The organism is Rhodoblastus sp. 17X3, from assembly GCF_030056575.1.
GTDB lineage: Bacteria > Pseudomonadota > Alphaproteobacteria > Rhizobiales > Beijerinckiaceae > Rhodoblastus.
This window is the reverse complement of sequence record NZ_JASHHX010000021.1, coordinates 1-57,671: the sequence shown is the minus strand read 5'-3', so window position 1 is coordinate 57,671 and position 57,671 is coordinate 1. Positions and strand designations below refer to the sequence as shown.

47 protein-coding genes, 1 tRNA gene and 3 pseudogenes (1 of these 51 running past the window's edge) are annotated in these 57,671 nt (G+C 64.3%); 19 read left to right on the top strand and 32 right to left on the bottom strand.

The window, feature by feature from the left end; all coding sequences use genetic code 11:
- Positions 1-1,060, top strand: the 3' portion of a protein-coding gene (locus QM467_RS16605) for a recombinase family protein (protein ID WP_283367454.1). 632 nt of this gene lie to the left of the window's left edge; the window shows 1,060 of its 1,692 coding nt (coding positions 633-1,692); its start codon lies beyond the left edge, outside the window; its stop codon occupies positions 1,058-1,060.
- Between the two features lie 281 nt (positions 1,061-1,341).
- Here QM467_RS16605 and QM467_RS16600 read toward each other — a convergent pair.
- Positions 1,342-1,416, bottom strand: a tRNA-Val gene (locus QM467_RS16600).
- A gap of 180 nt (positions 1,417-1,596) precedes the next feature.
- Between QM467_RS16600 and QM467_RS16595 the strand changes: the two genes are divergently transcribed.
- Both QM467_RS16595 and QM467_RS16590 read left to right on the top strand, forming a co-directional pair.
- Positions 1,597-2,190, top strand: coding sequence for a L,D-transpeptidase (locus QM467_RS16595; protein WP_283367453.1), 594 nt, complete (start codon positions 1,597-1,599; stop codon positions 2,188-2,190).
- 134 nt (positions 2,191-2,324) lie between these two features.
- Positions 2,325-5,171 (top strand): caspase family protein, encoded by a 2,847-nt coding sequence (locus QM467_RS16590; RefSeq protein ID WP_283367452.1) that lies wholly within the window; start codon positions 2,325-2,327, stop codon positions 5,169-5,171.
- 61 nt (positions 5,172-5,232) lie between these two features.
- Here the strand turns inward: QM467_RS16590 and QM467_RS16585 are convergent, their stop codons facing one another.
- The 4 genes from QM467_RS16585 to moaA all read right to left on the bottom strand — a co-directional run bounded on the left by QM467_RS16585 (position 5,233) and on the right by moaA (position 8,367).
- Positions 5,233-6,027 (bottom strand): HvfC/BufC N-terminal domain-containing protein, encoded by a 795-nt coding sequence (locus QM467_RS16585; protein WP_283367451.1) that lies wholly within the window; start codon positions 6,025-6,027, stop codon positions 5,233-5,235.
- Positions 6,024-6,878, bottom strand: coding sequence for an MNIO family bufferin maturase (bufB, locus tag QM467_RS16580; RefSeq protein ID WP_283367450.1), 855 nt, complete (start codon positions 6,876-6,878; stop codon positions 6,024-6,026). Before bufB ends, QM467_RS16585 begins: the two co-directional genes overlap by 4 nt.
- 65 nt (positions 6,879-6,943) lie before the next feature.
- Positions 6,944-7,201, bottom strand: a complete 258-nt coding sequence (gene bufA2 / locus QM467_RS16575; RefSeq protein ID WP_283367449.1) for a BufA2 family periplasmic bufferin-type metallophore — start codon at positions 7,199-7,201, stop codon at positions 6,944-6,946.
- Between the two features lie 116 nt (positions 7,202-7,317).
- Positions 7,318-8,367, bottom strand: a complete 1,050-nt coding sequence (moaA, locus tag QM467_RS16570) for a GTP 3',8-cyclase MoaA (RefSeq protein ID WP_283367448.1) — start codon at positions 8,365-8,367, stop codon at positions 7,318-7,320.
- A 38-nt stretch (positions 8,368-8,405) separates the two neighbouring features.
- On the opposite strand from moaA, the gene QM467_RS16565 reads away from it, so the two are divergent.
- On the top strand, positions 8,406-8,798 hold the full coding sequence (locus tag QM467_RS16565; RefSeq protein ID WP_283367447.1) for a DUF971 domain-containing protein: 393 nt from the start codon (positions 8,406-8,408) through the stop codon (positions 8,796-8,798).
- Between the two features lie 8 nt (positions 8,799-8,806).
- The gene (cobS, locus tag QM467_RS16560; RefSeq protein WP_283367446.1) at positions 8,807-9,565 is read left to right on the top strand and encodes an adenosylcobinamide-GDP ribazoletransferase; all 759 of its coding nucleotides are present in this window, start codon (positions 8,807-8,809) and stop codon (positions 9,563-9,565) included.
- Here the strand turns inward: cobS and dusA are convergent.
- The 3 genes from dusA to QM467_RS16545 form a co-directional block, all read right to left on the bottom strand.
- Positions 9,562-10,575, bottom strand: a complete 1,014-nt coding sequence (dusA, locus tag QM467_RS16555) for a tRNA dihydrouridine(20/20a) synthase DusA (protein WP_283367445.1) — start codon at positions 10,573-10,575, stop codon at positions 9,562-9,564. The genes cobS and dusA overlap by 4 nt on opposite strands.
- A 163-nt stretch (positions 10,576-10,738) precedes the next feature.
- Entirely contained in the window at positions 10,739-11,011 is a 273-nt protein-coding gene (locus tag QM467_RS16550; protein WP_283367444.1) for a Glu/Leu/Phe/Val dehydrogenase dimerization domain-containing protein, read from the bottom strand.
- Positions 11,012-11,119: 108 nt separating this feature from the next.
- Positions 11,120-12,304, bottom strand: a complete 1,185-nt coding sequence (locus tag QM467_RS16545; RefSeq protein ID WP_283367443.1) for a thiolase family protein — start codon at positions 12,302-12,304, stop codon at positions 11,120-11,122.
- Between the two features lie 584 nt (positions 12,305-12,888).
- Between QM467_RS16545 and QM467_RS16540 the strand changes: the two are divergent.
- From QM467_RS16540 to QM467_RS16530, 3 genes and pseudogenes are all read left to right on the top strand, one after another.
- Positions 12,889-13,169: pseudogene (locus tag QM467_RS16540) on the top strand (aldehyde dehydrogenase family protein); the annotation flags it as partial.
- Between the two features lie 86 nt (positions 13,170-13,255).
- Positions 13,256-16,819, top strand: a complete 3,564-nt coding sequence (locus tag QM467_RS16535) for an indolepyruvate ferredoxin oxidoreductase family protein (RefSeq protein ID WP_283367442.1) — start codon at positions 13,256-13,258, stop codon at positions 16,817-16,819.
- 99 nt (positions 16,820-16,918) lie between these two features.
- Positions 16,919-17,278, top strand: coding sequence for a DUF1428 domain-containing protein (locus QM467_RS16530; RefSeq protein ID WP_342395136.1), 360 nt, complete (start codon positions 16,919-16,921; stop codon positions 17,276-17,278).
- Between the two features lie 22 nt (positions 17,279-17,300).
- Here the strand turns inward: QM467_RS16530 and QM467_RS19840 are convergent, their stop codons facing one another.
- Positions 17,301-18,764 (bottom strand): DNA-3-methyladenine glycosylase 2 family protein, encoded by a 1,464-nt coding sequence (locus QM467_RS19840; RefSeq protein ID WP_342395135.1) that lies wholly within the window; start codon positions 18,762-18,764, stop codon positions 17,301-17,303.
- Between the two features lie 117 nt (positions 18,765-18,881).
- Here QM467_RS19840 and QM467_RS16515 point away from each other — a divergent pair, with 117 nt between their 5' ends.
- Positions 18,882-19,376, top strand: coding sequence for a methylated-DNA--[protein]-cysteine S-methyltransferase (locus QM467_RS16515; protein WP_283367441.1), 495 nt, complete (start codon positions 18,882-18,884; stop codon positions 19,374-19,376).
- Here QM467_RS16515 and QM467_RS16510 read toward each other — a convergent pair.
- The 6 genes from QM467_RS16510 to QM467_RS16485 all read right to left on the bottom strand — a co-directional run bounded on the left by QM467_RS16510 (position 19,373) and on the right by QM467_RS16485 (position 26,786).
- A complete protein-coding gene (locus tag QM467_RS16510; RefSeq protein WP_283367440.1) occupies positions 19,373-20,272 on the bottom strand; it encodes a hydroxymethylglutaryl-CoA lyase in 900 nt (299 codons plus the stop codon). The two genes, QM467_RS16515 and QM467_RS16510, sit on opposite strands and share 4 nt — an antisense overlap.
- The gene (locus QM467_RS16505; RefSeq protein ID WP_283367465.1) at positions 20,269-22,275 is read right to left on the bottom strand and encodes an acetyl/propionyl/methylcrotonyl-CoA carboxylase subunit alpha; all 2,007 of its coding nucleotides are present in this window, start codon (positions 22,273-22,275) and stop codon (positions 20,269-20,271) included. The genes QM467_RS16510 and QM467_RS16505 overlap by 4 nt, the downstream gene beginning before the upstream one ends.
- 8 nt (positions 22,276-22,283) lie before the next feature.
- Positions 22,284-23,069, bottom strand: a complete 786-nt coding sequence (locus tag QM467_RS16500) for an enoyl-CoA hydratase-related protein (RefSeq protein ID WP_283367439.1) — start codon at positions 23,067-23,069, stop codon at positions 22,284-22,286.
- 10 nt (positions 23,070-23,079) lie between these two features.
- Positions 23,080-24,687 (bottom strand): carboxyl transferase domain-containing protein, encoded by a 1,608-nt coding sequence (locus QM467_RS16495; RefSeq protein ID WP_446737792.1) that lies wholly within the window; start codon positions 24,685-24,687, stop codon positions 23,080-23,082.
- 8 nt (positions 24,688-24,695) lie between these two features.
- On the bottom strand, positions 24,696-25,868 hold the full coding sequence (locus QM467_RS16490; RefSeq protein WP_283367438.1) for an isovaleryl-CoA dehydrogenase: 1,173 nt from the start codon (positions 25,866-25,868) through the stop codon (positions 24,696-24,698).
- A gap of 126 nt (positions 25,869-25,994) precedes the next feature.
- Positions 25,995-26,786, bottom strand: a complete 792-nt coding sequence (locus tag QM467_RS16485; protein WP_283367437.1) for a crotonase/enoyl-CoA hydratase family protein — start codon at positions 26,784-26,786, stop codon at positions 25,995-25,997.
- Between the two features lie 110 nt (positions 26,787-26,896).
- Between QM467_RS16485 and phhA the strand changes: the two genes are divergently transcribed.
- Positions 26,897-27,817 carry a phenylalanine 4-monooxygenase gene (gene phhA / locus QM467_RS16480; RefSeq protein WP_283367436.1) on the top strand — a complete coding sequence of 307 codons (921 nt, stop codon included), beginning with the start codon at positions 26,897-26,899 and terminating at the stop codon, positions 27,815-27,817.
- Between the two features lie 82 nt (positions 27,818-27,899).
- Here the strand turns inward: phhA and QM467_RS16475 are convergent, their stop codons facing one another.
- From QM467_RS16475 to QM467_RS16450, 6 genes are all read right to left on the bottom strand, one after another.
- Entirely contained in the window at positions 27,900-28,913 is a 1,014-nt protein-coding gene (locus tag QM467_RS16475) for a helix-turn-helix domain-containing protein (protein WP_283367435.1), read from the bottom strand.
- A gap of 52 nt (positions 28,914-28,965) precedes the next feature.
- Positions 28,966-29,772, bottom strand: a complete 807-nt coding sequence (gene eutC / locus QM467_RS16470; RefSeq protein ID WP_283367434.1) for an ethanolamine ammonia-lyase subunit EutC — start codon at positions 29,770-29,772, stop codon at positions 28,966-28,968.
- An 11-nt stretch (positions 29,773-29,783) separates the two neighbouring features.
- The gene (locus QM467_RS16465) at positions 29,784-31,172 is read right to left on the bottom strand and encodes an ethanolamine ammonia-lyase subunit EutB (RefSeq protein WP_283367433.1); all 1,389 of its coding nucleotides are present in this window, start codon (positions 31,170-31,172) and stop codon (positions 29,784-29,786) included.
- 25 nt (positions 31,173-31,197) lie between these two features.
- Positions 31,198-32,655 carry an ethanolamine permease gene (eat, locus tag QM467_RS16460; protein ID WP_283367432.1) on the bottom strand — a complete coding sequence of 486 codons (1,458 nt, stop codon included), beginning with the start codon at positions 32,653-32,655 and terminating at the stop codon, positions 31,198-31,200.
- A 567-nt stretch (positions 32,656-33,222) separates the two neighbouring features.
- A complete protein-coding gene (locus tag QM467_RS16455; RefSeq protein WP_283367431.1) occupies positions 33,223-33,570 on the bottom strand; it encodes a hypothetical protein in 348 nt (115 codons plus the stop codon).
- Between the two features lie 66 nt (positions 33,571-33,636).
- Positions 33,637-34,626 (bottom strand): LysR family transcriptional regulator, encoded by a 990-nt coding sequence (locus QM467_RS16450; RefSeq protein ID WP_283367430.1) that lies wholly within the window; start codon positions 34,624-34,626, stop codon positions 33,637-33,639.
- A gap of 234 nt (positions 34,627-34,860) precedes the next feature.
- On the opposite strand from QM467_RS16450, the gene QM467_RS16445 reads away from it, so the two are divergent.
- Positions 34,861-36,420 (top strand): FMN-binding glutamate synthase family protein, encoded by a 1,560-nt coding sequence (locus QM467_RS16445; RefSeq protein WP_283367429.1) that lies wholly within the window; start codon positions 34,861-34,863, stop codon positions 36,418-36,420.
- A gap of 188 nt (positions 36,421-36,608) precedes the next feature.
- On the opposite strand, the gene QM467_RS16440 is transcribed toward QM467_RS16445, so the two are convergent.
- The 6 genes and pseudogenes from QM467_RS16440 to QM467_RS16420 all read right to left on the bottom strand — a co-directional run bounded on the left by QM467_RS16440 (position 36,609) and on the right by QM467_RS16420 (position 43,232).
- Complete coding sequence (locus QM467_RS16440) at positions 36,609-37,673, bottom strand: MBL fold metallo-hydrolase (RefSeq protein ID WP_283367428.1); 1,065 nt, start codon at positions 37,671-37,673, stop codon at positions 36,609-36,611.
- Positions 37,674-37,849: 176 nt separating this feature from the next.
- Positions 37,850-38,245, bottom strand: a pseudogene (locus QM467_RS19835) (patatin-like phospholipase family protein); the annotation flags it as partial.
- A gap of 11 nt (positions 38,246-38,256) precedes the next feature.
- Positions 38,257-38,778 carry a patatin-like phospholipase family protein gene (locus tag QM467_RS19830; protein WP_342395134.1) on the bottom strand — a complete coding sequence of 174 codons (522 nt, stop codon included), beginning with the start codon at positions 38,776-38,778 and terminating at the stop codon, positions 38,257-38,259.
- Positions 38,779-38,981: 203 nt separating this feature from the next.
- On the bottom strand, positions 38,982-40,058 hold the full coding sequence (locus QM467_RS16430) for a lipocalin-like domain-containing protein (protein ID WP_283367427.1): 1,077 nt from the start codon (positions 40,056-40,058) through the stop codon (positions 38,982-38,984).
- The gene (locus QM467_RS16425; protein WP_283367426.1) at positions 40,048-42,516 is read right to left on the bottom strand and encodes an ABC transporter permease; all 2,469 of its coding nucleotides are present in this window, start codon (positions 42,514-42,516) and stop codon (positions 40,048-40,050) included. The genes QM467_RS16430 and QM467_RS16425 overlap by 11 nt, the downstream gene beginning before the upstream one ends.
- Complete coding sequence (locus QM467_RS16420) at positions 42,513-43,232, bottom strand: ABC transporter ATP-binding protein (RefSeq protein ID WP_283367425.1); 720 nt, start codon at positions 43,230-43,232, stop codon at positions 42,513-42,515. Before QM467_RS16420 ends, QM467_RS16425 begins: the two co-directional genes overlap by 4 nt.
- 181 nt (positions 43,233-43,413) lie before the next feature.
- Between QM467_RS16420 and QM467_RS16415 the strand changes: the two genes are divergently transcribed.
- The 3 genes from QM467_RS16415 (at position 43,414) to QM467_RS16405 (ending at position 47,052) form a co-directional block, all read left to right on the top strand.
- Complete coding sequence (locus QM467_RS16415) at positions 43,414-44,772, top strand: NfeD family protein (protein WP_283367424.1); 1,359 nt, start codon at positions 43,414-43,416, stop codon at positions 44,770-44,772.
- Positions 44,769-45,530: a slipin family protein gene (locus QM467_RS16410; RefSeq protein WP_283367423.1), complete on the top strand. Its 762-nt coding sequence runs from the start codon at positions 44,769-44,771 to the stop codon at positions 45,528-45,530. Before QM467_RS16415 ends, QM467_RS16410 begins: the two co-directional genes overlap by 4 nt.
- A 475-nt stretch (positions 45,531-46,005) precedes the next feature.
- Positions 46,006-47,052: a S1C family serine protease gene (locus QM467_RS16405; RefSeq protein WP_283367422.1), complete on the top strand. Its 1,047-nt coding sequence runs from the start codon at positions 46,006-46,008 to the stop codon at positions 47,050-47,052.
- On the opposite strand, the gene QM467_RS16400 is transcribed toward QM467_RS16405, so the two are convergent.
- From QM467_RS16400 to QM467_RS16380, 5 genes are all read right to left on the bottom strand, one after another.
- Positions 47,049-47,423, bottom strand: coding sequence for a phage holin family protein (locus QM467_RS16400; protein ID WP_283367421.1), 375 nt, complete (start codon positions 47,421-47,423; stop codon positions 47,049-47,051). The genes QM467_RS16405 and QM467_RS16400 overlap by 4 nt on opposite strands.
- Positions 47,424-47,616: 193 nt before the next feature.
- On the bottom strand, positions 47,617-49,224 hold the full coding sequence (locus QM467_RS16395; RefSeq protein ID WP_283367420.1) for a PEP/pyruvate-binding domain-containing protein: 1,608 nt from the start codon (positions 49,222-49,224) through the stop codon (positions 47,617-47,619).
- Positions 49,221-51,197 (bottom strand): hypothetical protein, encoded by a 1,977-nt coding sequence (locus tag QM467_RS16390; protein WP_283367419.1) that lies wholly within the window; start codon positions 51,195-51,197, stop codon positions 49,221-49,223. Before QM467_RS16390 ends, QM467_RS16395 begins: the two co-directional genes overlap by 4 nt.
- A 457-nt stretch (positions 51,198-51,654) precedes the next feature.
- Positions 51,655-52,320 (bottom strand): phosphate signaling complex protein PhoU, encoded by a 666-nt coding sequence (gene phoU, locus QM467_RS16385; RefSeq protein ID WP_283367418.1) that lies wholly within the window; start codon positions 52,318-52,320, stop codon positions 51,655-51,657.
- A 677-nt stretch (positions 52,321-52,997) separates the two neighbouring features.
- Positions 52,998-53,681, bottom strand: a complete 684-nt coding sequence (locus tag QM467_RS16380; RefSeq protein ID WP_283367417.1) for a TetR/AcrR family transcriptional regulator — start codon at positions 53,679-53,681, stop codon at positions 52,998-53,000.
- A gap of 75 nt (positions 53,682-53,756) precedes the next feature.
- Here QM467_RS16380 and QM467_RS16375 point away from each other — a divergent pair, with 75 nt between their 5' ends.
- The 5 genes and pseudogenes from QM467_RS16375 to QM467_RS16355 all read left to right on the top strand — a co-directional run.
- Positions 53,757-54,944, top strand: coding sequence for an HlyD family secretion protein (locus QM467_RS16375; RefSeq protein ID WP_283367416.1), 1,188 nt, complete (start codon positions 53,757-53,759; stop codon positions 54,942-54,944).
- A complete protein-coding gene (locus QM467_RS16370; RefSeq protein WP_283367415.1) occupies positions 54,941-56,521 on the top strand; it encodes an MDR family MFS transporter in 1,581 nt (526 codons plus the stop codon). Before QM467_RS16375 ends, QM467_RS16370 begins: the two co-directional genes overlap by 4 nt.
- 131 nt (positions 56,522-56,652) lie before the next feature.
- Positions 56,653-57,249, top strand: a complete 597-nt coding sequence (locus QM467_RS16365; RefSeq protein ID WP_283367414.1) for a cytochrome c oxidase subunit 3 — start codon at positions 56,653-56,655, stop codon at positions 57,247-57,249.
- 3 nt (positions 57,250-57,252) lie between these two features.
- A complete protein-coding gene (locus QM467_RS16360) occupies positions 57,253-57,582 on the top strand; it encodes a cytochrome C oxidase subunit IV family protein (RefSeq protein ID WP_283367413.1) in 330 nt (109 codons plus the stop codon).
- Positions 57,579-57,671: pseudogene (locus QM467_RS16355) on the top strand (c-type cytochrome); the annotation flags it as partial. The gene QM467_RS16360 and the pseudogene QM467_RS16355, both read left to right, overlap by 4 nt.

The window sequence follows — 57,671 nt, the reverse complement described above, 5'->3', positions numbered from 1 at the left end:
GCTCGACGCGGAGGGCGCAACGTCCCCGATCCGGGTCACGGGCACTGGCCGAGCGACGGGCGGGAAGCGCCTATCGCGAGGCCACCTGTATTCGATCCTGTCGAACCCGATTTACATCGGCAAATTGCGGCATAAAGACCAACTTCATAACGGGCTTCATTCCGCTATCGTCGATCGGGAGGTCTGGGACAGGGCGCAAACCAGGCTCGCCTTCCAGACCCAACTGCGAAGGGAAGCCGCGAAGGACGAGCTTTCATTTCTCGCCGGCAAGCTGTTCGACGATCGGGGCAATCGAATGGGCGCGAGCTTTGCGGCCAAAGGATCGCGCCGTTGGCGATACTATGTCTCGCGCGCGGCGCTGACCGGTCGAACGCAGGACGCGGGTTCGATCGTCAGGGTTTCGGCGCCGCAGATCGAGGCGTTCGTGACCGGCGCTGTGAAAAAGCATATGTCCGGACAGCCAAGCCAGCAGGCTTTCGATCGAGGCTGTGCCGGCGCCGACCTCACATCCGCAACGGCGAGGTCGGCGACCGTTCCAGATGTGCGTCCCCTGTCTGACGCCGAGATTGCAGGACTGATCGAAAGCGTCACGCTCGGCGCCGGGACGGTCGAAATCGTCCTGGCGGATGTCGACGCCTTAGAGGATCAAGGCCGAAAAATCGTCTTGGCGTGGACGCCAGGATCGACTCGTCGGAAACGTGAAATCGTTCAGTCTTCTGACCCGAGCGAACCGCGACCCAATCGCGCTATGCGAACGAGAGCGCGCGAAGTGTTCGTCAACGCGTTCTCGGAAGCGCATCGCTGGCTCGACGAACTCGTTACCGACCCCACCATTACGATCGCCAGCCTCGCAGCCCGCGAACACAAGAGCGAACGGTCGATTCGGATGATCCTGTCGCTGGCCTTCCTCTCCCCAGATCTCGCGAAGTCCGCCATCGGAGGTTGTCTGCCGCGCGGTTTCAACCGGTCGCGACTTGTCGATCTGCCGATGCTCTGGTCCGAGCAGTGGCGCGTACTTGGCCTTCAACAACCCGCGGCCGACTGGCTCGGAGGCCGTTAACCAGACTACGAACGATCGTTTCTTATCGGCCGCGCGGAGGCCATTACAGTCGGTTGCCGACGCCGCCCACGTCCGCCACCTTGATGGCGGATAGCAACATCCATCCAAAAAAAAATCCGGGAAACGGAATTTCGACCGGCAGAGACTTTCCGCCAAATCCGCCGGGCCGCAGCCCAAATTCAGTGGATTGGCGCTCGGAGACGGCCAAATCCGCGTGTAACCCACGGAAATGTCGACAAACGACACCTCCCTGGAAAATTCGCTAGTTTCCGGAGACTTGATGGTGGGCGATATAGGGATCGAACCTATGACCCCACCCGTGTGAAGGGTGTGCTCTCCCGCTGAGCTAATCGCCCGGACGCCTTGACGTCGGAGGCCCTGTTTAGAAAACCAGCGCGGCTGCGTCAAGGCGGCAACCTGACGAAACCGCCTATTTCCCGATTGAAGATTTTCCGCTTTTTGCGCTTAATCGCTGCATCCCTGCGGCGACTCGCCGCGTTAAAGGGCATCACAAGCTTCGCAGATCAGGAGCGCGCATGCCGTCCCGTCCGTCTATCCTCGCCCATGCGGCGAAATTTCTGATCCTCGCCGGTCTTTCGCTGACGGCGGCGACGCCGGCGCGCGCCTTCTTCCTCGATGATCTTTTCTCGGGCGAATCGAGCCGGGGCGAGGGGCGGCCCTTTGCCTCGCCCATCCCGCGCGAAGTCGTCGCCTATCACGGCGCCGAAAGGCCCGGCACGGTCGTGGTCTCGACGCGCGAACGCCGGCTCTATTATGTCCTCGGCGACGGACAGGCCCTGCGCTATGGCGTCGGCGTGGGGCGTCCCGGCTTCGAATGGGGCGGCGTCCACCACGTCACCAACAAGCGCGAGTGGCCGGACTGGACGCCACCCGCGCAGATGATTCGCCGCCGTCCGGACCTGCCGCGCCACATGCCCGGCGGCATCGGCAATCCGCTCGGCGCCCGCGCCATCTATATTGGCGGCACGCTTTACCGCATTCACGGCTCCAACGAGCCCGACACCATCGGCCAGGCGGTGTCCTCGGGCTGCATCCGCATGACCAATAATGACGTGGTCGACCTCTATGATCGCGTCCGCATTGGCTCGAAGGTGATCGTCCAGCGCTGAGCCGCCTTTCGCGCCCTTGAATCCGCCTCCGTCCATTCAGTTGGCGTTCAGCCGCCTGGGCGCGTCATAACTTCGCCACGGGCGCACATTCTGTTCGCGCTGCCGGTCGATTGGATTGCGGAGGAGAAAACAAGATGAGGCTCAGGCCCAAAAGCACGAAATTACGATTCGCCGCCGGCATGTTCTTTATCGGGGCGATCTTCGTGCGAGCGCCCTTCGGCGCGGCGCAGCCGGCGCCCGGCGTTTCTCCGCGAATCGCCCTGGTCGTGGGAGAAGCCGCCTACAAGACGGGCCCGCTGTCTTCCGCCGCCAATGACGCCGGCCTCATCGCGGACACGCTGCAGCGCGCGGGCTTCGACGTCGCCGGCGCCGCCGATCTCGATCAGGACGGCCTGCGCAAGGCGCTGCGCGAATTCATCGACAAGGCCGCCGCCGCCGGTCCGGACGCCATCGCCTTCGTCTATATTGCAGGCCGCGGCCTGCAATATGCCGGCGAAAACTACATCGCTCCCGTCGAGGCGGCGATTCCGCGCGCGGCCAATGTCCCGCTGGAGGCGGTGCGGCTGAGCGATTACCTGCAGCCACTGGCGCAATTGCCGCTCAAGGCGCGGGTGGTCGTGCTCGACGCGGCGCGAATCAATTCCTTCGCCCAGACCGGGGAGCCCCTGGCGGGCGGCCTCGCCCTGGTCGAGCCCGGTCCGGGCGGGCTTTACGCCTTCAACGCCGCGCCGGGCTCGGTCGCGCCGAACGAGACTGGCCCCTATGGAGTCTACGCCCAGGCGCTCGCGGAAGCCTTGCGCCAGCCCGGACTGCCGATCGACGAGGCCTTCGCCCAGACTCGCATGCGCGTTTCCGAGGTCACCAAGGGCGCAGTCATTCCGTGGGACGAATCGAAACTCGCCACCGCGCCCGCGCTGATCGCCCGCGCGCCGGACGCGCCGCCGCCGGTCGCCGCCGAGGCCTATACAAGGTTGCAGGCGCGGCCCATCCGTGAATATCCGGTCGAGGACGCCTTCGCCGCCACCCTCGAACGCGACACGATCCAGGGCTACCGCGATTTCCTCGTCGCCTATCCGGACTCGCGCTATGCGCCGCGCGTGCGCGCCATGCTGGCGCTGCGCCGCGAGGCGCTCACCTGGCGGCGGGCCTATCTCGCCAATTCGCCGAACGCCTATTGGAGCTATCTGCGCGCCTATCCGCGTGGCCCCCATGCCGAGGACGCGCGCCTGCGGCTGTCCTATCTGCGCGCGCCTTTGGCGGCGCCGGAGGAGTTCGACGTCGTTGAATTCGACGTGCCGCCTCCTCCGCCGGACGAGGTCGTCTATTTTCGCCGGCCCTATTACGTGTTCGACGATCCGGACTGGGCGCCGCCGCCGCCCTTCGGCTATCTGCCGCCGCCGGTCATGATCGTGGACGAGCCGCCGCCCCCGCCGCCGCACCCCGGATTGCTGCCGCTGCCGATGGTCGTCGCGCCGCTCGTCGGCGCCGCCGTGGCGGCGAAAATGGGCCTGTTCCACGCGCCTGCCGTGGTCCAGACGCAGGTTCCTGCGGCGCAGGATTACTACAATAATTTCAACCGCCGCGCGCAACTCCCGCCGGGCGCCCCGGCGCCTGCGCCGGGCGTCCCGGCTCCGGGGGGCGTTGTGCCTGGCACTCCGGCGCCGGGAGGCGCAGTTCCTGGAACTCCCGCTCCCGGAGCGCCTGTTCCCGGCGCGGCGCCGCCGATTCCACAACCCGGCGGCCTGCGGCCTGCCCTCCCGGCCGCGCCCGGAGCCCCCGCGGCGCCGGCCGTTCCCGGCGCGCCGGCTGGCGCGCCTTTGCCTCATCCCGCCGCGCCCGCAGCGCCGACGGGCGCAGCCCCGGGCGCTCCCGCCGTCCCGGGCGGCGCGCCCCTGCCCCATCCCGGAGCGCCCGCAGCGCCGACAGGCGCAGCCCCGGGTGCTCCCGTCGCCCCGGGCGGAGCGCCTTTGCCGCATCCCGGCGGCCCCGCGGTGCCGACTGGCGCAGCTCCGGTTGCTCCCGCCGTCCCGGGCGGCGCGCCCCTGCCCCGTCCCGGCGGTCCCGCAGCGCCGACTGGCGCAGCTCCGGTTGCTCCCGCCGTCCCCGGTGGCGCGCCCCTGCCCCATCCCGGCGGCCCCGCAGCGCCGACTGGCGCAGCCCCGGGTGCTCCCGCCGTCCCGGGTGGCGCGCCCCTGCCCCGTCCGACTGCGCCAGCGGCGCCGACTGGCGCAGCTCCGGTTGCTCCTGCCGTCCCCGGCGGCGCGCCCCTGCCCCATCCCGGCGGTCCCGCAGCGCCGACTGGCGCAGCTCCGGTTGCTCCCGCCGTCCCGGGCGGCGCGCCCCTGCCCCATCCCGGCGCGCCAACTGGCGCAGCCCCGATTGCTCCCGCCGCCCCTACCGGAGCGCCTTTGCCTCGTCCCACTGCGCCAGCGGCGCCGACCGGCGCGGCTCCGGTCGCTCCCGTCGCTCCGGGCGGAGCGCCTTTGCCCCGTCCGACTGCGCCAGCGGCGCCCGCGCCCCGCGTGGCCCCCGCGCCGCAAGTTGCGCCCGTGCCGCAAGTTGCGCCCGCGCCGATCGCCCCTCGTCCGGCGCCCGCAATGCCGCGTCCCGTCGCCCCGCCTCCGCCTCAGGCTGCGCCTCATGTGGCGCCGCCGCCCGCGCCGCATATCGCCCCGCCGCAGGCTCCGCATGTGGCGCCTCCTCCGCCGCCCCAGCCGCGCATCGCTCCGCCGCCTGCGCCGCATGTGGCGCCACCCCCGCCGCCAGCCGCGCCTCATTTGGCCCCTCCGCCTCCGCGTGTCGCGCCGCCGCCTCCGGCTCCGCATGTTGCGCCGCCGCCTCCGGCGCCCCGCATGGCCCCGCCTCCCCCGGCCCCGCACATGGCGCCGCCTCCGCCTCCCGCCGCGGCGCCCCGTCCCGCCGCGCCTCCACATCCCGGTCGGCCCGGATGCGGAGGGCCGGGCGAGCCGCCCTGCCGCTAAAAACAAAGCCCGCCGCGAAACCTCGCGGCGGGCCTTCCATTTGCCTCAAATCAATCAGAACTCACCCCGGCGCAGGCGCCGCGGCCACAATCATGCCGTCGGCAAACCAGCGGGCCAGATAATTTCCCGCCGCCATCGCCAGTTCTTCCGCTGGCCTTCGAGGATTGGCGAAAGCCAGCAGCGAGCAGATTTCGTCGAAGGGCGCGCCGCCCATGGCCGCGACGAGCGCCATTTCTTCGTCGTCGTCCAGCACGCGGTAGTTCACGTCCAGATCGCGCCGCCATGACAGCAGTCGAACGGCGCCGCCGGACTGAAGCGACGCCTCGCCTGTCTGCGCGGCCTCATAGGCGGCGAGCGCGACCTGGCTGGTTTCGGCAAGGACGACGGCAGGATGAAAGGTTAGTTGCAGACTTGGCCAATCCTCTTCCCTTGTCGCGGCAAGGGCCGAGATCGGAAGCTCCGCCGCGTCCTCGGCGTCGAAGCTTTGCGCCAGCGCCGCCTCGATCGCAGCGACGCCGCAGACGAAGGAATCGCCGGAATAGAGCGGCATGGTCCGCAGAAAATCCGGCAGGCTGGCGCCGAACCAGCGCGCATTGCGAAATGTCGATGGCCGCGCGCGCCAAAAAGCTTCAGCCATCGCGCCGAAGGCCTTTTCGCCGAGCGCCGAGCGCAATACCGGATAATCATTGGCGAGAAATTCCGTCATGCGCAGCCGGAAGCCATCGTGATAGACCGCAAAGGTCTCCGTGACGCTCTCCGCCCGCGCGGGCGGCCGCAGCAGGGCGAGCAGGCGCGGCGAAGGCTCCGCCGCCAGCACGCTCGCCTGAAACAGCGATTGCAGCTCGGCCAGCTTCATGCAGCCACCCTTTCCCCGGCTTGCGCCAACCGCCGCATGAACGCGAGTTCGTCAAGCAGTTCGGAGAAGGGCGGGAAGCGGTCGTCGCGCTCGATCATCGCCGGGATCGGCCCGAATTTCCGGCGCACATAGGAAAAAAGCTCCCAGACCGCGTCGCTGACCGGATGATCGTGGGTGTCAATCTTGTGCGTCTTCAGATCGCTATGGCCCGCGACGTGGATCTGCGCGACGCGCTCCTTCGGGATGCGGTCGAGATAGCTTTTCGCGTCGAAGCCATGATTGAACGCGGATACATGGACATTGTTGACATCGAGCAACAGCAGGCAATCGGCGCGCCGCGCCAGTTCGGCGAGGAAATCCGCCTCGCCCATCTCGTCGTCGGCGAAGGAAACATAGGTCGAGGGATTTTCGAGCGCGATGCGCCGGCCGAGGAAATCCTGCACGCGCGCCGCGCGCTCGACGCAATGGTCCAGCGCCTCCCGCGTCAAGGGCGTCGGCAAAAGATCGTGGAGGTTCAGCCCGTGGGCGCCGGTCCAGGCCAGATGGTCCGACACCAACTCCGGCTCGACGCGCGCGATCAGCTTTTTCAGCGCGCGCAGATAATCGAGGTCGAGCGGATCGGCCGACGCGAGCGACAGGGACACGCCATGCATGCGAATCGGATAATCCGCGCGGATTCGATCCAGCATGGCGAGCGGGCGCCCGCCGGGAACCATGAAATTTTCTGAAATGATCTCGAACCAGTCGACCGGCTGCGGGCTTTCGAGAATTTCGGGGTAATAGACCGTCCTAAGGCCAAGCCCGAAACCCTGCGCGCGGTCCCGGTCAGCCTCTTTTTCGCCCGCCGTCATTGCGCTCTCCGTCGCTGCCTTTGCTCTCCGCGCCCGGGAGGACGCGGAGAGGATCGAAAATGCGATCAGCCGACCGTACCGCCCATCTTGGTGCAGGCGGCGGCGGATTTCTCGATCAGGAAGCCCTGGCCCTTGCAGGAATTCTGGCCCTTGCAGGCGTTATTGGCGGTCTTGCAGGCGCTCGTGCCCTTGCAGGAATTGATTCCCATGCAATGGACCGGCGCCTTTTTGGCCTGCGCCTGGGTGGTGAGGGCGGCGCCGGAAACGGCGAGAGCGATGGCGGCGGCGGCGAGGCTTGCGCCGGAAACAATTTTCATCTGCATGATTCAACTCCCTGAGACCCGCGCCCTGAACAAGGCGCGTCGCGCAGGCGCTCCTCGGCCTGCGAAGAGTTGTACGAAGCGATCCACAAAAGGGTTACACGCCGCGCAAAAAATTTTTAGCCGCCGGTCGTGCTCATATGGCGCGCCGAGGGCGCGAGCGCGCCGGACCATTGCGCGAGGAAATCATGGCCTCGCGGCTTGCGGCGCATGGCGTCGTCGAGCGCGGCGTGCAGCGCGGAATCATCCTTCGAGGCCCGCAGCGGGCCGCGCAGGTCGGTCTGGTCTTCCTGTCCGAGACAGGTATAGAGCGTTCCGGTGCAGGTGACGCGGACGCGGTTGCAGCTGTCGCAGAAATGCTGGCTGAGCGGCGTGATGAAGCCGACGCGGCCTCCCGTTTCCGCGACGTCGAAATAGCGCGCCGGCCCGCCGCTGACATGGGTCGAGGGGGTGAGCGTGAGGCGCTCGGCCAAGGCGGCGGCGACCGCGTCGAGCGGCAACAGGCTTTCGATATTATAGGCGGCGTCTTCGCCAAGCGGCATGGCCTCGATGAAGGAGACGTCCATGCCCCGGCCATGCGCCCATTCGACCAACGGCAGGAATTCGCCCTCATTGCCGCCCTTGAGCGCCACGCAATTCAACTTGACCTTGAGCCCGGCCTCGAGCGCGGCGTCGACGCCCTTCAGAACCTGCGCGATGTCCCCCCAGCGGGTGAGCGCGCGGAATTTTTCGGCGTCGAGCGTATCGAGCGAGACATTGACCCGGCGCACGCCGCAATCCGCGAGCTGGGCGGCATAGCGCGCGAGCTGGGAGCCGTTGGTGGTGAGCGTCAGCTCCTGCAGGCCGCGATCGAACAGGCGCGACAGGCCGCGGAACAATTCCATGACATTGCGCCGCACCAGCGGCTCGCCGCCCGTGAGCCGGATCTTGCGCACGCCGCGCGCGACGAAGGCCGCCGAAAGCCGCTCCAGTTCCTCAAGGGTCAGAAGATCCGCTCTGGGCAGGAAATTCATGTTCTCCGACATGCAATAGACGCAGCGAAAATCGCAGCGGTCCGTGACGGAAAGCCGGATATAATCGATCGTCCGGGCGAAGGAATCGACCAGCGGCCGCGTCGCCGGCGCGGCGGGAGCGGCATGAGAGGGGATTTCGAGTAGGTTCGGGCTCATTCTCTCTATATATGCTTTTTTTCCGACGCATATAGGGCATGGCGCAACAAGCGCGGCGAAAGGAGAACGGGGTGACGAGCGAATCGCATTGGCCGACGACGATCCGTCTCGCGGACGAAGGCCATACGCTGCATGTCGCCTTCGAAAGCGGCGAATCCTACGCGCTTCCGGCGGAATATCTGCGCGTCAACAGCCCGAGCGCCGAGGTTCAGGGCCATTCGCCGGACCAGAAGGTCACCGTCGCCGGCAAGAAGAACGTCAGGATCCTGCGCGCCGAGCCCGTGGGCCGTTACGCCGCCCGGCTGATCTTCGACGACGGCCACGACAGCGGATTTTTCACCTGGGAATATCTGTTCACGCTCGGCGCCGGGCGCGAGACGCTGTGGCAGGCCTATCTCGATGAACTGGCCGCGAAAAACCTGCATCGTTGAGGCCGGACATGGATTGGCTTAGCGATTTCGCCGGCGCCTTGCGCTTTTTCTCCCGCGTTCCGATCCCCGGCCCGATGGAATCGGGCGATTTCCGCCGTAGCCTGCGTCTGGCGCCTCTCGCCGGCGCCCTGCTGGGGCTTGCCGGCGGTCTGGTTTTCGTCGCCGCGCTGGGTCTGCGCCTGCCGGCCGCGACCGCCGCCTTGCTCGCGCTCGGCTTCGGCGCGCTGGTCACCGGCGCCCTGCATGAAGACGGCCTCGCCGATATTGCCGACGGCTTTGGCGGCGGCTTCACCCGCGAGCGCAAACTCGAAATCATGAAGGACAGCCGCATTGGCGCCTTTGGCGCCAGCACGCTGGTCCTGAGCTTCGGCCTGCGCGCCAGCGCGCTGGCGGTTCTGGCGCCGGCGCCGTCCAGCGCATTGCTGGTCCTGATCGCCGCTGGCGCCGTTTCGCGTTGCGCCTGTCTGGCGCCTCTGGTCCTGCTGCCGCCCGCGCGCGCCGATGGCTCGGGCCGGGCGGCCGCCGGAACAGGGGCGGCCTTGCGTCCGGCATTTCTGATCGTCCTTCCGTTCGCTTTCCTGCCCGCCCTGGGCGCTTACGGCGTCTCGACCTGCTTCACGGCTCTCGTCCTGGCTGCGACCGCCGTGCTCGGCCTGTGCGCCCTCGCCCGCGCGCAGATAGGCGGCCAGACCGGCGACGTCGCCGGCGCCGCGCAGCAAGTTGGGGAAATCGCTGTCCTCCTCGCTTTTGCCGCGGCTGCGGTTTAGGCGGTCAGGCGCGCGCCGGCTGCGGCAACGACGGAATGATCGACGAGGGCCAGCGCGTCTTCGACAACGCGAACGTCGGCCCCCCGCTTCACGGCGAAAGTCGCCAGATGGCGGCGAAAGGCGCGCGCGCCGGGCCGGCCCTGGAACAGCCCGAGCATGTGGCGCGTGATGTCGGCGAGGCGGACGCCCTGCCCAAGCTTGCGCTCGATATAGGGCAGGAAGGCTTCGACGGCGGCGCGGCTGCTCTCATGCGGCGCCGGTTCGCCGAACAGCAGCGGATCGACGTCCTGCAACATCGACATATTGTGATAGGCGGCGCGCCCGATCATGACGCCATCCACGAAATCAAGCTGCGCCTTCATGGCGTCGAGCGTTTCAATGCCGCCATTGACGGCGATGGGAACATCCGGCCAGACCGGCTTCAACTCATGCACCAGGGCGTAGTCGAGCGGCGGAATGTCGCGGTTTTCCTTGGGCGACAGGCCCTTGAGCCAGGCTTTGCGCGCATGGACGATCAAGGCGTCGGCCCCGGCGCCGAGCACAGCGCGCGCCATGGCGAACATAGCCTCGCGCGGCTCCTGATCGTCGACGCCGATGCGGCATTTGACCGTGACCGGCAGGCCGGACGCCTCTTTCATCGCCGCGACACAGCGCGCGACCAGTTCAGGCTCGCGCATCAGGCAGGCGCCGAAAGCTCCATTCTGGACCCGGTCGGACGGGCAGCCGACGTTGAGATTGATCTCGTCATAGGCGAATTCGGCGCAGATCTTCGCCGCGCGCGCCAGATCCTGCGGGTCCGAGCCTCCAAGCTGCACGGCAATCGGATGTTCGCAGGCGTCATAGCCAAGCAGGCGTTCGCGGTCGCCATGGATGATCGCGGCGGAGGTGACCATTTCCGTATAGAGCCGCGCCTTGCGCGAGTGCAGCCGCGCCAGCACGCGATAATGCCGGTCGGTCCATTCCATCATCGGGGCAATGCTGAAGCGCCAACTCTCTGGTTTTACAAGCATTTAAATTTCGCTTAGCTCGACTTGTCTCGTTGCTGATCGCCGGATTATCGTCGATTAGATCCTCTTAAAGCTTATTTCCGCTTTTTCCGCCATCGTTTGGTTTTGCCGACGGCCGCTCTTTCTCGCCCGGCGAAGGAAGGAATTGAGGACTGCGCGCCTTTGTTCATGGTTCGAAGTTCAGGGATAGAGCCCGCGCTCGGCAAGACCGCGCAAAACACGTTCGCAGGCGAGGATGAAAGCGGCGGTGCGCAGAAAGACATGCCGCGCCCTTGCCGGGACCGCGGGCCAGACTGTGCTGGACGCGAAAACCCTCGAAATGGCCGATCGAACTATCGTCAATTTCGATGGGAACGTCGACGATCAGCGTCCTTTTGGGCCGACGGAGCGTTTCCGCGAGACAGGCAAGCGAGCCAAGATGAGGCGCCGCCCGCTCCACCTGCGGCAGGAACGCGCCCCATGGGTTCTTCGGGGAAGGCTCGACATAGGAAATGTCGCCGGTGAGAGCTAAGCCGCGATCATTCGTGGGGCTGCCTTTCCCTTCCGCTCAGACGGCTTCCAGCGCCAGAGCGACGCCCATGCCGCCACCAATGCACAAGGCGACGATTCCGCACCGTTTCTGGTCGCGGCGCATTGAATAGATCAGCCGGGTCGTCAATATGGCGCCGGTCGCGCCGATCGGATGGCCATGCGCGATCGCGCCGCCTTCGACATTGACGATGGGTTCAGGCAGACCCAGCTCCTGCATCACGGCGAGCGGGACGGCCGCGAAGGCTTCATTGATTTCGAACCGTTCAACCGCGTCGAGCGTCCAGGCGGCGCGTTCGACCGCCCTCTGGATTGCGGGAACGGGCGCGAGGCCGAACATTCCGGGTTCGACGGCGGCCAATCCATAGCCGGCCAGCCGCGCCATGGGACGCAGATTATTGCGTTCGGCGAAGGCGGATTCCGCCACGATCATCGCCGCCGCGCCGCTGTTGAGCCCGGGCGCATTGCCAGCGGTGACCGTACCACCCTCGCGAAAGGCGGGCCGCAGCTTCGACAACGCCTCAAGCGTCGTATCGGCCCTCGGCGCCTCGTCGCGCGCGAACGAAATTGGGCCGTTGCGGGACGGCGTCTCGACGGGGACGATCTCCTCGTCGAACTTGCCGGCCGCGCGCGACGCGCAGAAGAGGCGCTGCGAGCGCTCCGCGAAACGATCCTGCGCCTCTCGGGTCAACTGGCAGAAGGCCACAAGATCCTCGGCATGCCAGCCGGAATGACGGCCGGAAAAGGCGTCGTCCAGCCCGTCGCGCAGCATGGAATCGTGAATTTGCGCGGGACCGAGGCGATAACCCCAGCGTCCACCTTCGAGCAGATAGGGGGCGCGGTCCATGTTCTCGAAGCCTCCGGCGATGGCGCAGTCGATCTCGCCGCTGACGATCTGCTGCGCCGCCGTGATCACGGCTTGCGCGCCCGAGCCGCAAACGCGATTGACCGTCATGGCGGGAGTCGAGATCGGCGCGCCGCCGCCCAGGGCTGCTTGCCGCGCCGGGTTCTGGCCGCTTCCCGCCTGAATCACATTACCCATGACGACGCCGCCGAGCTTGGCCGGATCGAGGCCGGAGCGCGCCAAGACGGCTCGAACCGCCGTCGCTCCGAGCGACGCCGCCGGAACGGATTTGAGCGAACCGTTGAAAGCCCCGATCGGCGTGCGCACGGCGCAGCAGAGCACAATGTCGCGTCGAGCCATGCCCGGCCTCCCTTCGTCAGCCCCCGGAGAAAACGTGACCGGAGCTGGCTCTCTTGCCTTCAATGACGCGGCAGGGGCCAAATGGTTCGATCCGCGGCCCCGCCTCCGTCGAATTTGTGAGCGGCAAGGGCCACGTCCTTCGCGCCGCGACGCCGGAGCCCGGTCTGGAATGCAACGCCAAGGTCGTCGACGGCGTTAAGATTTAGCCGGGCAAGCCCGCTCATCCGGCATCGCTCCCACCGCCCATGACTCTCGAAACGCTCATCTCGATCAAGCCATTTTGCGAACCCTAGGCGTCGTCCGACAAGGCGGCTCTCGCGCAATTTCGCGCCTCCGCTCCCTCAGATCAGGCGCGCGCGGGGGAAAGAAATCTGGCGCACGAAATTTTGCGCGCCATTCGCGGGAAAAGCAGCGGCGTCGTCAGGGTCGAGGACTTCCTGCAGGAATTCAAGCTTTCGTCGCGCGAGGGGCTGGCGATCATGGCCCTGGCGGAATCGTTGGCGCGGGCGCCCGACAATCCGACCGCCGATCTCCTGCTCGCCGACAAGCTCGCCGCCGGCGATTTCTCGACCCTGATCGACGAAATAGAGGCCTCGGGCTATGGCCTGACGCCGGGTCTGCACACGCGGATCGAAAGCCGGATCGCCGAACTGGCGGCTCGGGCGCCAGCCGGCAACTCTATATCAACCGCAGCATGATTGGCGCCGTCGCCGGCGCGCAGCCTTTTGGAGGACACGGTTTGAGCGGAACGGGCCCCAAGGCGGGCGGGCCCGATTATCTTCGCCGTTTTCTTCGCGAAAGCAGCTTGGCCGTCAACACGGCCTCGTTCGGCGGCGACGCCGGCCTGCTGGCGCAGGAGGATTGACGCGGGCGCCGGGGCGAGGAAATGAAACCCGCCGCCGACTTGTCGGTTGTCTCGGCAGGCGGATGGACCGCCGACCGGGAGGCGCGATGAACCTTCCTTTGTCATCGCGGGCGAATTCGACGCCGGAGCACGGCGCGCAAGCACAGGCCGATGTCCGTTTCCTCTATGGAACCGAGGCGCTGGCGCTGCTGCCTATTCTCCAGCACGAGCGTGACCTTGTCGCCGGCCTCAATACGGCGGGCTTCATCTCCGGTTATCGCGGCTCGCCACTCGGCGCGCTCGACCAGACTCTGTGGCGCAGAGCCGCCGGGCTGAAGGCGCATCATGTCCATTTCGAACCGGGGCTGAACGAGGAACTGGCCGCCACCGCGGTCTGGGGCTCGCAGCAGGTCAATCTGTTCGAAGGCGCGCTCTATGACGGCGTGTTCGCTCTATGGTACGGCAAGGGCCCAGGCGTGGACCGCTCCATGGACGCGCTGAAACACGCCAACGCCGCTGGAACCTCGCGTTTCGGCGGGGTTCTGGCGGTCGCCGGCGACGACCATGCGGCGCGCTCTTCCACCCTGCCGCATCAAAGCGAACATATGTTCGCGGCGGCGATGATCCCGGTGCTCAACCCGTCGAGCGTACAGGAAATCCTCGATTTCGGCCTGCATGGCTGGGCGATGTCGCGCTATTCCGGCTGCTGGGTCGCGCTCAAGGCGACCGGCGACACCGTTGAAAGCTACGCCAGCGTTTCGGTCGATCCCTTCCGCGTGCAAAGCGTCATTCCCGAGGATTTCGTTCTGCCGGCGGACGGCGTGCACATTCGCTGGCCGGACACGCCGCAGGCGCAGGAGTTGCGGCTGCAGCACGTCAAGGTCTATGCCGCCATGGCTTACGCGAGAGCCAATAGGCTGGATCGCATCGTTCTCGACAGCCCGGTCGCGCGTCTGGGCATTGTCTCCACCGGAAAATCCTATCTCGACGTCCGCCAAGCGCTCGACGACCTCCATATCGATGAGGCCCGCGCCGCCGAAATCGGGCTGCGACTCTATAAGGTCGGAATGAACTGGCCGCTGGACGCCGAGGGCATGCGGCAATTTGCGCAAGGGCTCGAAGAAATCCTGGTCGTTGAGGAAAAACGCCAGCTGATCGAATATCAATTGAAGGAGCATCTCTACAATTGGCGCGACGACGTGCGCCCGCGAGTGATCGGCAAATATGCCGACGAAGGCGAATGGGAGGCGCCGCTGCGCGACTGGCAATTGCCGGCGGCGGGCGAATTGACGCCGACAATCATCGCTCGCGTCATTGTCGACCGCATCGCGCGTTTCCACCGCGACGAGGCGCTCGAGGCCCGGCTGGCGCTGCTGGCCGCCAATGAGGCCCGGCCCCAGGCGCTCAAATCGCTGCCTTTGCGCCAGCCTCATTATTGTTCCGGCTGCCCGCACAACACCTCGACCACCGTCCTGCCGGAGGGCAGCCGGGCGATGGCCGGCATCGGTTGTCATTACATGGCGACCTGGATCAGCGCCGACACCACAAAGACTTTTTCGCAAATGGGCGGCGAAGGCGTACCCTGGATCGGTCAGGCGCCCTTTACCAGCACGCCGCACGTCTTCGCCAATCTCGGCGACGGCACCTATCAGCATTCCGGCCTGCTGGCGATCCGCGCCGCAGTCGCAGCGCGAACGCCGATCACCTACAAAATTCTTTACAACGACGCCGTCGCCATGACCGGCGGCCAAAAAGTCGAAGGCGCGCTCACCGTTCCAATGATCGCGCGGCAATTGCTCGCCGAGCGAGTCGCCCGCGTCGTCGTCGTCACCGACCAGCCGCAAAAATATGTCGGCGCCGGGCTGTTGCCGCGCGAGGTGGAGGCGCACGACCGTCGCGACTTGATGAAGGTCGAGAAAGATTTGAGAAAAATCTCCGACGTCACCGCGATCATCTATGACCAGACCTGCGCCGCCGAAAAGCGTCGCCGCCGCAAACGCAAGGAATATCCCGATCCCGCCATCCGCGCCTTCATCAACGAGCGCGTCTGCGAGAATTGCGGCGACTGCTCCGCGCAGTCCAACTGCATGGCGGTCGTCCCGGTCGAGACCCCCTTCGGCCGCAAGCGTCGGATCGACCAATCCGCCTGCAACAAGGATTATTCCTGCATCGAGGGCTTCTGTCCGAGCTTTGTCACCGTTCACGGCGGCGCTCTTCACCGCGCGAAAGGAGGCGGCGATCCGGCCTGGATCGCGAGCCTGCCCGAGCCCGAGCCGGCGCCGCTCGCCGAGCCGTGCAGCATTCTCATCACCGGCGTCGGCGGCACCGGCGTGGTGACGCTCGGCGCGCTAATCGGCGCGGCCGCCGCGCGCGAGGGCAAGAATGTCACCGCGCTCGATATGGCGGGTCTGGCGCAGAAGGGCGGGCCGGTGACGACCCATATCCGGATCGCGCCGGCGACGACGGAATTGCACGCCACGCGCATTGCGTCGGGCGAAACGGCGGTGCTGATCGGCTGCGATCTGGTGGTTTCGGCCTCGCCCGACACGATCTTCAAATTGCGGCCCGATTTTACCCGCGCCGTGGTCAATAATGATTTCTCCATCACCAGCGAGATCGTCCGGACCTTCGCCGCCGAGGCGCGAACCGGCGATCTCGACGCTTTTCCGGATCCGGTCTATCCGCACGAGGAGATGGAAAGCGTGATCGCTGAAGCCTGCGGGCCGGGTCGCGCCGAATTCTTGCCGGCGACGCGGCTCGCGACGGCGCTGATCGGCGATTCCATCGCCACCAATCCCTTCCTGCTCGGCTTCGCCGTCCAGAAGGGCCTGCTGCCGCTGTCGACCACGTCGATCCTTCAGGCCATTGAAGACCATGGCGTCGCCGTTTCGCAAAATCGGCTGGCCTTCAACTGGGGACGACGGGCGGCTCATGATTTCAGCGCAACCACCAAAGCCGCGGGGCTGGATGACGAAAGCAAAGCGGAAGAACCACTCGCCGGGCGGCCTCTGGACGCCATGATCAAGGCCTTGGCGGCGGAGCTGAGCGATTACCAGAATGCGGCGTTTTCGGCGCGTTTTCTGGCGTGCGTCGCTGAGGTTGCGGCGGCGGAGCGGCGAGTCGATCCGGCGAGCGAAAAGCTCGCCCGCGCCTTCGCGCTTGGCCTCTACAAGCTGATGGCGGCGAAAGACGAATATGAGGTCGCGCGGCTTTATGCGCGGCCTGAATTCCTGCAAAAACTGCGCGCGACTTTCGAGGGCGACTTCAACTTGTCCTTCTATTTCGCGCCGCCGATTCTCACTCAGTTCGGCGCTCACGCCCCTCGCAAGCGGCGGTTCGGCGCCTGGGCGCTTCCGGCCTTGCGCCTTCTCTCCGCTCTACGCTTTTTGCGCGGAAGCTGGCTCGACCCGTTCCGCTTCTCGCCCGACCGCAAGCTGGAGCGCGAATTGCTGCGCGACTATGAGCAGATGATGAGCGATGTCGCGGCGCGTCTCTCGGCGGCCAATCTCGATGTCGCGACGGAACTGGCGGCCTTGCCGCAACGCATGCGCGGCTATGGTCCCGTCAAGGCGCGCTACGTCGCGCAGGCGCGAAAACGGCAGGCCGCTCTCAGAAAATTGTTCGACGAGGCGGCGACGACCGAACGGCCATCCATCGCCGCGGCGGATTAAGGCCTGGGGCGGGTCGTCGCCCCGAGGGTTGCGGCAATTCCTTTCGACGCGTTGCAACCGAATGGCGTTTCGCCGGTTGTCGCGGCATCGAAAGGGAGAATGGTTATGCCCCACCATTATACCGACATTTTCGTCGTGCCCGTGCCGATGAAGAATCTCGAGCTTTACCGCCAGCAGGCGGAATTGTTCACCCAGGTCTGGTGCGAGAACGGCGCCTTGTCCTGCGTCGAGCTGGAGGCGGACGACGTCCCTCCCGGAAAGCTGACCTCCTTTCCGCTAAGCGTCGATCTCAAGCCGGATGAAAAGGTATTTGTCGGCTTGACCACTTACGAGTCGCGCGAGAAACGCGACGAGGTTAACGAGAAGGCGATGAAGGACCCACGCATGACCGGCATGGACATGTGCTTCGACGGCAAGCGCATGATTTTCGGCGGTTTCAGGTCCTTCTACGGCGATTAGAGGCTATGGGCCGTAAGCCGCGTCAAGGCGCGGCGGCGCCGCAGGTCCAGAGATATTGTGCGGCATAGGCGCGCCACGGGCGCCAGTTTTCCGCGCGCGCCAGCAACTTGCCCGGGCTTGGGCGCGCGCCGTCGTCGCCGGCCAGAGCGCGCCGCAGGCCAAGGTCGGCCGCCGGGAAAGCGTCAGGTTCGCGCAGCAGCCGCATGGCGATATATTGCGCGGTCCAGTCGCCGACGCCCGGCAACGCGCGCAGCAGCGCCTGCGCATCCTCAGGCGAGCGCGCCGCCGAGAAAAGGTCAGGCGAGCCGGCGGCCGCCGCCGCCATTTTTTTCAGGCTTTCTGCCCGCGCGCGGGTCAGCCCGACGCCGGACAGATCGGCCTCGACCAGCGCCGCCGGCTCCGGGAAGACATGGGTCAGCGCCGGATCGACGCAACGCAGCTTTTCCCCGAAACGCGCCGTCAGCCGCGCCGCCAGCCGGGCGGCCCCGGCGACCGTCACTTGCTGGCCGAGAATCGCTCGCGCCGCCATTTCGAATCCGTCCCAGGCCCCCGGCAGGCGCAGACCGGGGCGAAGGGCGACCAGCGGCGCCAGCGTGGAATCCTTCGCCAGATCGAGCGCAACCGCCTCGGGATCGGCGGCGAGGTCGAAAACCCGGCGCAGCCGCGCGATGATATTGGGCAAGGCCGAGAGTTTGGAAAAGCGCAGGCTCACCCGAAGCGCGGCGGTCGCCGACGGCTCGACGGAAACGATTCCGTGTTCGCCCTGTAACGAAATCGTGCGCCGATAGACGCTCCCCTCGATGGTCTCGACCCCCGCGATCAGGCGCGGGCCGAGAAAGGACACCATGGCCGGCCAGTCATAGGGCGGCTTGTAGCGCAGCAAGAGAATCGTCTCGCCCGCCGCTTTTGCGCCCCCCGCATCGGCGGCGCCCGCGCGGCGCAGCGCCAATGGCGGGCGGCGGTATAGGGCCTGAAAGGTCTCGTTGAAGCGGCGCAGGCTGCCGAAGCCTGACGCCAGCGCGACCTCGGTCATCGGCAGCGTCGTTTCATGGATCAATTGCTTCGCCAGCAGGACCCGTCGGGTCTGGGCGACGGCGATCGGCGAGGCCCCGAGAGTCGCCGCGAATAGGCGACGCAGATGGCGGGCGCCGATTCCGAGGCGCTCGGCAAGCCTCTCGACCGGCGCTTCGTCGAGCGCGCCCAGCTCGATCAAGGCCAGCGCCCGCGAAACTGTGTTCGAGGTTCCGCGCCAGGCGCCGAGGTCCGGCGCGGTCTCCGGACGACAGCGCAGGCAGGGCCGGTAGCCTGCCTCCTGCGCCCCGGCGGCGCTGGCGAAGAAGTCGACATTTTCGCGCCGCGGCGTCCGCGCCGGGCAGATCGGTCGGCAATAGATCCCGGTGGTTTTGACGCCGGTGAAGAAACGGCCGTCAAAACGCGGGTCGCGCGCGCAGATGGCGCGATAGCAGGCGTCATGATCGAGGTCCATGGTATCTATTCTGCGCGTGTTGCAGTAAAAAATCTTGCGATTTTCGGACTCTTCCGTCGCGCCTTCGATGTCCGAAAACCGCCGGATTTTTCGAGACGGATCGGCTATTGTCGCCTCATGTCGGACCATAGCCTTTTCCTTGAATATTCCTCGACGCCGGTCGGCGTGCTGCGCCTCGTGACCGATGCGGACGGCGTCCTGCGCCGGCTCGACTGGGGCGAGGACGACCGGCGGCAAGTTGCGAGCGGAGCGAAGTTCGCGCCGCATCCCCACGTCTCCGAGGCGCATCGCGCACTCAGGGCCTATTTCGACGGCGACCTCGCCGCCCTCGCGGAATTGGCCGCGCAGCCGGAGGGAACCGAGTTTCAGCGCCGGGTCTGGGCGGCGCTGCGCGAGATTCCGGCCGGCGCGACCGCGAGCTATGGCGAAATCGCCTCGCAGGTCGGGCAGAAGCAGGCGGCGCGGGCGGTGGGCATGGCCAATAATCGGAATCCCGTCGCCATCGTCATTCCCTGCCACCGGGTCATCGGCGCCAATGGCGCGCTGGTCGGTTATGGCGGCGGGCTTGATCGCAAGCTCTGGCTACTGCGCCACGAAGGCGCAATATTTTAGAGCTTCTTCAAAGCCCGCGCGACGCGGGAAACCGCCTCACGTCCCAGCACGCCGCTGATCCAGTTCGCGCAATCGACCAGTTTCGGCAGATCGAGCCCGGTTTCGACGCCTGAGCCTTGCATCAGCCAGGCCAGATCCTCGGTGGCGAGATTGCCGGCCGCGCCCGGCGCATAGGGGCAGCCGCCAAGTCCGCCGACCGAGGAATCGAAAACGGCCATCCCCATTTCCAAAGCCGCCCAGACATTGGCGGCCGCCATGCCGTATGTATCGTGGAAATGGCCGGCGAGATTTTCGAGCGGAATTTTTTCCGCGACGGCTTCGATCATGCGTTTCGCCGCAAGCGGCGTCCCCACCCCGATCGTGTCGCCAAGGCTGATTTCATAGCAGCCCTGATTGAACAGGCGTTCGGCGACGCGAGTCACGGCGGCGGGCGCGATTTCGCCCTCATAGGGACAGCCTAGCGCGCAGGAGACATAGGCGCGAGCCCTGACGCCCGCCCGTTTCGCCGCGTCCAGGACCGGTTCGAACCGCGTCAGGGATTCCTCTGTGGAGCAATTGATGTTCTTGCGGCTGAACGTTTCCGAAGCCGCGGCGAAGACTGCGATTTCATTCGCGCCGGCGTCCATGGCGGCTTCAAAACCCTTGAGATTGGGCGTGAGCGCCGAATAGGTCACTTCCGGCGCCCGCCGGATCGCTCGCATCACTTCCGCAGCGTCGGCAAGCTGGGGAATTTTTCGCGGCGAGACAAAAGACGTCGCCTCGATATGGCGGCAGCCGGCAGTGGCCAGCCTTTCGATCAACTCGATCTTGATCGAGCTGGCGACAAAAGCGCTTTCGTTCTGCAAGCCGTCGCGCGGGCCGACTTCGACAATCTTCACAGCCTTGGGCAGCGTCACGCCTCGGCCTCCCGGTCGTCTTGCGACTCGAACCTCAGCAGTTCCGCGCCTTCGCTCACGTGATCGCCGACCGCGTAGAGGAAAGCGACCACGCGCCCCGCCGCGGGCGCCTTGATGACATGCTCCATTTTCATCGCCTCCATCGCCATCAACGACGCGCCTGCGGCGACGATCGTCCCGGGCGCGACAAAAAAGGCGGCCACGCGGCCGGACATGGGCGCGCTCAACTCGTCGCGAGAATCGCGTTTCGCCGCCGTATGGCCGAGCGGATCGACAAAATGAAAGGTCGATCTTCGGCCGCCCATGAAAATGGTCCAGTCGGCGCCGGTCGCGATTGCCGTCGCCGCAAAGCGCCGGCCGTCGATGTTGACCACCATCCTGCCGTCGCCGTCCCGCTCGGCATAAGCGGCGACGGCCGTGTCGCCGCAGGACAAAGCGAAATTTTCACCGCGCGCCAGCGCCCGCACGACATAGGGCTGGTTCGCGCATAGGAAAGTCAGCAGGCGCGGCTCCTCGCGATTGAGCCGCCAATTGTCGCGCGCATTCCATGGCGATGTGGGGTCGCTTACGCTGGGGGGCGTCGCTCTTTCCGACAGCAGCGCGGCCAAAGCCGCGACGAACACAGCCTCCGCCGGCGGCGCCGCGTCGGGCGCGAAAAGCCGGACGCTTTCGCGCGCGATGAGGCTGGCGCCAAGATCGGCAGCGGTGAATGAGGGGCACGCGACCACACGCGACAGGAAAGCGACATTGTTCGCGACCCCGACGATCCGAACCTCCGCGAGCGCTTGGCGCAACCGCGCCAGCGCGCGCTCACGGGTGTCGTCATGGACGATCAGCTTTGCGATCATCGGATCGTAATGAGAACTGATCTCGTCGCCCTGCTCCACCCCGGCGTCGACGCGGACATGAGGGCCTTCTTCCGGTAGCAACAGGCCGACGAGCTTTCCCGTCGCGGGGAGGAAATCTCGCGCCGGATCTTCGGCATAGATTCGGGCCTCGATCGCGCATCCGCGCACAACAATGTCCTGCTGGCGCAGCGGCAGAGGCGCGCCGGCGGCAATGCGCAATTGCCATTCGACCAGATCGAGGCCGGTGACGAATTCGGTGACGGGATGTTCGACCTGCAGGCGCGCGTTCACTTCCATGAAAAAGAAGCCGCCGTCTGGGGCGACGATGAATTCAACCGTGCCCGCGCCGACATAGCCAACGGCCTTCGCCGCCGCGACCGCCGCCGCGCTCATCTCGCGCCGCCGCGCCTCGGAAAGGCCCGGCGCGGGCGCCTCCTCCAGCACTTTCTGATGACGGCGCTGGACCGAGCAGTCGCGCTCGAACAGCGAGACATAGTCGCCGTAACCATCGCCGAAGATCTGGATCTCGATATGGCGCGCGCGCTCGATATATTTCTCGATCAGAACGCTGGCGTCGCCGAAACTCGCCATCGCCTCGCGACGGCAGGAGGCGAGCGCCGCATCAAAATCCGCTGGAGCCTCGACGAGCCTCATGCCCTTGCCGCCACCGCCCGAAGCCGCCTTGATCAACACAGGATAACCGATCGATTCGGCTTCGCGTTTCAAGCGGACGGGGTCCTGGTCGTCGTCATGATAGCTCGGCGCCAGCGGAACGCCCGCCGCCTGCATGAGCGCCTTGGCGCGAGACTTCGAGCCGAAAGCGCGCAAGGCTTCGAGCGGGGGGCCGATAAGGACCAGACCGGCGGCGTCGCAGGCCTCGCGCAAGGCGGGGTTTTCCGAAAGAAAGCCATAGCCGGGGTGGATGGCCTCGGCGCCCGCGGCTTTCGCGGCGGCGACGATCTTGTCGACGGCGAGATAGCTCTCCCGCGCCTCGGCGGGGCCGATGCGGATCGCCTCATCCGCCAGCCGCACATGTCGCGCCCGGGAATCGGCGTCCGAAAAAACGGCGACCGTCGCGACGCCGAGACGCCGCGCGGTGCGGATGATCCGGCAGGCGATTTCGCCGCGATTGGCGATCAGGATCTTGTCAAACAATTTCGGATTCACGCGCGCCACCCCGGAGGCCTCCTTTCGAGAAAAGCGGAGATCCCCTCGCCTGCTTCCGCGCCGGCGCGGATTGTGGCGATGCGGCGCGCCGTGTCTTCGCTCAAGGCATCGTCCAGCGGACGATGGGCGATTTCGCGCAACAAAAGCTTGGCGGAAGCCAGAGCCTCCGGGCCGCCTTGCGACAAGGCCGCCGCGATCTCGCCGATCTTCGCATCGATCGCTTCCGCCGCCGCAATTTCATGGACCAGTCCGAGTTTTTGCGCCGCCGCCGTGTCGATGCGTTCGCCGGTCAGCAGATAGCGGGACGCCTGTCGCACGCCGATGGCGCGCAGCACATAGGGGCCGATGACCGCAGGGATCAGGCCGATCCGGACCTCGGACGTCGCAAAAAAGGCGTCGGTCGAGGCGACGCAAATGTCGCAGGCGGCGGCGAGGCCCATGCCGCCGCCGATCGCCGCGCCATGAACGCGGGCGATGGCCGGCTTGTGGAGTTCGGCAAGCCTGCGCAAAAGAGCGGCGAGACGACGCGCGTCGTCGAGATTTTTTTCAGGTTCGGCTTCCGCATAAGCCTTCATCCAGCCGAGATCGGCGCCGGCGCAGAAACTGGCGCCGCGCCCGGCCAGAACCACGACGCGGGATTGATGGTCTGCCTCCGCTTCACCCAGGGCCTCGGTCAATTCGGCGATCAATTCGGCGTTGAATGCGTTGCGCCGCTCTGGCCGGTTCATCCACAAAGTGACGATCCCGCCGGCGCGCTCGATCTCCACATTCGCAAAAGCCATCCTGGCCTCCTCACATGCGGAACAAGCCGAATTTCGTCGGCGCCGCCGGAGCGTTGAGCGCCGCAGATAGCGACAGGCCCAGTACGCGACGGCTTTCGGCCGGATCGATCACGCCGTCATCCCACAACCGCGCGGAGGCGTAAAAAGCGCCGCCCTGCGTCTCATATTGCTGGCGAATGGGCGCACGAAATTGGTCCTCGTCCTCCGCGCTCCAGCTTTCGCCCTTGGCCTCCAGCGCGTCGCGGCGCACTCTGGCGAGCACGCTCGCCGCCTGTTCGCCGCCCATCACCGATATGCGGCTGTTCGGCCAGGTCCAAAGGAAGCGCGGCGCAAAAGCGCGGCCGCACATAGCGTAATTTCCCGCGCCGAAGGAGCCGCCGATCAGCATGGTAAGCTTGGGAACCTGTGCTGTCGCGACGGCGGTGACCAATTTAGCGCCGTCGCGGACGATGCCGGAATTCTCGACTTTGCGGCCGACCATGAAGCCGGAGATGTTCTGCATGAAAATCAATGGAATATTGCGCTGCGCGCAAAGCTCGATGAAATGCGCGCCTTTTTGCGCCGATTCCGCGAACAGGATGCCGTTATTGGCGATCAGCCCGACCGGGTAGCCGTAAAGCGCGGCGAAGCCGGTCACCAGCGTCGCGCCAAAAAGCGCCTTGAATTCGTCGAAGCGGGAGCCGTCGACAATGCGGGCGATAACCTCGCGCACATCGTAAGACTTGCGCGGATCGGTCTCGACGATCCCGTAGATTTCTTCCGGATCGTAGAGCGGCGCCTCGCCGGCGCCAAGCAAGAGGCCGATAGTCTTGCGGCGATTGAGACGGGCGACGATCCCCCGCGCCAAAGCGAGCGCATGGGCGTCATTTTCGGCGAGATAATCCGCGACCCCAGACAATTTGGCATGGACCTCGGCGCCGCCCAGTTCCTCGGCCGTGACGGCCTCGCCGGTCGCCGCCTTGACCAGCGGCGGGCCGCCGAGGAAAATCGTGCCCTGATTGCGCACGATAATGGTCTGATCCGACATAGCGGGGACATAGGCGCCGCCAGCCGTGCATGAGCCCATCACCACCGCGATCTGGGGAATGCCTTTCGCCGACATATTGGCCTGATTATAAAAGATGCGGCCAAAATGATCGCGGTCTGGAAAAACCTCGTCCTGCATCGGCAGGAAGGCGCCGCCGGAATCGACAAGATAGATGCAAGGCAGAAAATTATGCTCGGCGATCTCTTGCGCGCGCAGGTGCTTCTTGACCGTCAGCGGATAATAGGTCCCGCCCTTCACGGTCGCGTCATTGGCGACGACCATGCACTCGACGCCCTCGACGCGACCGATGCCGGCGACCAATCCGGCGGATGGCGCGGCGTCGCCATAAAGGCCGAGGGCGGCGAGCTGGGCGATCTCGAGAAAGGGCGAGCCGGGATCGAGAAGCGCGGAAATGCGTTCGCGCGCCAGCATTTTTCCGCGCGAGCGATGGCGGTCTTGCGCCGCGGCGCCGCCGCCCTGGCGCGCTTTTTCCGCGATTTCGCGCAATTCGGCCGTCAGCTTGCGCATGGCCGCGCTTCTGCCGAGAAAATCCTCGGACCTGAGATCGACCGATGTTTTCAGCACAGCCATTGGCGGCCTCAGGCGGTTTCGGACATGAGTTCGCGCCCGATCAGCATGCGGCGGATTTCCGACGTGCCGGCGCCGATCTCATAGAGCTTGGCGTCGCGCCACAGCCGACCCGCGGCGATCTCATTGGTGTAGCCGATTCCGCCAAGGCACTGGATGCATTCGCCGGCCATCCAGGTCGCCTTTTCGGCGGCGTAGAGAATAGCGCCCGCCGCATCCTTGCGCAGAGAACGCGAATGGCTTGTGCGGTCGCAAGCCGCGCCGACGGCATAGACATAGGCGCGGGTCGCGGCCCAGGTCGTGTACATGTCGGCGATCTTGCCCTGCATCAGCTGGAAATCGCCGATTTTCTTCCCGAACTGCCGACGCTGGTGGAGGTAAGGCAGGATGAGATCCATGCAGGCGGCCATGATGCCAAGCGGACCGCCGCATAAAACCGCGCGCTCGTAATCGAGGCCGGACATCAGCACTTTCGCGCCATGGCCGACGCCGCCCAGCACATTGTCTTCGGGGATTTCGCAGTTGTCGAAAAAAAGCGGAACGGTGTTGGAGCCGCGCATGCCGAGCTTGTCGAGATGCGGCCCATGCGAAAAACCCGCAAAAGTCTTTTCGACCAGGAAAGCGGTGATTCCGCTGGCTCCGGCCGATGGATCGGTCTTGGCATAGACCACCAGAATGTCGGCGTCGCCGCCATTGGTGATCCACATCTTGGCGCCGTTGAGACTATAGCTTGCGCCCTTCTTCTCTGCGCGCAGGCGCATCGACATGACGTCAGAACCCGCCTCGGACTCCGACATGGCCAGCGCGCCGACCTTTTCGCCCGAGATTAGTCCGGGCAGATATTTCGCCTTTTGTTGGGACGAGCCGTTGCGACGGATCTGGTTGACGCAGAGGTTGGAATGGGCGCCATAGGACAAGGCGACGGCGGCCGAGGCGCGCGAAATCTCCTCCATGGCGACAATATGGGCGAGATAGCCCATGCCGGCGCCGCCGTCCTCCTGACCAACGGTCAGGCCCAGCAGGCCAAGCGCGCCGAATTTTTTCCAGAGATCGGCGGGAAAGATATTGTCGCGGTCGATTTCGGCAGCGCGAGGCGCGATTTCAGTCGCGGCGAAAGCGCGCACGCTATCGCGCAGCAAGGCGATGTCCTCGCCGAGATCGAAATCGAGGCACGGAACGATCAATCGTCTCCCCCGGCCGAATTTTTGCGGGGCGCAAGCCCCGGCGCTTTTGTGAAATATTGACGCGGGACGGAGGCGGCGTCAAACGCGGCCTCCGGGCGCTCCCTATTGGCCAAACGCGGGATCGCCTCACTCAAATCGAGGCTTGCGTTTCTCGATAAAGGCCCGCACCGCCTCCTCGTGCTCCGGCGTCTTGTGCGCCAGGGCCTGAAACGAGGCGGAAAGCTCGAGCAGGCTTTCCAGCGACAGGCGCTGGCCCTCGCGCAGCAGCTTTTTCGTCATGCGCAGAGCGGGACCGGGATTGGCGGCGATTTTTTGCGCCAAGGCGTGAACCGCCGGCAAAAGCTCTTCCGGCGGCGTGACCGCACTGACGAGGCCGCAGCCGAGCGCCTGTTCGGCGTCGATGACCTCCCCGGTGAAGGCCATCTCGGCCGCCTTGGAGGCGCCGACCACGCGCGGCAGCAGCCACGCCCCGCCATCGCCGGGGATAATGCCGACCTTGACAAAACTTTCGGCGAATTTCGCCGCGGTCGAGGCGAGGCGAATGTCGCACATGCAGGCCAGATCGCAGCCGGCGCCGATCGCGGGGCCATTGACCGCGGCGATGGTCGGAACGTCGAGTTGGTAGATCGCCAATGGCAGGCGCTGGATGCCGCGCCTGTATTCCTCGCGGATCTGTTCGGGCGGGATCGCCTCTTCCGAATAGCGGCGCATGTCCTTGACATTGCCGCCCGAACTGAAGGCCGGCCCGGCGCCGGTGATGACGACCGCCCGGACGCTCACGTCCGCCGCGATGCGCGCCGCCGCCGCGACGAATTCGTCCACCGCGCTGTTGCCTGTGAGGGCGTTGCGCGTCTCCTTTTCGTCCATGGTCAGGGTGACGACCGGCCCGTTCCGCTCGACTCTCAAAAAGTCCGCCATGATCCGCCGTCCGTTGGGAGCCCGGCTCTTTTCCGGAGAGAAGCCCGCCGCCATATGAAAACAGACGGCGATCATAGAACAAATTTGGAAGACGTCCGAGGGAGGGCCGGATGCGGAGAGCAAGCCGCGAGGCGGAGCCCGGGAACCCGCGCAATCGCTACGCCAGCGCTTGGCGCAACAAGGACTGGACCATCGATCAGAACTGGCCGTCCTATTCGGCGCAAGAGCATGACCGCTGGCGACGGCTGTTCGAGCGCCAGGCGAAGCTGTTGCCGGGTCGCGCCTGCGAGGCTTTTCTCGAAGCCAAGGCCATGCTCGGCCTGTCCGCCGCCGGCATTCCCGATTTCGCGGATTTGTCCGATAGACTGTCAGCCTTGACCGGTTGGCGGGTCGCGCCGGTCGCCGGCCTGATTCCGGATGACGCTTTTTTCGACCATCTCGCCAATCGTCGCTTCCCCGCAGGCGCCTTCATCAGGCCCGAAGCCGAACTGGACTATCTCGAGGAGCCGGATGTATTCCACGACATGTTCGGCCACGCGCCCCTGCTCGCCAACCCGGTCTATGCGCAATTTCTCGAAGCCTATGGCAAGGGCGGCCGCCGGGCGTTGGAGCGCGGGCAATTGCACAACCTTGCCCGGCTTTACTGGTACACGGTCGAATTCGGCCTGATCGCCTCGCCGGAAGGACTGCGCATTTTCGGCGCAGGCATCCTGTCCTCGCCCGCCGAGACGATTTTTTCTCTTGAGGATTCTTCGCCGAATCGGATCGGTTTCGACCTCGAACGGGTGATGCGGACGAAATATATGATCGACGATTTCCAGCAGACCTATTTCGTGATCGACAGCTTCGAAAAACTGCTCCAGGACTGCTACCAGGATTTCGGAACCCTTTACGACCGTCTCCACGCCGCTCCGGATATCGCCGCGCACGCGCTCATCGAGGACGACCGGATCATAACCAAAGGCGATTTCCGTTACTTCCGGGCCAAGGGCAAAGCGCCGGCGTCCGACGCTCTAAACGCCGCCGGATGAAACTTCAGCAGACGGTCGCCGCCGACGACCGGCGCATTCGCGTCCTCGGCTAAAACGCCAACCGGCGAATGCCGGATCTATGTCATGCGTTTCTGGGTCGAGAGTGGTATCGGCGGTGGGTTTGCGACGGCAGTTCGCCGAACAACGCGGCATAATCCTGCGCGAAGTGGCCAAAGCGCCAGAAGCCCCAAAAAGTGGCGGCTTCAGTGACGGACGACGCCGTCCGCAGCATCCGACGGACGCCGTTAAGCCGCACTGCGCGCAGAAATGTCGCGGGATTTACGTTCAACACATCCTGGAAGCAATATTGCAGCGTTCTGCGGCTGACCCCAAGAATCTGACATAACTCCGCCATGCTGGTCGGCTGCTCCGGGCGGCTGGTAATGGCTTCACGCGCTTTGGAGACGATCGACCAACGGCGATTTGGCTCCATCGAATGGACCGCCATTTCGGCGTCTATACTCGCCTCGATCAGCGCCGCGACGTTCGAAACAAGGCCATTGTAAAGTGTCGCCATAATCGGTCCATTGAGGAGCAAATGCGGCGACGCTTCCAAGATGTCGATGACGCCCTTGATATATTCGCGCATCACATGCGCAGCGGTCGGCTCCACCCGCGAAAGATGAGCAGCCTCGAACTTTTCCATCCGGTGATCGTCATTCTCTCCTGGCAGCAGCTCCGAAAGCGCGTCGCGCGAAACCACCAGCCCCGCCATCACCATTTCCGTTGGAGAGAAGAATTCGAAACCATTACGACCGGAAAAAACGTGTAGCGCGTCGGGATGGTCCGGCATTCCACAGAATACGGCCGGCCCTTGCATCCGGAGCGGGAGCCCAATTGCAATCAGACTGGACGGGAGTTCGCCGCTCTGCAGCAAGGTTTGGCCCGTATACTCACTGAAGATTCGACTTTCACCCAAACCGATCTCGGTCACAGTCCCGGAGAATTTGCCCGCCGACATTTGGGAATAAGTCTGATTCCAGCCGCGCAAAAGCGTCGCCTGTTGCTCGACGTCGTCGCTAACGCCCGTGAACAAACGGCCGAGTCTTGGCTCGGCAGTTCCGGCGCAGGAAGATCCCAAGATCGAAGACATCATCATATACTAGCTGATTTCAGCTCTGCGACAATGCGCCACAATCCCGCGCGTTTCACTTGTGATCGAGCCTCTCCGGAGAGGCGGCGGCTGTGATGACGGCGCCGTCATTGCCGGTTTCGTCCTTGAGCGAAACGCCGCTGATGCGCCGCCGTCTGGACTCCTGGATCAAATAGAACAATTTGCTGGCCGCCACGTCATAGCTGAGGCCTTGCGGCCGAATGTTCGATATGCAGTTTCGGTCGGCGTCGGTGCGGCCAATGCGCGGCTCAAAGGTCATATAGACCCCCAGGCTGTCGGGCGAACTGAGGCCGGGTCTCTCGCCGATCAGCACGACCACGAGCGACGCCCCGAGCAACTCGCCGATCTCGTCGCCGAGCGCCACGCGGCCCTGCATGGCGATGGTCGTGCGCGCCAATGTCAGGCCGGCGCTGTCGAGGCGCGGCAGGAGCAGGTCGAGAAAGGGAACCGCATTCTGCTCGACGGCGAAGGCCGAGAGGCCGTCGACGATCACGAGCGCGACGTCCGGCCGCCCCTCGCCCGGCGAGGCGAAAGGCTCCAGCGCCTGACGTGAGGCGCCGTCGAGACGGCGTCCGAGGTCGGGGCGCTGGAGATAGGCGGCGCGGTCGGGAGCCGCGCTGTGGACCGCGATCGGATCGAGGCCGAGGGATTTGATCCCCTCGGCCAAGGCGTCGGCGCGGAGGGCGCGATGGACAGCGTCGCGGGCGCGGGCGTGGTCGAACTGGAAATCCAGATGGGCCGAGGTCGGCAGGCTGGTGCCGGCGCGGCCGAGCCCGATGCGCGCCTGCGTATGCTGGCGCAATTGCCGCCAGGCGCTCGGGATGACAGGGGAATCCTTCATGATCGTCTCCCTCAGGCCAGTTGCGCCAAAGCGTGCTGGATCGGCTTCGGCAAAGCGTCGCCAAGCCGCAATTGCGGTCCCGGCTGGAAAATGCCGGTGCGCAGCAGCCAATCCTCGAATTCCGGCGCCGGCCTCAGGCCGAGAATTTTGCGCGCGTAAAGCGCGTCGTGGAACGAGGTGGTCTGGTAGTTCAGCATGATGTCGTCTGAGCCCGGAATGCCCATGACGAAATTCAAGCCGGCGACGGCGAGCATGGTCAGCAACACGTCCATATCGTCCTGATCGGCCTCGGCGTGATTGGTGTAGCAGACGTCGCAGCCCATCGGCACGCCGAGCACCTTGCCGCAAAAATGATCCTCCAGCCCGGCGCGAATGATCTGCTTGCCGTTATAAAGATATTCCGGGCCGATAAAGCCGACGACCGTATTGACCAGCAGCGGCTTGAATTTGCGCGCGACCGCATAGGCGCGCGCCTCGCAGGTCTGCTGGTCGACGCCGTGATGCGCATAGGCCGACAACGCCGAACCCTGCCCGGTCTCGAAATACATGACATTGTCGCCGATGGTTCCGCGCTGGAGCGACAGGCCGGCCTCGTAGCCCTCCCGGAGAATGTCGAGGCTAACGCCGAAGCTTTTGTTGGCGGCCTCGGTCCCGGCGATGGACTGGAACACCAGATCGACCGGCGCGCCGCGATTGATCGCCTCGACGCTGGTGGTGACATGGGTCAGCACGCAGGACTGGGTCGGGATCTCGTAACGCGAGATCGCCTCGTCGAGCATGTTCACCAAAGCGATCACCGCTGGAATACTGTCTGAGGCCGGATTGATGCCGATGACCGCATCGCCATTGCCGAACATCAGCCCATCGATCATGCTCGCCGCGATCCCGACCGGATCATCGGTCGGATGATTGGGCTGGAGCCGGGTCGACATGCGCCCCGCCAGGCCGATGGTGTTGCGGAATTTCGTCACGACCCGGCATTTGCGGCTGACCAGGACGAGATCCTGCACGCGCATGATTTTCGAGACCGCCGCCGCCATTTCGGGCGTCAAGCCCGGCGCCAAGGCCGTCAGCGCCGCCTCGTCGGCCTCATCGGACAGCAGCCAGTTGCGGAAATCGCCGACGGTGAGATGGCTCACCGCCGCGAAGGCTTTCGCGTCATGATCGTCGACGATGAGGCGCGTGACCTCATCGTCTTCGTAGGGGACGACCTGCTCCTGAAGGAACACCTTCAGGGGCAGATCGGCCAGCGCCATCTGGGCCGCGGCGCGCTCGGTGTCGTCCGCGGCGGCGATTCCGGCGAGATAATCGCCGGAACGCGCCGGGGAGGCCTTGGCGAGGAGGGCCCTGAGATCGCCGAAGCGATAGCTTTTCCCTCGAACGGAATGGGTGAATTCCATGCTCGATCCTGCTCCCGTTCGACGCTTACTTCGTTGCGGACAGAGCCGCGCCCGCGTTCACGTCCACAGCCAGTTCTTCCGGCGACTCGATCATCGTGTCGAGCGGCGCCTGTTCGCGACGACGGCGCGTCGTCAGGAAGTAGATATAGGCGATCGCGACCATGACGAGGAAGACGCCAGTCACCAGAAGGTTGTAATAGACCATGGCGACGAGCGAGATCAGCGCGCAGCCGAGCGCGATGGCCGGGAAGATCGGATAGAACGGCGTCTTGTAGGGCCGCTCCATGTTCGGCTCGCGCTTGCGCAGCGTGAACAGCGCCAGCATGCTGACGATATACATCACGATGGCGCCCAGAACCGACATGGTGACGATATTGGCGGTCAGAGACTGGCCGCCGAAGCTGCCGATCTCGTCGCTGAAGATCGCCGCGAGGCCGACCAGGCCGCCCGCGATGATCGCGCGGTGCGGGGTCTTGAAACGCGGGTGCACCTTCGCCAGGAACGGCGGCATGTAGCCGGCGCGGGCCAAGGCGAAGATCTGGCGCGAATAGCCCATGATGATGCCGTGGAACGAGGCAATCAGGCCGAACAGACCGATCCAGACCAGCATGTGCAACCAGTTGCTGTTGTCGCCGACGATGAATTTCATCGCCTTCGGCAACGGATCGTTGATGTTGGCGAGCTGGGTCCAGTCGCCCGCGGCGCCGGCGAACAGCATCACGCCAATGGCGAGAACGACAAGTGTCAGAATGCCGGCGATATAGGCGATCGGGATCGAGCGCCTCGGATCTTTCGCCTCTTCCGCCGCCATGGCGACGCCTTCAATGGCGAGGAAGAACCAGATTGCGAAGGGGATCGCGGCAAAGATGCCGGGAAGCGCAGCCGAAGAAAACGCATCCTGGCCCGACCAGCCGCCCTTGACGAAATTGGCGATCGAGAAGCCCGGCGCCACCACGCCCATGAACACGAGCAATTCGATAATGGCCAGAATGGTCACGAAAAGCTCGAAGGTCGCCGCGATCTGCACGCCGACAATGTTCATCGTCATGAAGACGAGATAGGCCCCCGCCGCCGCGAGCTTGGGATCGAGCGTGGGATATTGGACATTGAGATAGGCGCCGATGGCCAGAGCGATGGCTGGCGGCGCGAAGACGAATTCGATCAGGGTCGCGATGCCGGCGACAAAGCCGCCGAAATCGCCGAAGGCGTGGCGGGCATAGGCGAAGGGGCCGCCCGCGTGAGGGATCGAAGTTGTGAGTTCGGTGAAGCTGAAGATAAAGGTCGTGTACATCAAGGCGATGAACACGGAGGTGATGAGGAAGCCCAGCGTGCCCGCCGAGGCCCAGCCATAGCTCCAGCCGAAATATTCGCCAGAAATGACGAGGCCGACGGCGATGCCCCAGAGCTGGAGCGTGCTGAGCGATTGTTTCAATTCGTGATGGGTGACGACCCCGTGGTGGTGTCCTGGTTCAAACGTTGACATAGGCTTTATTCCTTCCTGAGCTTCGATTTCTTTCGTTTTTTCGGCTGCGCCGTTTATTTTCGCGCCTTGGTCGACGCGCACGAGGGGTTGCCTTGAAAGAGCCATCCACCGCCTCTTGGGAGGGTGAGGGGTGGATGGCTTCAGACACCGAACGAGGAATGTTCGGTTGGCGTCCGTGGGCGGACGGACTCCATTTCGCGTTTAACGTCGGCCTCGCCGCACTACAGCGAAGGCGAGAGGTAGAGTCCTCGCCACCCCGCGCTGGAACTGGCTTTCGCCAACGAGTTCTGACGCGCGGAGTCCGATGACGGCAAGGAAGCAATGCCAAGAGCGCAGAGTAGATATGCAATTACGACACTGCTATCCGATATTGGCAGCAGGCAAAACAATTATAAGACACAGAAATTGCAGTGCTTTTTGTGATTTTGGAGGGTGCGGAGATTTCCATCGCCTCTCGAATCCCCGATTTCGGCAATGGCCAATTCGCCCCGACGCGAAAGTCGCGCCAAAGCGCTTCATTCCGCCATGATTTGGTTTTGCAGCGTGCTATCGAGCGAACGGCCGGCTTCAGAAGGATAGCCGCCGGCTATCGAACCTATCGTCAGCGGATATTTCAATTTCGTCGATCCCTATGGCCAAATCGCTCGTGCAGAAGGGAATTGTCCCACTGCGGAACCATAGAAAGATCGGAACATGAAAACATTGTTCGCCATCGTCACGCTTGCCGTCGCCGGGCTTGCTTCGAACGGAGCCAACGCCGACACCGTTCATCGTCACCACCGCGCCGGCGCCAGGATCGTGAGTCATATGCCCGCGACCAGCTTTCAGGGCCTTTATCAGGCTGGCGGCGTTTCCAATGATTGCGACGGGCAACGGGTTTTTGGATTTTGCCCCGTCCGCTGACGCGCGGCGCATGCGAGGGTTTCTGCGGCGAACTGGATTGACGCCGTGGGGCCCTCGTCGGCGAAGCGATGATGCGCTTCAACTTGGCTTGGATGCCGTTTCCAGTCCACGGTCCGGACGCGGCGCCGACATCGGCGCGGCGCGCCCAATCACCACCGCCGAGTCCGGCGGCGCGTTCGCCGGCAGCGTCGGATCGCCTTTCCAGCCGATCCGCGTCGCCTCCTTGACGAGCGCCGCTACTGCGGGCGAGTGCGGGCGGCCTCGTACGGTCACGAGGTTGACCTCGCGCCATATTTCCGGATCGATCAGCGGACGGGTCACCACGCTGGCGTTTGAGACGCAGTTCTCGGGCATGAAGCCAAATCCCTGGCCGGATGCGATCATGGCCAAGACCCAGTCGTCGCGTTCGCTACGGAACACGACCTCGCAATTGACGCCCTGTTCCTTGAAGAACGCGCCGACATAGCCTCTGAACTCGCATCTCGCGCGATTGACGTAACGCTCTCCGTCCAAATCGGCGACACGAATGGCGTTTCGCATTGCGAGCCTGTGCGCGGGATGCAGGACGATCATCATCCGTTCGCAAAACAGCGGCCGCAGCAGAAGCTTGTCCGAAACTTCGTCAGTGGGCAGGCAGTAAATCGCGACATCGATTTCGCCGTCCAGGAGCTTGTCGTTCAATTCGCGCGCGCTCGCGTCGACCATCTCCACCTCGACGCCAGGATGGCGGGTCTGGACGGCGCCGATCAGACCGACCAGCTCCGCCGGCGCGATCGTGCACATGACGCCGAGCTTGAGGTTCAATTTCTTCAGGGTCTTGAAATTATGAGCGATATGCTTGGCGGCGTCCGATTGGACCAGCGCGTCCTGGAGATGCGGTCGCACGGATCGGCCAAGTTCCGTCAAATGCGTGTTGGCGCGCTCGCGGTGGAAAAGAGCGCCGCCCAATTCTTCCTCCAGTAGTTTTACGGCGCGCGTCAGTGACGGTTGCGCCACATGGCACTTGTCCGCCGCACGCGTGAAGTTAAGCTCGTCCGCAACCGCGAGGAAATAACGGATCTGGTGCATTTCCATAGGCCGCTCCTCAAACGCTCTGTCATTCGGTCGACCCGAATACGTATTCCCACCATCATTTGTAACATCCTCCGTCTTGCGGGCGAACAGGGATGAACGAAACCGGGTTCCGATTGCGTATGCCGGCGGGGCGGCGTTCCAACAATTGCCGCGAACCGAACAAATGATCGTCCCCGGCTCGAATGTCGAAAGGGTCGTCCGCTCACGACATTCATTGCGTCATCGGTGATGAGAACGCTCGATTTCCTGTCGGCCGTGTTTGTGTTCGCCTTTTTCTGCTGTGTGCTGATCGCCTTGGGCGTATTTTGGCTCGACCGGATGCAAAGCCGCGACGCCATCGTGCGGAACTATCCGCTCATCGGGCACATGCGATATGTCCTCAGCGCTCTGGGCGAATTTTTCCGGCAATATTTTTTTGCGATGGACCGCGAGGAGCTTCCCTTCAACCGCGCCGAACGCGGTTGGATCGAAAGAGCCTCCAAGAACAACAACTCCACCGTAGCCTTCGGCTCAACCAAATATATTAAGGAGCCAGGCACTGCGATTTTTGTGAACTGCCCCTATCCGACGCTCGAAAAGGACATCGAACCCACGCCGCATTTCGTCATCGGGCCGGATTCTCCAAACCCTTATGAGGCTCAATCGTTTTTCAATATTTCCGCGATGAGTTTTGGCGCCTTGTCCGCCCCGGCGGTGCTCGCCCTGTCCAAGGGCGCCAAAATGGCGGGCTGCTGGCTCGACACCGGCGAGGGCGGCCTTTCTCCTCATCATCTCGCGGGAGGGGCGGACATTGTCTTCCAGATCGGCACGGCCAAATATGGCGTGCGTAACGACGATGGCAGTTTGAACGAGGATAAATTGCGCGAACTTGCGGCGATTCCGCAGGTCAAAATGTTCGAGATCAAGCTTTCGCAAGGCGCCAAGCCCGGCAAGGGCGGCATTCTCCCCGGCGTCAAGGTCACGCAGGAAATCGCGGCGATCAGAGGAATTCCTGTCGGCCAGGATTCGATCAGTCCCAATCGCCACCCTGAAATCAACAATAACGAGCAGCTGCTCGACTTCATCGAGCGGATCAAGACGATCACCCTCAAGCCGGTGGGCGTCAAGGCCGTCGTGGGGGCTTATGGCTGGCTCGACGACCTGATGGTCCGTATTCATAAGCGCGGCGTCGGGCCGGATTTCTTCACGCTGGATTCCGGCGACGGGGGAACCGGCGCCGCGCCTTTGGCGCTGATGGACAATGTCGGGCGATCCATTCGGGAATCGCTGCCGCTGGTGCGCGACATCATCAAGAAACATGGTTTGGCCGAACGCATCCCGATTATCGCCTCGGGCAAGCTCACGACGCCCGCCGAGGTCACGTGGGCGCTCTGCGCAGGCGCGACTTTCGTCAACTCGGCGCGCGGCTTCATGTTCGCGCTCGGCTGCATCCAATCCCTTAAATGCAACAAGATCACTTGTCCGACCGGCATAACAACGCATGACAAGAGATTGCAGAAAGGACTCGATCCCGCTGACAAGGCGGTCCGCGTGGCGAATTATTGCCGCAACATGCGGCATGACGTGGAGGTGATCGCCCACAGTTGCGGCGTGCCGCATCCGCGGCGGCTCAAGCGCTTCCATGTGCGTATCGTCGGACCTGACGGCGTTTCGCGTCCGCTAAGCGAACTCTATTCGACAGACGATCCCGCGGATTCGAACGCGCTCGCAGCCCGCAACGCGAGTTTGGGGGCGGAAAAGACGTTGAGCGCCGACAACGCAACTTTGCTAACGACCCCTCCGCAGTGAAGCGCCCCGGGTCACGCGCGGTTTGCGCCTCAGGAACACGGTTTCGGCACGGGGGGCGGCGCTATGCAAGGCCGACGGCTTCGCGCCGGCCCGCAACATTCACCGCTCCTCAACGGCGAAGACCAACCGTCAATGCAAGCTCAGAGCTGGACAAGACGTGGGGCAACGTCAGATCCTGTCCGGAACGGTCATGGCCGCGTGAGAAGCTTGTCTTCGGCGAAGCTCACAGGCCCCGAATAGGATGCGTGGATTGAATCTTCCACTTCCTGCCGATTTTGCTCGGTCGCCGGAGAAAGATGCGCCAACAAAACCGCCGAAACCTTGGCCTCCGCGGCGACGCGTCCTATGGCGCCGGGCGGCGAATGAAACGAATAAAGAATCGGCGGCGCTTTCGGCGGATCGAGCACCGCGCTGTTGAAGACGAGGAGCGAAGCGCCGCTGGCTAATTTGCGCAAATTGTCGAGCCCCTTCTCATCCATGTCGCCGCTGAACACGATCTGCTTCCCGCCATAGTCGATCCGGTAGGCCACGGCCGGCGCGTCGCCATGGTGTCCAGGGATCGCGCGGATCGTCAGTCCCTGTTCGTCAAAAATCACTTGCGGCTTATCCTGCGCGCCGGTCCGCGCCGGGAGATCGACGGTTTCGAACGTGATCCGCCCGGCAAAGTCCGGCAGATAGGCGAAAGCGCCTTCTCGGCCGAACATCAAATCCATGAAGCGGCGCGTCGATGGAAAATAGGTGATTTGGCCCTGTTTTCCCGAGCCCTCGGGGCCGAAAACTCTGAAGCGGATCGGCCTGTGCAAAGCAACGGCGCGCGCCTTGATCATGCCCGGCAGTTCGCTCACATGATCGGAGTGCAGATGGGTCAAAAGCACGATATCAATCTTGTCCAGCGACAATTTGCTTTCGCCCAGCCGGACAAAGGATCCCGGGCCGGCGTCGACGAGAATCCGCGGTTCGCCGTGGATCAGGATCAGATGGCTCGCCCCCGCGCGACCCAAGGCGCCGGGCCCTCCTGAGCCGAGCGTCACCAGTTCGAGGGAAGGCGCAGATGCATTGTGCTCGCTCTCCTGCGCGCGGGCCGCATTGGATGAGGCGAAGACCAGAAATGTTGCGACCACCACAAGCAACAAATGACACCACGAACGATCGCCCCGCGTAGCGCTTCCTTCAAACGCGGTCGGCGTTGGCGTCGAGTCCATCCGATTGAAGGCCAAAAACCGCGAACCAGCCGTTTGCGTCCTGCCAGACATGCGCGATGCGCGAGCCGCTTTCCATCGCCAGATCCTGAAAGCCGACATGATCGTATTTCCTTGAGCTTTCGGTGTGAATGGATGCGCCCGGTAGGAAGTCGAACGCGTGATCGTCGAGCAAGACGCTTTGTCGGCGCGAGCAACCGCACGACATGCATGCGCGTCGTGCAGCCATAAGCCGCCATCTCCTTGACTTGGGGCGTGTTTCGGACGTCCTCCGGCACCAGGACCGCCAAATCCCTGATGATATGCCGGAGCAGATGGATCTGTTTCTGGCGCAAGATCTGCGCGTCGGTGCGGCTGGCGTCTTGGACGTCCTTGTGCCGGCTCATCACGTCCCAAATCGAGCTGGGTTCGGGACCGCGCGGTTGCCACATCTGTACCGAAATCACCAGGGAGATGCGCCGCGGATTGTCGTCGAATACCGCCTCGATGGGCGTATTGGACAATATGCCGCCGTCCCAATAGAGGTCCTCGCCGACGCGCACAGCCGGAAAGGCGGGTGGAAGCGCGCCGGAAGCCATGACATGGCAAATTTCGATCCGATTGGACCGGCTGTCGAAATAATGCATTTTTCCGGTCTTCACATTCGCGGCCCCGACGGTAATTCTGGGCGCTCCGCTATTGAGCTGGGCGAGATCCACGAGTTCTCGCCCAAGGTGGATTTCAACGCGGACGTCGTATAATAACCTGCGTTCTCAGACCCGAGAGGAAACAGCGGATTGAGAAAGGCGCCTGGGCAGGGCGCGAAGAAGTTCGGCAATCCGCCGAAAACGGTCGATATATTGGCCAACCAATTGGCGGCAAAACCGGTGGCCGGCGCCACCGGCGCGAACTCGGCGCGCTGAACTCGCCGCCAGAATTCGTGCAATCTGCCGGGTCGGTCGTCGGGCTTGGCGCCCGCCAGCAAAGCCGCGCTGATGGCGCCGATCGATGTGCCGATGATCCAGTCCGGCTCGATCCCTGCCTCATGCAACGCCTGGTAGACGCCCGCCTGATAGGTGCCGAGTGCGCCGCCACCTTGAAACACAAGAACAATCTGACCGCATTGCGCCCTGACATTCCTCGGCTGGATTTCGTCGGAATTGAAATGACGCGTTTCCATCGCCTCGACCCTCCCTACGGGTCATTTCGCCTCAACAACCAGCCCTGTTACGTCATTCACGCGCAAAAAGATCGTCCTGCGGCGCACGTCCATTTGGCCCTGCGCCCTTCGGGGGCGCCAAAGAACGTGGATTCAGGCATCCTGATGCGCCTGCAGGCAGCCGCAACCTTTCCGGCGGGAAGCCCCAATTTCCAATCAAAATGTCAGTAACCGGTCATTTCCAAATAGCCTTTTCCCTCGTGCGAGCCACGAAAGCTGATGGGTCCTTCCCAGTACGAAAAACGTGTCGCCATCCAGCTATCGGCGTTCAAAGGCGTGGTCTCGACTTCGACGCCGCGACTTTTCACCGTGAGCTTCCATTGGCCTGGAAGCGTTCGGCCGTTGAGATGAATTCGCGAAAGCGGCGTGAGCGCAATGTCGTCGCGGTCGAGCGCTTCTGACGTTCCGTCAGCGTGAATCCACGTCCCGGCGCGAAAGGCGCGGGCCGTTTCGTCCCGAAGCTGGAAGACCATCACCTTCTCCCCATTCGTGAAATGCAGCGAAAACCAGTCCCACCCCTTCTGCGTCGCCGTCAGAGGTTGACTGCTCCATTCGCGGTCCATCCAGGCGAGACCGGATACCTTGATCTCCTGCCCGCGAATGACGAGGACGCCATCAATTTTGAAGAACGGCTGACTGAAATAATAAGAGGCGCGCCCATCGTCCGACTTGACGCTGAAGCCATTCTTGCCATGCAGGACGGGCGGCCTGTCGACGGCGAGATTGAGCTTGTAGCGGAAATCCGGGCCAGCGGCCTCGACCATCATTCGCGCAAGGCCCGCGCCGGGCGCGTCATCACGGCTCGAAAAACGCCAATTATCGATCCAGGCCCGGAAGGGCTCGGCGGTCACGCCGGCCAGCCCGACGCCGCCGCGAGCGAAGGTTTCGGCGAACAAATGCTCCTTCGCATTTGTGACGGCGGCATGCGCCATCCAGATGTTCTGGATCGCCCATCCCTGGCGCTCGTCTCCCGGCGCGCTGGCCTGACGAAAGAGCGTCCACTGCAGGCCATAAGAGGCGCCCGCGGCGTCTTCGAGATTGGCGGTCAGATACCACCATTCCGTGCGGAAGGCAGGGTGAGGGCCGAAATCGCGCGGGAAAACGATAGGCGTTCCTTCGACGACCTCGGCAAATCCCTTGGCTTCGCCTCCCAATCCCGCAAAGCCATCCGCGAACGCGCTTGTCTCAATGACGGGCGCGAGGAATGCGGCGAGAATGAACAGGGCGCGTCTAGCGCTCATTTGCGAAAACCTTGAGCAGGTCAGCAGGAGTGGTTCTGACCAGACGAATGACCGGCCAAATTACGGCCACGGCGGCCGTCAGCAAGGCCAGCGCGATGATTTGGGCGAGCTGTGCCGGAAAAAGGTGGAACGGCAGACGCCAGCCGAAAGCCTGCACGTTCACCACCGCGACGAGGCACCACGCCAAAGCGAGCCCAAGCGGCAATGCGAGAAGCGAGGTGGCGGCGGTGAGCAGAAGAACGCGCAGGAATTCCAATTGCGCGAGGCGCCCGCGCGCGACTCCGACAGCCCAGACAGGCGCAAGCTGCGCAAGACGAACGTTGCTGAGAGTCAGCAAATTGGCGAAGAGCGCGATGGCGGAGACGACGAGCATCAGGATATTCAGCGCCGCCGTCACCGCGAAGGTGCGCTCGAAAATAGTCATGGAAAGTCTTTTGAGCGCGGCCTGGTCGCTGATGCGGGCGATCTGCTGACCGAACTCCGTCTGCATGGCGTCGATCAAATTCGAGGCCGCTTTCGGCGCCACCCTGAGGCTATAGGCCCTGCGCGGCGTGTCGGGCCAATGTCGCATCAGCGAAGCGAGATCGACCCGCAGCTGTCCTTTTGGATTGCCATAGTCGGGAAAAACGCCAACGATCTTGGCGCGCCAACGATCACCGGCGGTAGGGATTTCGAGCATGGACCCGAGGGCGAGATCCAGTCGCCGCGCGAGTTGTTCGCTGACAAACACGCCATCGCCGCGCTCGAAGTCGTCCCACGCGTCCGCGACTTGGGAAAGCATCGGAAAATGCTGGCGATAGGTTTCGTGAGGCTTCATTCCGACAACATCCACCGGCCAATGCTCCAGTTGGATCGTCGCTCTTGAAACCGGCAAGATGGCGATGATTTCTGGCCGCTGATCGAGCCAGGATTCGATCTGTCGCGCCTCGGAATCGCCCGCCGCTTCGAAATAGACTTCCGCGATCAGACGTTCATCGAGCCATTGCGTGAACGTCTTGCGAAATCCCTCGACCATCGCGCCGACGCCGACATTGGTCGATAAAGCGAGCAGCAGCGCCATCAACGCCAGCGAAAGGCCAGGGAGTTGCTGCTGGCTGTCGGCCCAGAACCATTGCGCGAGCGGCGCGGACGACGTTTTCTCGCCGAGGCGCAAAGCGCCAGCGAGCAATAGCGGCAACAACAGCGCCGCGCCAAGGAGCAGGCCGGCGATCCCTCCGAAAGCCGCATAAAGCCCGTTGCCGTAGAGAAAAGCGATCAAAGCCGCGGCCAATCCGAAACAGCCGAGAATGGACCGGCGCCGCAAGAAGATTTGCTCGGCCCGACGCCAGGCGAAAGGCTGAGCCGCCTTCAGAACCGGCAAGTGAAAAGCCTTGAAAAGCTCCCCCGCCGCCGCAGCCAGCGCGCCGATCACAGCGATGCCAAGACCTGAAATCCACCAAGCCGGATCGAGCGTCAGCTGTCCCGCGACCCGCACCCCATAGAGCCCGTCCAGACTTGCCGCCATATCAGGCAAAAGCGCGGCGGCGAGCCCATAGCCCAGGCCCATGCCGGCGCCGCCGGCGATCAGCGCAAGCAGCGCCAGTTCGCCGAACATGGCGGCGACAAGAGCCCGTGCAGAAACGCCGACCGAGCGCAAAGTGCGCACCATCGCGAGGCGCTGTTCAAAAGCCAGGCCGAAAGCGGCGTGAACGATGAAAAGGCCGACGAGAAAAGCGAGCAAGCCGAAGGCTGTGAGGTTCAGATGGAAGCTGTCGGTGAGCCGTCGAATATCGCTGGCCTCCTCGCGCGGCGGGAGGACGCGGAGCACGTCGCCAGCGACCCCTGCGAGCGGCGGGACGCCATCGCCGGAGCTCTCCTTGACGATCAGTCGGGACACATGTCCGGTCCTGTCGAGCACTGCTTGAGCGACCCCGATATCGACCACCAGAATTCCCGGCGGCGCTCCGGAGAGCGCCTTGATCGGAGGCAGCGTCTTGCCGCCATCGATGACGATCGCGGCGCCTTCCGGCGCCGCCAATTCGCGCAATGTCTCGGGCGCGATGATCGTTCGCCCGGGCGGCTCGAGAAAGTCGCCGAGCGCGTTTTCGCCGGTCACGCCTGCGAACTCGGTTCCGCGCGGCAGCGACAAAGGCTCGATTCCGATCAGCTGGAATGGCGCGCCGCGAATCCGAATTGTTCCTTCGAGCGCGGGCGAGACCTTCCAGCCGGCCAGCCGCAGCTTGACGAACAGGTCTTGCGAAATCAGTCCGCCGCGCGCTGCGACGAGGCTTTGTACGCCAGCGGTTCCAAACAGGGAGGCGGCGCGGTCATAGCTCGCGCGCGCATGCTGGTTCAGAGCCTGGACGCCGCTCCAAAGCGCGGTCGCGACGGCCAAGCCGACGAGAAGCGCCCCAAAATTGGCCGGATGCCGGCGCCAGTGGCTCAGGAGCGCGACGAGCGTCCAAAAAAATGGTCTCACAGCTCTTTGATCACTCCCGAGCTGAGTTTTGCTTGCCGTTCAAGCCTGGCCGCCAGGCGTCTGCTATGCGTGACCATCAAGAAAGCGCAACCTGTCGCCGCGACGACTTCGATCGCCAGCTTGATGAAATCGTCGCCTGTGCCTTCGTCGAGGTTGCCAGTGGGCTCATCCGCCAGGAGCAGACGCGGACGCGCGGCAAGCGCTCTCGCAATGGCCGCGCGTTGCTGCTGCCCGCCGGATAGCTGTTCGGGATAGCGTTCCGTGAGACTTCCCAATCCGAGGCGGTCGATCAATTCCTCTTGCCATTTCGGATCGAGACGACGGGCCAGACGCGCCTGGAAGGCGATATTGGCGCGGATCGTCAGACTTGGAATCAGGTTGAACTGCTGAAACACGATGGCCAATGTTTCTCGCCGGAGCGCGGCGCGGCCGAAGTCCGAAAGCGCGGCTACAGCGACGCCGTTGACAAATATTTCGCCCGCGTCGGCTTCATCCAGCCCCGCAATGAGATGCACGAGCGTGCTCTTTCCGCAGCCGGATTCCCCCATTATGGCGATGCTCGAGCCCGCATCGAGCGAAAGATCGACGCCCTTCAGAATCGCGAGCGGCCCTTGAGGCGTCGCAAAACTCTTCTTCAACCCGATGACGCGCAGCAGCGACGTCGCCGCTGCGCTTTCCGTATAAAAGCTCGTCCCGGTCGGAGCAGTGCTGCTCAAGCTTTAGCGCCCTTGTTGCGCGCCAGTCTTAGCACTTCCGAACGGCTGGCCGATAACGAAATATCAGTCCCGCGCGCAATCCCGGGGCCGCAGCCAACATCTGCGCGACCTCGCAATGGAAACGCTGGCGAAGCAGCGGCCACGACCCCATCTAACTAGGAAGAATATATGGAGCGCGACAGTGACGCGTGCGAGTTTCATTGCGGCGCTTGTCGCCACCTTCTGGATAGCCGTTCTCGGGCCCGCGTCGGCCACCGATAATAGCGATGCAGGGCTCGCGGTGAGTGTGGCCATCGACGGACCGATCGGGCCGGCGACCGCCCGCTATGTGAGCGAGGCCCTGACGACAGCCCGAGAGAGGCACGCGACCGTAATCGTTCTGCGTTTGAACACGCCTGGCGGTCTGGTCGAAAGCATGCGCGATATCGTCGCGGACCTGCTCGCTTCCCCTATTCCCGTCGTCGGCTATGTCGCGCCCTCCGGCGGTCGCGCCGCAAGCGCCGGGACCTATATTCTCTACGCAACCCATGTGGCGGCGATGGCGCCGGGAACCAATCTCGGCGCCGCGACGCCGGTTCAGGTCGGTGGCCCTGTTCCGGGCCTTCCGGACGGCGACAAGAAGGATGATGACGTGATGGCCCACAAGATGGTCAACGACGCCGTCGCCTTCATCCGAAGTCTCGCGGAGTTGCGCGGACGCAACGCCGACTGGGCCGAAAAAGCCGTCCGCGACGGCGTCAGCCTGTCCGCGAGCGCCGCGCTGCAGGCCGGCGTCATCGAACTCATCGCCAGCGATCAGCGCGAGCTTCTTGAGAAGATCGACGGGCGGACCGTCAACATCGTCGGCGTCGGCCGCGTCGACATCCTCACCAGGAATTTGCCAGTCGAACCCATCGAGCCGGCGCCGCTCATCCGGTTTCTGTCGATCATCACCAACCCGAATGTCGCGATCATCCTGATGCTGATCGGCGTCTATGGCGTGATCTTCGAACTGTCAAACCCGGGCGCCGTCGCCCCGGGCGTCATCGGCGCGATCTGCCTGACGATCGGGTTCTACGCGCTAAACCTGCTGCCGATCAATTATTTCGGGCTCGCCCTTGTCCTGCTCGGCGTCGTCTTGCTGACGGTTGAAGCCTTTCATCCGACGATGGTCGTCGGCCTCGGCGGACTAGCGTCTTTCATTCTCGGCCTTGCTACGCTTTTCAGGGTCGAGCCACCCGGCTTCGAAGTATCGTGGATCTTCGTCGCGGCCATAGCGGCGATGATCTTCTCCCTGATCGCATTCGTCGGCCGTGGGCTCATCGCGGCGCGCCGCCTCCCGGCTCGGGTCGGCGGCCCGGCCATGCGCGGACTTTCCGCTGAAATCCTCGATTGGCGCGGCCGCGCCGGTCATGTCCTCGTCCGGGGCGAACGCTGGCGTGCGCAAGGCGAAGAGACCTTCGACAAGGGGCAGGCCGTCGAAGTGACGAATTGCCAAGGCTTAACCCTGCTGGTGCAGCGTCCGGCGAACCTCACAGCAAATATCGGAGAGTTCCGATGACATTCGATCTTCTGGCGTTTGTCGTCCTCGTCGCCATCGTCCTCTCGTTCCTGTTCGCGGCCATTCGCATCCTGCGGGAGTATGAACGCGGCGTCATCTTCACCCTGGGACGCTTCACGGGCGTCAAAGGCCCCGGCCTCATCCTGCTCGTGCCCTTCGTGCAGCAGTTGGTGAAGGTCGATTTGCGCGTCGTCGTCCACAACGTGCCGCCGCAGGACGTGATCTCGCGCGACAATGTTTCGGTCAAGGTGACCGCCGTCTTGTATTTCCGCGTCATCGACGCGGAGCGTTCGATCATCCAGGTCGAGAATTTTCTCGCGGCGACCAGCCAATTGGCCCAGACCACACTGCGATCGGTGTTGGGCAAGCACGAGCTCGACGAAATGCTCGCGGAACGCGACCGGCTCAACGCCGACATTCAGGAGGTGCTTGACCTGCAGACCGAGGCGTGGGGCATCAAGGTCACCAATGTCGAAATCAAGGACATTGATCTCAACGAAAATATGATTCGCGCCATCGCCAAACAGGCGGAGGCCGAAAGGTTGCGCCGCGCCAAGGTGATCAACGCCGAGGGCGAGCAGCAAGCGGCCGAAAAACTGGTCGAGGCCGGCAGGATTCTGGCGCGGGAGCCGCAGTCCATGCAACTTCGCTACTTCGCCGCATTGCACGATATCGCGGGCGATCGGACATCGACAGTGGTCTTCCCGCTGCCGGTGGACCTGATCGGCCATTTCGCCCCGCGGCATGATGCGGAGTAATCGGCGCCGCTGAATCGCCACGACGAGGGCGTGAACGCGATGAGTCGACCTCCGCCTGTCATCGGCCGCAGCGATGGTGACGCGAACCTCAACCGCCGATTTCGACGCAGCTCGGCCTTACAACATTTACGACACGGTCTGGCGCGTCAATTATAGCATTCTGTTTTAGAAGCTCTTTCCCGCCGTTTCGATCCCATCCATCATCGGCGCGATGGAAAACCGCCAAGGGCTCATGCCGCTGATAGTTTCGCCTAACTGGGCTTGTTCGGTCATTTTTCAGGTGCGTCCAGTCACGTCTTGTTCGCCGCGGTTTGCTTCTGTCAGGACAGATGGCGTGCGGCCTCATGGCCTATATGACGCAAAACGCGATCCTGCGCGATGGTCAAAGCGTTTCGTTTCGAGAGGGCTTCATTGCTTTGGACGACCCAATGGCGCGCGCCTTGAAGGCGGCGCCAAACCCGCCCATATGCTGTTGATGTTCGACCATTCCCTGAAATTCAGCCTCGACGAGGGCGATAGCCTCGGCGATGAGGCGGCGTCGCGCCCGGAGGGCATAATGTCGCCGCCGGACAACGCGGCCGCGCGAGAGCGCGTCATGCTCGACGCTTATTCCGACGCTGTGACCTCCATTGTCGATGCGGTCGGGCCGAGCGTCGTTCGGCTCGATACGCGTCGGGCGGACGGCCGGCGCATTGGCTCCGGTTCGGGTTTTCTGGTTTCGCCCGACGGCCTCGTGGTCACCAATGCGCATGTCGTCGACGCCGCCAGAACGGCGGAGGTTTCGACGCTCGACGGCGGCAAGTTTTCCGCTCGCATTCTCGGCCGCGATCTCGATACGGACCTGGAGCTCGCGCGCATCGAGGAAAACGCGATTTTTCCCGCAGCGCGCCTTGGCGATTCCAAGGCCTTGCGGCGCGGCCAGCTGGTCGTCGCCATCGGCAATCCACTGGGCTTTGACGCCAGCGTGACGGCGGGAATCGTTTCGGCGCTGGGCCGCTCGCTCGGCTCCAAAAATGGCCGCATGATCGAGGACGTCATCCAGACCGACGCGGCTCTGAACCCGGGCAATTCCGGCGGCTCGCTGGTCTCGTCGCTTGGCGAGGTGATTGGCGTCAATACGGCCGTCATCAGCGGCGCGCAAGGCATCTGCTTCGCCATCGCATCGAGCACTGCGGAATTCGTTCTCGGCGAAATCATCCGTCATGGACGGGTGCGGCGCGCCTATATCGGGGTGGGCGCGGCGACGCATATCCTGCCCAGACGCCTCGTCCTGCGACATGAGCTGACGCAGGACACGGGCGCCGTTCTGACCCGGGTTGAATCGCGGGGGCCGGCTGACCAATCGGGCCTGATGACCGGAGACGTGATCCTCGCCGTCGATGGCGCGGCAATTTTGGGCGCGAGCGATCTGGTGCGCCGCCTCGACGCGGAAAAGCTCCAGCGTGTCTGCTCGGTCGATTTTCTGCGTCGAAGCGAAAAGCGGCGGGTCTGGATCGCGCCCATCGAGCGGCGGGGCCTTTAACGCCGGACGATCACGACTTCGATCTTGCCACGCGGGCCAATGAACCAGGACACGAACCAGCTGGTCAGGCTGACGACGAGCGCGCAGAGGACCGCCGAGCCGAAGCCGTGGACCACGAAATCTGACAAGATCGCGGTGACCAGTTCGACCATCAGGCCATTCACGACCAGCAGGAACAATCCGAGCGTCAGAACGGTGATGGGCAATGTCAGGATGACGAGGATCGGCCTGATGACGGCGTTGACGAGGCCCAGAAGCAGCGCCGCCCAGATCAGGGCTTCATTCGAGCGGATTTCGACCCCCGGCACAATGCGCGATGCAAGCCAAAGGCCGAGGGCGACGATTGCCGCCCGCATGAGGAAACCGATCATTGGCGTGGTCCACAGTCTTGTTGGCCGAGGTCCTGTCTATCGCCCCCGGCTGCGATCAACAAGCGGCCCGCTTGCTTCCCGCGCAAATTCGGACGGCGGCCCAAAACGGGCGCGGCGCCGATATTGGCGAGCCAGCCATCGAGAAGCGCGGATGCTGGCTGGCCTTGTGTCCGATCCATCCCACGCAGCCAGGTCATAAGATAGCGCTATCGCGCCGTTCATCCATCCATTGCTGAATTTTGGCATATTCGACGGGCGTCTCGACCGCGATATCGCGGCGGCCGAGGGAAATTTCGCCCGAGGCGCCGTCGAGCGCGATCCAGTCGCCCTGGCGCAGCTCCTGGCCGCCAAGGCTGGCATGGCTTTGATCGGCGGAAATGACCAGAGCGCGGCAGCCGACAAGGCAGACTTTGCCCATTTGCCGCGCCACCACCGCCGCATGAGCGGTGCGCCCGCCAATCGCGGTCAGAATGCCGGCGGCCGCCGCAAAACCGGCGACGTCTTCGGTCGAGGTGTCGCGGCGGACGAGGATCGCCGGCTCGCTGCGCGCCGTCGCCTGGGCCTGTTCGCTGGTGAAACAGACCCGTCCGCAGGCGACGCCGGGCGAGGCCGGAACGGCTTTGGCCAGAGCTGGCGCAGATTGAACGAAGCGGCCCGCTCCGGCTTGGGCCGGATCGATTCCGGCGACCCGCTCCAGCGCAAGCTTGCAATCGATGAGGCCTTCCTCGACCAGATCGACGGCGATCTTCAGCGCGGCGCGCGGCGTGCGCTTGGCGGCGCGGGTCTGCAAGAAAAAGAGCCGCCCGCGCTCGACGGTAAATTCGATGTCCTGAACGTCGCGGCAGGCCTTCTCCAGCGTCTGAGCGCCTTGCTCCAGTTCCCGCGCAATTTTCGGCATGCGCGACGCGAGCAAGGCCGCGTCTGAGGGCGTGCGCCGACCCGAGACGACATCCTCGCCCTGCGCGTCGGCGAGGAAATCGACATAGAGCCCCTTCGCCCCGGTCGCGGGATCGCGGGAAAACGCCACGCCTGCGCCGGAATCGCCGCCGGCGTTGCCGAAGACCATCGCCTGAACGGTGACGGCCGTGCCTTGCAGGTCTTCGAGCGCGTTCAGACGGCGATATTCCTTCGCGCGCGGGCTTTCCCAGGATTGGTAGACAGCGCGCGCGGCGCGCATCAATTGCTCGGTGGGATCGTCCGGCGCCGCCGCCGAGAGCCCCTCGGCGATCTCCAGAAACTGAACGGTCAGCCGCTCCAGCGCTTCCGGATCGAGTTCGGACTCGTCGGCGACGCCTTCCGCCTGAACCATTTGCGCCAGGGCGGCCTCGAACGGACCCACCGCCGCGCCGCCGACAACTTCAGCGAAGGACTGAAGGAAGCGCCGATAGCTATCGAAGGCGAGGCGCGGATTGCCCGTCGTGCGGATCAGGCCGTGCAGGCTGGCGTTGTTCATTCCGACATCGAGGATCGTTTCCAGCATGCCGGGCATGGATTTCTCCGCGCCCGAACGCACGGAGACAAACAACGGCGAACGGCTATCGCCGAACCGCGCCCCGGTCGCCGCCTCCAATCCTTCGATTCCGGCGACGACGCCCTTGCGCAAGGCTCTCAAGGCCGCGTCGTCCTCCGCGACAATGCCCGCGCAAAGGCTGGTCGGCAGCACGAAAGCCGGAGGGACATTCAGGCCCAGCGCGCTCATGCGCGCCAGTTGCGCCGCTTTCGATCCGGCCTGCGCCGCGGAAAGCGGTTTTGGCGGCGCGCCGACGCCGATGAAAATGGGCTCGAAATGATGGTCGCTCATGCGGAAAGTTCCTGCAAAACCCGGTCGCGCAGGGACATGGCCGCATGCGCGAGCCGGTCGGTGGCTTCTTCCAGCGTGTGGGCGATTTCGAGGCCGAGCACGAGGCTGCGCGCATCGGCCTGTCGGGGCGGATTGGCCAAAGCGTCCAGCTCGCCGGCGCTCGGTCCGATCATGGCGCCGATGGCTGCGCGCTCGGCGATGTCGGCGCTGCGTTCGGCGGCGATGACGGCATCCACGCATTGCAGGGCGAAGGCGGCGTCGATCCGCTTGCCGTCGGGAATCTGCAAGGCGGCTTCGATCGCGCGCACGAGATGGCCAACGCATTCCCGGCCGGTGGCGGCAAGCGCGGCCAGCGGCGCGCTCATCGCGTCCCCGCCTTCGTTGTCGGGCGCAAGGCTGAGCAGAAAGGCCGCCTCGTCGAAGCAATCGGTGGCGTTCTCGACCTGATCGACCAGCAGCAGCAAATCATCGGCGTTTCGCACGCGGGCGAAGATTTCGCGCGCGGCGACCGTCAGCTGGTCGCCCTTTTTCTCGATCTGCCTGGCGCGTTCGCACAAGCCTCGGCGCTCGTCCAGGCTCGCCAGCCCATTGGGCAGAAACGCCGTCTCGATCATCCCTGCGAGCATCCGCGTCAGTCCGAGATGGCGCAGGACAACGGCGAGCAATTCGCTTTCCGCCGTATCGAGGCGCTCGGACAGATCGGCCTGCATCTCATCGCGGATGAGCCGAGCCGAACGCCCGTCCTTCAGCCCCTCGCAGGCGACATGAAGGACATTGCGCAGGAAGGCGAGGCATTCGCCCTCCCCCAGCGCCTGATCGAGCCGCACGCCGTAAGCGATGCGCCCGGCTGCGGCGCGGCGGATCACGTCAAAGACCAGATCGGCGCCGCCGAGCTCCAGAAAGGCGCGATGCCCCTCGTCGCCTTTCGCGGCGTCGGCGAGAAGTTCGATCGCCTTGCCCTTGCTGACGAATGTCTGCAGCGCCTTGCGCGCCTTGTTCCAATCAATCAGGAAAACGATGCGCGACCCGAAAAAGCTGAGGAAGCGGTCGAGATCGGCCTGGTCCCGCGCCGCATAGACGCCCGTCAGCAGATAGAAGATTTCGCCCTCGGCCAGGTTGCGCTTCTGATTCTCGGCCAGCGAGCTCCACGCGACCGCCTCATCGTCAAACAGCGAGATGAAGAATTTCGCACGCGCGCGATGGACGTCGGTATAGGTCGCCGTCGCCGTCAGGCCCTCGACGTGAACGACCAGCACATGCGCGTCGGTCGTGCCGATGTCGTTCTGGATGGTGAGCTTCCTGCCGATGCGTCCGGCCGTCGTCGCCAGCCCGGGATGGCCGAAGGCCAGCCCGGCCGTGCGGTTGAGGCCGCTCATGAAGGCCCTGACGCGCTGGCGCCCCGCATCATCGAGCCCGGCCGTATGCGCGCCATCCACAAGCTCCACCGCGGTGGCGGCGGCGAGGCGGTTGATCGCCTTGTGCAGATCCATCACCAGCAGATGCAGGCTGTCGGCGCCGCCGCGCCGGGCGGCGGCGATTCCCGCGACTTGCGCATGGCCGACGCGGTCGCCGCGAAAATCCGGCAATGTTTGCAGCGCCGAGTCGAGCCGGGCTTTCAGGGGCGCAGCGGCGGCGGGCTCCGCCACGTCGAGCGGCGCAAACATCGCCGCCAGATCGTCCGCCAGGCCGTTCGCGAGGCGCTCGGCGCCGGGGGCGACGAAAAAGCCGGCGTCGACGCTGCGCGCGCCTGAAATTGTCGTATCAAAGGCAGGGTCGGCCAGTCCGGCGGCGCGCCGTTCCTGTTGCAGCGAAAGACAGACCCGCCCTGGCTGCGCGGCTTGGGCGGAGGCCTCCTGCAATATCGTCAATCTGACTTTCAGGCGGTCATTGGCCGCCAGCGCCGCCTCGATCAACGAGGGCAGCAGAACGGCGCGCTCACCAAGCTCTTCGACAATGGCGACCTTGCTGACCATTTCGGCGTCCTCACGGCTTTCGTCCTGCGCGATTATGGCCGCGATCGACGCCCCGGAAAATGCGCCAAATCATTCATGAATCTGTCATAAACAGAACAGCCAGCTTGAGCTTCTTCGATCTTATCGCGATGAGCCGAGAGATTTGATCCGTGGGCTGTCCGCGTCCCGGAGGTTTCCCGAACTTACCAGGCCGACAAGCCGCTCCACGTCGTCGTCATGGCAGAACAATGCGTCGAAACTGCCGGCGTCGGCTATGTCTCTGATGGCTCCGGCCCAGACGACTTGACCGTCTTCGACGGCGACGGCCCTGCCCGGCATGCCGTAACTCGAGGAGTTGATCTCGATCTGTCGCACCCCGGCCTCCAATGGGTCGATCCAAATTGGCGGTGACGGCGAGACGGTATCATGGCGACATAACGAGTTTATGACAGATGTCCTGCGCCTGAGGCGGACTCGGCTAATCGTAGACTTCGGGCTCGCCCGTGACGACATAGACGACCGTCTCCGCGATATTCTTGGTGCGATCGCCAATTCGCTCCAGATTTTTTGCGCAGAACAGAAGCTCGACACAAAATGGAATATTCGCCGGATCTTCCATCATGAAAGTCAGCAGATTGCGATAGGCGAGATCTTCAAGCGCATCGAGCTTCTGGTCCCGCTCCCAGATCGTCCGGGCCAGCGCGACGTCCCTCCGGGCATAGGCCTCGAGCGCGTCCTTGAGCTGGTCGGCGGCGCGGTCATGCATGGCCTTGAGGCTGACGAGGCAGGACTGGATATTCTGCGTCAGCGCTATCTTCGTTGTGCGCTTGGCGATGTTTTTTGCAAGGTCGCCGATGCGCTCAAGATCGGTCGCGATGCGGACGACGCCCATGATTTCCCTGAGATCATCCGCCACCGGCTGCCTTTTTGCGATGGTGTGGATGGCCTTGTCCGCGACGCTGCGTTGCAGGGAATTGATATGCGCGTCGGCCGCGGCGACGCTCTTCGCCAGGCCGACATCGAGGTTCATGAGCGCAGACGCGGCGTCGGAGAGCATTTGCCGGGCCTTCTCGCCCATTTCGGCGATGACGGCGCGAATGGTCTCAAGCTCTGAATCAAAGGCTTTGACGGTGTGACTGGTCATGGTGAGCATCCGTCATCTGAAGGTCGGGCGCCGAAACTCGCTGAGCGTCGTTTTAGGCGCTCAAATCTCCAAGAGCAATCGCAACGGGCCGGCTTGTCGCTCGCCTGGCTGGACGTTGTGGCGAAACAGGGTTCGAGAATTTTCCGCCCCGTCGAAACTTTACCGAGACCCGCCCCGTATCTCCGCCATGGCGAATAGCTCGCCTGGAAAACATCGGAGGCGCCCATGTCCATTCGCCGCGCCATGATCGCCGCCGCCCTCGCCGCCTCACTCGCCACGCCAGCTTTCGCCGAGGGCGCCATGAGCGCGGAAAAGACTGTCACTGTCGGCGGCGCGCCAATGTATCCCTCCGCCAGCTTGATGCGGTTTTCAGCGGCGACCACGTCGTCCCAATGCGATGACCGGAACCGGCGCGCGCGTCGAGCGCATCGACTATCCGGGGATCGGCCATATCGGGCTCGTGACCGCCATCGGCCGCCCGCTGCGGTGACGCGCGCCATTCCTCGACGACATCGTCCGCTTCATCGGCGCTTTGTCCGCGCGGAACTCGAAAACCGCCTCACAGGCTTCCGAGACGGCGCGATGATCGCCACTGGGCAGATCGGGCTATAATGCCACGGGGCGCGCTTCTCGCCAGCCGCGACTGTTCTTCCTGACAATCCGCTGCGTCGTCGAAATCACGCCGAGCTGACAGGAGCGCCGAGGCCGCGCAGGAAAAACCGCACCGAGGCCGCTCGCCGCTCCTCCTGCCGCTCGGGATCGACCTCGACGCCATAAAGCGCGGCGCGGGACGTCGGCGCGATGATCAGGTTCAGGAAAATCTCCGCGGCGAGTTTTGTGTCGGGCACATGAACGCTTCCCTGCGCGGCAAAGGAACGCAGGATATCTGCGACGCTTTCAACCGCGCGCACCCATCCCTGCTCATAGGCGAAACGCGCCAGTTCCGGGAATTTCAATTTCTGGGCCGCGATGACCCGTTGCAGGGCCCCCGCGCCCGGCTTCAGCATGTGGCGCAGCATGGCGCGGCTGATTTCGTCCAGAACGGCTTCCAGATCGCCTGACGGCGCCTTGCCCCCCTCGCCCTCGGCGACCTGGGCGATCGGCAGCAGCCAGTCATTGATGCGCGCGGTGAGGACCGCTTCGAACAGGTCGCGCTTGTCCCGATAGCGGCTGTAGAGGGTCGGCTTGCCGACGCCGGCCGCCTCTGCCACCGCATCCATGCTCGTCCCCTCATAGCCATGCTCCATGAAGAGCCGTGTCGCGACCTCGAGCAGGCGGATGTCCCTGAGCGCCGCTTCTTCACGGGTGGGACGGCCGCCGCGCCGGACGGCGGTCACACCATCATTTTTCTCGCCTGCCACGCCATGACTCCTTGCGCAAACGCATTGCGCGATGTAATTTAACTTTACCGTTTCGTTTTATTCAAGGCCCAATAGATGGACGCTCGCCGCAAGGATGATTTCGAGGACGCCCCGTTGGGCTCATTTCCCGCCGCCGATGATATCGAGGCGCGGGAAACCGGCAAGGGGCCAGCGCAATCGCGGCCGCCGCGCAAGGCGAATATGAAGCGCATCGTCCTGGCGGCCTTGTTTGTTGCGGCTCTTGCGGCCGGAGGCGGCTTCGGCTGGCGCTGGTGGGCCATTGGCCGCTTTGAGATCACCACGGACAACGCTTTTCTGAATTCCGACAAGGTGACGATTGCGCCCCGCATCGCGGGCGCTCTTTCGCAGGTTTTCGTGGCCGACAACCAGCCGGTTCGCCGCGGCGACCTGCTCGCGCAGATCGACGATCGGGAACATCGAGTCCTGCTGGCCTCCGCGGAAGCCGAAGCGGAAAAGGCGAGCGCCGAACTCCTCAGCGTCGGGGCGAATCTGGCGCAACAGCGCGCTCAGGTCGAGTCCGCCCGCGCCGATCTCGCCAACGCCGACGCCGCCTTGACCTTCTCGCAGCAGGAATTCGGCCGCTACCAGAACCTGCGCCAGGCCGGCAGCGGATCGATCCAGCGCGAACAGCAGGCCGATTCCGATCTCCGCCAGCGCCGGGCCGCGCGCGACAAGACGCAGGCCGCACTGGAAGCCGCGCAGCAGCAGGTCGAAAATCTCAAGGCCCAGGAGGCCGGCGCCCGCGCCGCGATCGACGTCGCCCGCGCCCGGGTCGAGCAGGCGAAGCTGAACCTCGAATACACCAGGATCGTCGCGCCCGTCGACGGCGTCGTCGGCGACAGGTCTTTGCGTCCGGGCCAGTACCTCACCGCCGGAACGAATCTGCTCACAATCGTTCCGATGGGAAGCTCCATCTATCTCGTCGCCAATTTCAAGGAGACGCAGACCGGGGCGATCTCGGTCGGAAACAAGGTCAGCTTTACGCTCGACGCCTTTGGCGATCATGCGTTCTCGGGGCGCGTCGAAAGCTTCTCGCCCGGCACGGGCGCTCAATTCGCCTTGCTGCCCGCGGAGAACGCCACCGGCAATTTCACCAAGATCGTGCAGCGCGTTCCCGTGCGCATCGCGCTCGATCCGTCGGACCCGCTGATCGGCCAGTTGCGGCCGGGCCTGTCGGCCGAGGCGACGGTGCATACCAGGCCAGCCGGCGAGCCTTCGTTCAAGCAGGCCGAACTGCGGTGAGCGCCTCGACCGCGAGTTTCGCCGCCTCCCAAGCGCGGGCGACGGCGCGCGACTGGATCGCAGTGTACGGCGCCATTCTGGGCGCCTTCACGGCCATTCTCGACATCCAGATCACCAATTCCTCGCTCTCCAGCATTCAGGGCGCGCTCGGCGCCTCCACCGAAGAGGGCAGCTGGATCTCGACCGCCTATCTCATGGCGGAAATCATCGTGATTCCGATGACCGGCTGGCTGGGCTTCCTGATCGGCCTGCGGCGTTATCTGGTCGCCAACACGCTGCTGTTCATCGCCTTCTCGGTCGCCTGCGCGCTCTCCAGCACGCTGCATGAAATGATCCTTTTCCGCGCAGGGCAGGGTTTTACCGGCGGCGTGCTGATCCCGACGGCGATCACCATCGTGCGCTCGCGCCTGCCCAGGTCCCAGCAGCCGATCGGCATCGCGCTGTTCGGCTTTACGGCCACCTTCGCGCCCGCCATCGGCCCCACCATCGGCGGCTGGCTGACCGACAATTTCTCATGGCGCTACCTGTTCTACATCAATCTCCTCGTCGGCCCTGCCGCCGTGGCGATGCAGCTGATCGGCCTCGAAAAGGTCGCCTCGCGCTGGAGCGAGCTGAAAAACGGCGACTGGCCCGGCATCGCGCTGATGGCGCTCGGGCTGCCCGCGCTGACCTTCGTTCTGGAGGAAGGGCAGCGCAAGGAATGGTTCGATTCCGACGTCATCGTCTGGTCGTCGGTCCTCGCCTTCGCCGGCATTTCCGGCTTCATCGCGCGGCAGCTGGCGGCCTCGCAGCCGCTCATCAACCTGCGCGTCCTCAAGAACCCCACGGTCGGCGGCTCCTGCTTCCTGATGGCGGTGATGGGCGCCGTGTCTTTCGGCTCGATCTACATCATCCCGCTCTATTGCGCGCAAATCCTCGGCTATAACGCCCAGCAGATCGGCTATGTCGTGATGTGGAGCGGGCTGCCGCAGCTGCTGCTCTTCCCGGCCATGCCGTTCCTGCTCAAACGCTTCGACCCGCGCCTCCTGATCGTCGCAGGGACCGCGCTGTTCATCGCGAGCTGCTGGATCAATGTCGGGCTGACGCATGACGTCGGCGTCGACCAGCTCATCCTTCCGCAACTGCTGCGCGCGATCGGCCAGCCCCTGTTCACCATTCCGCTGTCGCAACTCTCCACGGCGGGGCTTGCGCCTCGCGACACCGCCGACGCTTCGGCGCTGACCAATATGATGCGCAATCTTGGCGGCTCCATCGGCATCGCGACGCTCGCGACCCTGATTTCCCGCCGGGAACACTTCCACTACGCCATGCTGTCCGAGGGGATCACGCAGAATGCGATCCATGTGCGGGAGCATGTCGCGGCCCTCGCCGCGGGGTACCAGGCCCATATCGCCGACGCGGGCGTCGCGAAGCTGCAAGCGATCGCCACGCTGGCGTCTCAGGTGCGGCGGGAGGCCACGGTGATGGCTTATTCCGACGGTTTCTGGATCGTCGCCGTCGGTCTTGTCATCAGCCTTGGAGCGGTCGCGCTCCTCAGACGGCCGCGCGGGTTGCCGGCGCCGGACGCGGCCCATTGATGAGCCGGCGCGGAAGCGCGCCCTGATCGCGCCCCTCCGCGCGTCGCGACAATCGCGCCGTTCCTTGCGCCTCGACAAGGTCTTTCTCCGCTCGACATCCCATTGCTGGCGTCTTGAAAGGGCGCCGTCAGATGAGCGATGTGGATGCAGGCCAGTTGGAAATTTCTGCTCAGGGGCATGATCTCGGCTGGGGACCGCTGTCCGCCCTGCCCGGGCATCCCCTGGTGTGGGTGCTGATCGCTTCCGAACTGGCCGTGTTCGGACTGGCGCTGCTCGGATATGCCGGCGCCCGGGCGCGCGACCCGCTTGGATTCGCCGCGGCACAGGACAGTCTCGACCGGCTGGCGGGCGCGATCAACACAGCCATTCTCCTGACCAGCGGATTATTCGCGGCCTTCGCCAATGCGGCGGCGCAGGAAGGGCGGCGCGGCCGCGCGCGCGCCTGTCTTGCCGCGGCTGGCGTGCTCGGCGTCGCTTTCCTCGCCATCAAGGGGATTGAATATTCGCGTGAATTCGCCGCCGGGGCCGACATCGACTCCAATGGTTTCTTCACCCTCTATTTCCTCATCACCGGCTTTCACGCCCTGCATGTCGTGCTGGGACTGATCGTTCTCGCGATTATCGCAGGAAGCGCCGCGCCCTCCGCCGTCGAATCCGGAACCGCCTTCTGGCACATGGTCGATCTGGTCTGGGTGCTGGTCTTCCCCTGCCTCTATCTGATGCGGTGAGCCATGAAAGCATCGACCCGTTCCCTGGTTTTCGCCTGGGGCCAATTGATGGCCCTGACCGCGAGCATGGCCTTCGCCGCGAACGCGCTGACGCAGTCGCGGCCCGGCGCCGTCTGGCTTGTGGTCATTGCGGGTGTGGCCGCCGCCAAGGCCCGCGTCGTCCTGGGCTTCTATCTCGGACTTTCTCGCGCTCCCGCCGCACTGGCGGGGTTTTTCGCCGCCGCCGTCGCCGTGCTGGCGCTGGTCGCCGCCTCTTTTCTGATTTTTCCAACGCCCGCCCATAGCGCCTGGCCGCAAGCCGTCGCGCAGACATTCGCCGGAGGAAACGAATGAGTGACGTTCTGACCAAATCCACTGCCCGCAACATCTTCTATGGCGGGTCTCTGTTTTTCTTCGTCATCTTTGTCGGGCTGACGGTCCAT

Coding starts and splice junctions, on each gene's coding strand:
- QM467_RS16595 (WP_283367453.1), top strand. CDS start 1,597: ATGCCGTCCCGTCCGTCTATCCTCGCCCATGCGGCGAAATTTCTGATC.
- QM467_RS16590 (WP_283367452.1), top strand. CDS start 2,325: ATGAGGCTCAGGCCCAAAAGCACGAAATTACGATTCGCCGCCGGCATG.
- QM467_RS16585 (WP_283367451.1), bottom strand. CDS start 6,027: ATGAAGCTGGCCGAGCTGCAATCGCTGTTTCAGGCGAGCGTGCTGGCG.
- bufB (WP_283367450.1), bottom strand. CDS start 6,878: ATGACGGCGGGCGAAAAAGAGGCTGACCGGGACCGCGCGCAGGGTTTC.
- bufA2 (WP_283367449.1), bottom strand. CDS start 7,201: ATGCAGATGAAAATTGTTTCCGGCGCAAGCCTCGCCGCCGCCGCCATC.
- moaA (WP_283367448.1), bottom strand. CDS start 8,367: ATGAGCCCGAACCTACTCGAAATCCCCTCTCATGCCGCTCCCGCCGCG.
- QM467_RS16565 (WP_283367447.1), top strand. CDS start 8,406: ATGGCGCAACAAGCGCGGCGAAAGGAGAACGGGGTGACGAGCGAATCG.
- cobS (WP_283367446.1), top strand. CDS start 8,807: ATGGATTGGCTTAGCGATTTCGCCGGCGCCTTGCGCTTTTTCTCCCGC.
- dusA (WP_283367445.1), bottom strand. CDS start 10,575: ATGCTTGTAAAACCAGAGAGTTGGCGCTTCAGCATTGCCCCGATGATG.
- QM467_RS16545 (WP_283367443.1), bottom strand. CDS start 12,304: ATGGCTCGACGCGACATTGTGCTCTGCTGCGCCGTGCGCACGCCGATC.
- QM467_RS16535 (WP_283367442.1), top strand. CDS start 13,256: ATGAACCTTCCTTTGTCATCGCGGGCGAATTCGACGCCGGAGCACGGC.
- QM467_RS16530 (WP_342395136.1), top strand. CDS start 16,919: ATGGTTATGCCCCACCATTATACCGACATTTTCGTCGTGCCCGTGCCG.
- QM467_RS19840 (WP_342395135.1), bottom strand. CDS start 18,764: ATGGACCTCGATCATGACGCCTGCTATCGCGCCATCTGCGCGCGCGAC.
- QM467_RS16515 (WP_283367441.1), top strand. CDS start 18,882: ATGTCGGACCATAGCCTTTTCCTTGAATATTCCTCGACGCCGGTCGGC.
- QM467_RS16500 (WP_283367439.1), bottom strand. CDS start 23,069: ATGGCTTTTGCGAATGTGGAGATCGAGCGCGCCGGCGGGATCGTCACT.
- QM467_RS16495 (WP_446737792.1), bottom strand. CDS start 24,687: ATGGCTGTGCTGAAAACATCGGTCGATCTCAGGTCCGAGGATTTTCTC.
- QM467_RS16485 (WP_283367437.1), bottom strand. CDS start 26,786: ATGGCGGACTTTTTGAGAGTCGAGCGGAACGGGCCGGTCGTCACCCTG.
- phhA (WP_283367436.1), top strand. CDS start 26,897: ATGCGGAGAGCAAGCCGCGAGGCGGAGCCCGGGAACCCGCGCAATCGC.
- QM467_RS16475 (WP_283367435.1), bottom strand. CDS start 28,913: ATGATGTCTTCGATCTTGGGATCTTCCTGCGCCGGAACTGCCGAGCCA.
- eutC (WP_283367434.1), bottom strand. CDS start 29,772: ATGAAGGATTCCCCTGTCATCCCGAGCGCCTGGCGGCAATTGCGCCAG.
- QM467_RS16465 (WP_283367433.1), bottom strand. CDS start 31,172: ATGGAATTCACCCATTCCGTTCGAGGGAAAAGCTATCGCTTCGGCGAT.
- eat (WP_283367432.1), bottom strand. CDS start 32,655: ATGTCAACGTTTGAACCAGGACACCACCACGGGGTCGTCACCCATCAC.
- QM467_RS16455 (WP_283367431.1), bottom strand. CDS start 33,570: ATGCGCCGCGCGTCAGCGGACGGGGCAAAATCCAAAAACCCGTTGCCC.
- QM467_RS16450 (WP_283367430.1), bottom strand. CDS start 34,626: ATGCACCAGATCCGTTATTTCCTCGCGGTTGCGGACGAGCTTAACTTC.
- QM467_RS16445 (WP_283367429.1), top strand. CDS start 34,861: ATGAGAACGCTCGATTTCCTGTCGGCCGTGTTTGTGTTCGCCTTTTTC.
- QM467_RS16440 (WP_283367428.1), bottom strand. CDS start 37,673: ATGTCTGGCAGGACGCAAACGGCTGGTTCGCGGTTTTTGGCCTTCAAT.
- QM467_RS19830 (WP_342395134.1), bottom strand. CDS start 38,778: ATGGAAACGCGTCATTTCAATTCCGACGAAATCCAGCCGAGGAATGTC.
- QM467_RS16430 (WP_283367427.1), bottom strand. CDS start 40,058: ATGAGCGCTAGACGCGCCCTGTTCATTCTCGCCGCATTCCTCGCGCCC.
- QM467_RS16410 (WP_283367423.1), top strand. CDS start 44,769: ATGACATTCGATCTTCTGGCGTTTGTCGTCCTCGTCGCCATCGTCCTC.
- QM467_RS16405 (WP_283367422.1), top strand. CDS start 46,006: ATGTTCGACCATTCCCTGAAATTCAGCCTCGACGAGGGCGATAGCCTC.
- QM467_RS16400 (WP_283367421.1), bottom strand. CDS start 47,423: ATGATCGGTTTCCTCATGCGGGCGGCAATCGTCGCCCTCGGCCTTTGG.
- QM467_RS16395 (WP_283367420.1), bottom strand. CDS start 49,224: ATGAGCGACCATCATTTCGAGCCCATTTTCATCGGCGTCGGCGCGCCG.
- QM467_RS16390 (WP_283367419.1), bottom strand. CDS start 51,197: ATGGTCAGCAAGGTCGCCATTGTCGAAGAGCTTGGTGAGCGCGCCGTT.
- phoU (WP_283367418.1), bottom strand. CDS start 52,320: ATGACCAGTCACACCGTCAAAGCCTTTGATTCAGAGCTTGAGACCATT.
- QM467_RS16375 (WP_283367416.1), top strand. CDS start 53,757: ATGGACGCTCGCCGCAAGGATGATTTCGAGGACGCCCCGTTGGGCTCA.
- QM467_RS16365 (WP_283367414.1), top strand. CDS start 56,653: ATGAGCGATGTGGATGCAGGCCAGTTGGAAATTTCTGCTCAGGGGCAT.
- QM467_RS16360 (WP_283367413.1), top strand. CDS start 57,253: ATGAAAGCATCGACCCGTTCCCTGGTTTTCGCCTGGGGCCAATTGATG.